Consider the following 57,671-nt stretch of genomic DNA (forward strand, 5'->3'; position numbering starts at 1 on the left):
CGTATTTTCAAATGCTGGATTATACAGGAATCAGTGATCTAAATGATGTTGCCTTTGCCGAATATCTTACGAAAGAAAAGGGACTGGCGAGCATTCCGGTATCGGTATTTAATAAAGAACAACGTGATGATCATCTGTTGCGTTTTTGCTTCGCTAAAGAAGAAGATACGCTGCTCAAAGCAGCAGCAATTCTCAATGCGATCTAAAGCGCTGCCGCGCTAATGATCGAAATGTACAGGTTGGCAGCATACCCGCAATAGACCAAAAGTTCTTCCAGATCAGTTTGTTTATCAAAAGCTTCCGGTTCGACGTCGTAATTGTAACTGAGTTGATGCCATTTGCTGGTGCATATCAGCCTAAACTGCAGTTGTTTTTCGGCATTATACACCTCAAACTTCAGCTTAATCCCTGAAACGTTTTTGAGAATATAATTGACTTCCGTGCGATCAGGATTGATGTAGCGGATCACCATCTGCCCCTTAAGGTTAAATGTGATGTCACCCACATTGCGGTCGTTTTTAAAAAGATCTACTTTGCTCGTCCAGATATTTTTAGGCTTGATCTCAATAACCGACTTGTTCAAGTTTGTAATCGCAGTGCTCGAGAACCAATTTTTATACACCACTTCACACAATTCTTTAGCACCGTCAAGTACTTTAAAATCTCCTTTAGACGAACTAGAACTTAATTTTAATGTAGTCATACTTTTGGGTTTTAGCTAAAGTTAGGATTTCTTGAATTACGTATGTAAATTTTTCAACTGCTTATTAACCTGTTCGCTCAGGCGTTTGAGCGATGCGAGCTGTTCGCTTAAAATATGGGTTTCCAGGAGCGCTTCATCAGGCTCTTGCGTTAGTTGTGTTTCAAAGGGAATAAGGTCTTCTTCTTCCCAATCTGCTTGCGTATTTTGTGCTTCCAGCAACAACAAAGCGTGATCGATATTCTTAAAAACCGGTGCGGTAACCTTATGAAAGGCCTCACTGCGGCGGGTGACGTTGTGCGTACGTAAATAAGCACCTATCGAAGCTAACGCTCCCAGAAATGCGTGGTTAAGTACCGCCAGTTCATAGAGTTTTCCGGTGAGCTTGCCTTTGCTTTTAGGCTCTTGCAGCAGGCGTTGCACCCCGCTGTTGAGTCCGGCGGTGGCGATAAAGGCTTTTTTACGTGCCAGTTTATAGGCAAGCGCCAGCTCTTCTTTAGTATCGTAATGCTGCTCAATGGCGGCAAGGTAATTTCGGTGTGCCCGCAGACTATCGGCGAGATTTTGTTTAAGCGTTTTGGCTTCCCGAGTAGGCCATAAAAAGGCATTCGCCAAAGCGGCTAAGGCTGCTCCTACGGCAGTATCGATCACGCGAAACTGAATCACCGCCAAAACATCCGGGCGCAGCAGCGCATAAGCAAAAATGATACTCAGCGTAATGAACAAGGCACCGGTACGGTAGTTTTTTTGTAGCGAGGCTTGCGCACCCACAAAGCTGAGGATCGCCAACACCCGAAAAAGCATTTTGTCATTTTCAAAAAAATAAACAATGCCTGCCGCTACCACGGCACCCAGTAAGGTTCCCAGAATACGTTGTTTAGAGCGTTGTTTGGTAAGGCCATAACCCGGGCGCATAATCACCACAATGGTCAGCAAGATCCAATACGGGTTTTGCACCGAAAATAAATTCCCTAAGGTGATCCCGGCGATCGCGGTCACGGCAATACGCAGTGCGTGCCTGAAGATCGGGGAGTCACGGTTGAGGTTTTCGAGCAAAAGCTGAAAACTGTAATCTTGTTTGGTGATAAAACCTTCCAGCTCCTTGGGCGAGTCGGTATTGGTGTCTTTGATGTTTTTTCTTCGGTCTAACAAATCTGCGATACCAAAAATGCGCTGCGCCTGCTTTTCTTGCAATTCGTATAAGTTGTGCAATACGATATAGTCTGTAGTCACCGGTTGTTGCTTCAGCAGTAGTAGAACACTTTTAGCATTTTTAAGGCGTTGCTCTAGGGAGTTGAGGTTGAGGTCGTGCTTTTGCAAGTTGGTAGTAACAATACGTTTTAAGCTTTCGCTTTGCGCTCTATTCAGCTGAATGAACGCCTCAAGTTGCTCGGGATACTTTTTAAGCACCTCATGCATTTGCTGTGGTGGGATAGGACTCGTCAACGAGAGTTCAGAAAGATCAACCAATTCGGTAAGCACCAGAAAACGCTTGCGGTAATAGCTTGAAGTACCCGAAGCATGCCGCGCTTGTAACAAGATCTCGCGCAGTTTTTCGAGATGCTCGTTAAACTCACTTTGAATCACAAACAAGCGTTGCAGGCCGCTGTCTCGGTCGGTCGCCTGTTTTAGGAATTCGCCCCGTGCCTCAATATAAGACGCACTCAGGTTGAGTGCGGTTTCAAAAAGTTCTTCGATCTGTTTTTTAGGTGCCAGCAGGTCGTAGAGCAAGGTCAATGCTAAATACCAAATTCCGCCTAAAACAATAAGGCTGCTGCGTTCATAAGGCAGGAGACCGGATGCCGAAAGATTGGCAAAACTGAGCACTACGGCAAACAAGCCCGCAAAGCCGATAAGCGAAGCACGAAATCCATACACCGAAAGCATCGAAAGCGCAAAAACAGTGATGCCCAGATAGGGCAATTGTACCCAAAGCGTAGGCGGAATATACGCACCAATTAAGCTGATCACTCCGCCTAAAAGTGCCGAAAGCAAGATGCCAATGCGTTTGTTTTTAAGGCTGCCGGTAACCGTGCTGGGCGATGATAGCAAAACGCCTGTGCCTAATGCCAACCCAATATTGAGCGCTCCCAGAAGATACCCGGTAAGCATAGGAGCCACCACGCCAAAGGTGATGAGCAGTGCTTTAGCAAAATCTGTACTGTTAAAAAAGCGGGTGGTTTGGGTATGGTACTGCCTGAAATTCACTATTAAATATTAGGAGCAGAAGGCGACGCTTCTGCAAGGTAAAGGTGACACTTTTTACCCAAATTGCGTGATTTACTCGATGATCCAAATCAAATGCGCTAGCAATAGCCTCAAGCTATAACTATATCTTCAACTAGATCTTAGATGTTGCTCGAAGATCTACTCGCGTAGTTTTTTGGCCACATAACCGCGTACCAACTCGGTAGTGATCCCAAAAGCCAAATGTGCCAAGAGTTCATTCACCTGAATTTTCGCCGGGATCTCGGTCGGATTGTCTTTAAGCCCTAACAAAGGTAACGAGGTCTCGTGCGTGCCAATCCACGTCGTTGCGCCATAGGCTGCACCGTCAAAAATATTGGTGTCTAACTTATCGCGTTTAGCGTAGCCGTAGGTAGCACCTAAACTGGCACCAAAAGGCACATTCACCAACTGCTCTGCCAGCTCGTGGTTGCTTTCGCTAATGCGCTCACCGGTAAGTTTCATAGAGAGGTCATCTACCATTTTGATCTGTGCCGAGCGGGTGTTGGGCTTACGTACCGGAAGCACTTTCTCGATCGCTGTTTTGACCAAAGTACCGGCAAGACCGCCCAATACGCCGGAGATCAAACCGCGACTAACATTAGAGGTGAAGGTATCTTTTTCTAACCAGGCTTCAAGGGTCGTGCTCATAATATGTTGTTTGGTTTAAAGGTAACAAGGATGCCACACAAGGCCTTTGGGTTTAACAGCTTTTTGACACCTGCGGCACGGGCTTTAAACGGGTTCAATAGGGAGATTAAGCATAGATTGTCCATTAATTCTCCATTGTTTGCCCATAAATACTGGGGTTTAATGGACAAACAATGGAGAAACTATGGTTAAACAATGGATAAAGCCCGAAGCATCCCCGCGGGGAAATACCCCCTAATTGTAGGTTTTAGGCGTTTAATTATTGATAATTATGGAATTGCGTAAAGAGGTGTGGGGATTTTGGGGTAGATTTATGGGAATTTTAATAGTTTATTGTCTCGAAGAAAATCTTGGTGGTCATTTGCATTTTTAGTGAATATATCAATAACAACAAGGAGAAAGCAACGAACTCTAAATGAAAGAAAAAAGAATAAACATAACAGAGAATCCAAAACTGCTATTATTTGCAGAAGTCAACGGAGTTTGTCCTACTTGCCCGAACCAGCTTATTTATGAAAAGAGTAAAAGGAAATACAAGAGATTTGAGATTGCTCATATCTATCCTTTAAATCCAACTAAGCCTGAACTTGAACTTCTAATAAATGAAGAAAAATTAGATTCTGACCCTAATAGCCTTAATAATTTAATTTGTCTTTGTGTTGATTGTCACACCAAATTTGATAAACCAAGAACTGTTGAAGAGTATAGAAATTTAGTTGATATAAAGAAAAAGTTAATTATTAGAAATAAAGAGAAAGAGATTTGGAACAACACTAAAGTCGAAAAAGAAATATACGACATTATTGACTTGCTATCGGGAAAAGATTTTAAAGTTGATGCAAAAGATATTCTTAATTACAATCCAAAAACGATTGACAACAAAACAGATGAATCAATCACTTTCTTAACTAAAAGAAATATTCACAGAAACGTTCAAGACTATTATTCTAAAATAAACAAAAAGTTTTCAGAATTAGACAAAATTGAACCTTTGACTACTGAGACAATCTCATCACAAATACGAACTCATTATTTGACTTTAGCAAAATTGAACAAAGAGATAAATCAAAAAGACATTTTTGATGGTATGGTTAATTGGTTAAGTAAACAAACTAATCAGCACTCAAATGAAGCATCTGAAATAATAATATCATATTTTATACAAAACTGCGAAGTATTTGAATGATTTATCCAAATAAACATATAACATTTGAAGAGTCAATTATTTTCAAAATGATTAGTATCCTTGAAAATGCAAGTGATTATGAAGTGGATATACATGAACTTTTCAGTAGAACAAAGAATAAATTTAAAAATGCGGATGAGTTCATTTATTCTATGGATGTTCTATATGTGCTTGATATGATAGAAGTTGACTTTTATAACGAAACAGTAAAGTATGTTAAAAGAAATTAACTGTAAAGAATTTATAAAAACACCTTTGGTATTTGATAAAGGCCTTAACTCTGTATTGGGAGATGATTATTCAACAAATTCAATTGGTAAATCTACGCTGTTAATGATTATCGACTTTGTATTTGGTGGAAACAGTTACATAGAAAATAATTCTGGTGCGGTTAAAGAATTAGGAAATCATTCTTTTGACTTCAAGTTTATAATTAAAAATCAATCACATTATTATTGCAGAAACACAGAAAACCCCATGTTTATTGCGGTTTGCGACGATAATTATAATCAAATTTCAAACATAAGTGCAAGAGCTTTTACTGAAGAATTAAAAGGATTGTACGATATTAAAAACTCGTCTTCTTTCAGAAGCATGGTTAATCCATACTCGAGAATATGGAAAAAAGGAAATTACAACGTTGATAAACCAATTCACAATCATGTACAAAATAAGGAGTCTGAAGCAATTGATAATTTGATAAAACTTTTCAACTTATTTGATTCAATATCTGAAACAAAAAATAAAATTAAGCAACAGCAAGAGTCGAAAAAAGTGCTGAACGGTTTGCATAAGAAAAAATACATTCAAAAAATAACAAAAAGACAATTTGAACAAAACCAACTAGAGATTGAGCGAATACAGAATGAAATTGAAACCATTCAAAATAACCTTCTCAAATTCACATTAAATATAGAAGAATTAACAAATAAAGAGTTAATTGATTTAAAGACTAAGAAAAAAAGATTACTGGATTCTCAAGCACTTGTTCTTAATAAGATAACACGCCTAAATTTGAGTTTAGGAAAAAAGAAAACCAAAAGTAAATACTTTACAAGATTATCAGAATTTTTTGAAAATCCGAATGAAGAGAAAATAGAGGAAATAGAGACTTTTCACAGTAAAATAAGTTCAATACTTGCAAGAGAATTAGGAGCTACAAAAAAACTACTTGAAGAAGAAAATCAATATTTCGAAGAAGAAATAAAAGCTATTGATATTAAGATAGATGGTTTGTTACAAAATGTAAAAAGTCCGAAGTATATAGTAGATAAAATATATGACCTAACTGTAGAATCTAACAAACTTTCTAATATCAATAAATTCTATAAAGAAAAAGAGGAAGTAGTAACAGATATAAAGAGTTTAACTGACAAATTAGAAGAAACAATAGTTGGTATATTAAAAGAAATAGAAGAAAAGATAAATACAGAGTTAGTCAGAATAAATAAAGAAATTCATACAGAAAAGAAAAAAATCCCAAGTATTAAAATAACTAGAAATTCTTATTCTTTTGACCATTCTTCAAACACTGGAACAGGAAAATCATTTGCTGATTTGATAGAATTTGATTTGTCAATTTTAAAACTTACAGAACTTCCATTTATAATTCATGACTCTGTGCTTTTTAAGAATATAGAAGATTTTGCAGTGGATAAAATTATCGAACAATATACCAAATTTGATAAGCAAATATTTATAGCTCTTGATGGTATAAACAAGTATAGTTCTGAATCAAAAAAAATATTAAAAGAAAACAAAATAATTGAACTTACTGAATCAAATAAACTATTTAATAGAGATTGGAGGTAAAGCCAAGTTGCGAACAACCGATGCCCCGCTACCGCCAGTCTGTGACTGGTGGCACGTATAAAGTGCTTAAATAGTCTTGATGTATTACAATACTGTGGCCTATTAAGGTTTCTTATGAAAAGCATAATTGCACTTTTACTGCTCGTTAGTGTGTTAACGATAGGCTGTAGGTCTTCTACCAATGACAAAGGTTTGTCATATGCTGATTTTGAACCTGAGGAATTCTATGAAGTAGAAGGTAGGGTGCTTAGTAATCTGTTGAGTTTTTCATTGCCAAGAAATCGGGTGTTAAACTATGAATACTTCCTAGACCAAGAGACACCTTTAGTAGGCTATGAGCTTAACATACACAGAACGCTTAAACCCGGTGAGCGCTTTATAGTTTTAGTACACAAACAAGATAGTACGATAAGCTTTTTTGGGTACGTAAACCCTATGTTACTTGATAGGTCAATTCACAAGTTAAGACAACGTAGATAGGCATTGGAGAATATCGTAGCGGATCGAGTAATTTTATTTATTAAGCGTGTTTGTTCATTTTCTTTGCTTGTCCAAAGAAAACGAACCAAAAGAAAAGACCCTTTTTCTTAGGTATTTTTGCCTTTTCAGGCAAAACCGCAACAAGGCTCCTAAATTTCTTCCAAGGCTTCAGAAATTCTTAACGGAGCCTTCTCGCTATACTAAAGAAAAAGAAACGGAAACCCTTCGGGTATGAGTATTTAATACCACAAACAGAAAACGGAAAACTTTTCGATTACGTTATACACGCGATACAATTCCCCATTTACATTGGGATAGGCAGTACGGGAACGATGACAAGGTTCTGCGTATTTCTTATTTCTACTTTCGTATTCTAAACCGTCTTTATTCTATTGTCTTAAGTCTGAAGTCTATTAGAACGTCAGCACCGGCCTACTTTTTAGATCTGTAGTAAAACAAGCGGGCGCCGCAGCGGTGGGCAGTGGAGGATAGCTTAGCGCAGCGGTTTGCTATCCGCAGGCAAAGGCGTTTGCGTAGTTTTCAAGGATCTAAAAATAAGCCTAGACTTTTTTGTTTCTTTTTTGGGCGATGCAAAAAAGAAAGGAAAGACAATTTGAAGTTTATTTTTTTAATTCATGTTCTGTTCATTTTCTTTACCACTACTAATTCGACTAACAGTATTACATAGCACAAGTGGATAGGTATTTTTTGCTATCGCAAAAACCGCAAGCACATCCCTAAATTTCTTCCAAGGCTTCAGAAATTTTTAACGGGATACGCTTACTATACTTACCAAAAGGAAACTAAACCCTTCGGGTTTGAGGGATTAGTCTTTTTTCTCGTGTCTATCATCTTAAGTCTCCCTTTGAAGGGAGATTTAGAGAGATGTTGAGGTTTCTTCTGAAAACATCCATCCCCAACCCTTCCTTCTAAGGAAGGGCGTTACTATTGAGTTACAAAAGGAACCTTTTAAATTATGCATGAACACGCGATACAATCGCCCGGCAACAGAGGAAGAAAAGAAGCGGAAACCCTTCGGGTATGAGTATTTAATACCACAAACAGAAAACGGAAAACTTTTCGATTACTTTATACACGCGATACAATTTCCCATTTACATTGGAACAGGCAGCGCGGCAACAGAGGTTCGATGGTCAATAGGAAATGAATAGGCAGCGCGACAACATCTAAAACAGCAAGCAGTAAACAGCAAACTGCCAACTGAGACTGCCGACTAGAGAAGGGCTGGGGATAAGGGCTTTTGACAAAGCACACACCAGATGCAAATTCTCCCGATGATCGAAATGACGTTTAAGTCGTATTTCGTAGTTCTACTTTCGTATTTTAATATCGTCTTTATTCTTTTATCTCAAGTCTCAAGTCTAAAATCTAAAATCTCCAGTCTATGAAGCTTCATAAACCAATTCCAAAAAGGCTTCGATCTGACTGGGCTCTAGCCAGCGGAGTACGATGACCAGGTCGTTCTCTTGGTCGATGACGATAAAGTTTCCACCAAAACCGGCAGCATAGTATAAATGCTCGGGCAGGTTTTTCCAGTGGCGTGGACCTTGCTGATTCAGCCACCACATATAGCCGTAGTTAGGATTCGGTGTAGAAGGTTGTTGTACCGCTTTTACCCAAGCTTCAGAAAGCAAGCGTTTACCGTCCCAAACACCATTATTAAGGAATAAAAGTCCAAAGCGCGCCATATCTTCAGCATTAATAAACATCCCACCACCGGAATGTCCGCCGCCGGTCACGCTTTGCATTTGGAGACCGTCTATGGTGCTCCACGCATTGTCATAACCAAACCAGCGCCATGAGGTAGAAGCGCCTATAGGATCCATAAGCTGTTCTTTCAATACCTGCGGAAGCGGTTTGCGCCACGTATGGGTGAGTGCGTAGGCGAGTACATTTACCCGCACGTCGTTGTATTCAAAAAACGTTCCGGGGGTGCGCAGTTCGCGATTCTTCCAAGCGTCAATGCCGCCATCCCGTGGTGGGCGGTCTGCCCAGTCCTTTCCGCCCCAGAGTTCGCCGCTCCAGTCAGAGTTTTGTTCAAGCAGGTGCTTCCAGGTAACTTGGCTGTTGTGGTCGCCGTCAAAGGTTCCGTCCCAGATATAATCGCCTACCAGATCATTCACATTGGTTATGATGCCCGCATCTACCGCAAGACCGGCAGTGGTTGAGAGAAAACTTTTGGTGACGCTAAACGTCATATCTACCCGTTGCGTATCGCCCCAACTGGTGACGAGGTAGCCGTTCTTTAAAATCATTCCCGCAGGTCCGCCGCGCTTTTTTGTGGGTCCGGCGATGTGATGATACGGCTCCCGCTCAAATCCTTTTAAAATCGCCTGGCGCAGATCGCGTGAACCGGTGTATTCGTGTTCCATAGCAAAATCAACCGCGGCTTGGAGCGAAGCTTCGGTAAACGCACCGGAGGTTGCTGATGCGGTTTTCCATTCGGCTTGATATTCGGGAAAATAATATTCTTGTGCACTAAGGGTTTTGATGGTTAGAAAAAGTATACCAAAGAGACTAAACAAGCGCGCGGAGTGTTTTTTCATCAGACTGTTAATATTATTGTTAAAAATTATGGTAAATAAAATTTAAATAGCTTTTGCTAATGATTGAATGCTATTTTTTAATCATTTTCTAACAAAATCGGCAAACTCAATAAATACCTTTGGTAGGAAAATTACCAAAAAAATAAAGATATCATGGCAGAGCAAAAGAAAATGACCACCTCAGCGGGAGCACCGGTTTCTAATAATCAGAAATCGCAAACAGCCGGCGATCGCGGTCCTGTGGTAATGCAGGATTACAAATTGTTTGAAAAATTAGCACACCAAAACCGTGAGCGCATTCCAGAGCGTACAGTGCACGCCAAAGGTTGGGGAGCACAAGGAACGTTTACTGTTACCCATGATATCACAAAATATACATGTGCCAAATTGTTTTCTGAAGTAGGGAAGCAAACTCCAATACTATCGCGTTTTTCTACAGTAGCCGGGGAAGCTGGCGCTGCAGATACCGAGCGTGATGTGCGCGGGTTTTCGCTGAAGTTTTATACCGAAGAAGGAAACTGGGATATGGTAGGGAATAACACCCCCGTATTCTTTATTCGTGACGGTTATAAATTCCCAGACTTTATTCATACGCAAAAGCGTCATCCTAAAACCAACTTGCGTTCGCCCGAAGCTATGTGGGATTATTGGTCGCTTTCTCCCGAAAGTTTACACCAAGTCACCATCTTAATGTCTGACCGTGGTATTCCTAAGACGCCTATGCACATGAATGGCTACGGCTCGCACACCTTTAGTTTTTGGAATAAAGATGGAGAACGTTTTTGGGTGAAATTTCACTTCAAAACTCAGCAAGGAATAGAGAACTATACTAATGAAGAGGCTGCGGATATTATTGGGCAAACCCGTGAAAAATATCAGGAAGAATTGTTTAAAGCCATTGACGAAGGAAACTATCCTAAATGGACGTTGAAAATTCAGGTAATGCCGGAGGCCGAAGCAGAGAACTTACCGTTCAATCCGTTTGATCTTACTAAAGTATGGCCACACGATGACTACCCGCTTATTGAAGTAGGGGAGTTGGAGCTGAATGAGAATCCTGAGAATTACTTTCAATTTATAGAGAATGCTGCGTATTCGCCTTCTAACGTTGTGCCGGGTATTGGGTTCTCACCAGATAAGGTGTTGCAAGCGCGTATCTTCTCCTATGCCGATGCACACCGTTACCGTTTAGGAACGCATTATGAGGCATTGCCGGCTAATGCGCCTAAGAATGCGATGGTTAATCATTATCACAAAGATGGACCGATGCGTTTCTTTACCAACGATTTTGGAAATCCTGATGCGTATTACGAACCGAATTCTAAAGGTGGTGCCGTTGAAGTACCGGAGGTTGAAGAGCCACCTATGCGCATTAGTGGTGATGTAAAACGCTATGAAGAGAATGATGAGTTTGGCGTGTATAAGCAGCCGGGAGATCTATTCCGTTTGATGCCACAAGATGAAAAAGAGCGTATGTTTGTGACTATTGCTACTGCTTTAGATGGTGTTTCAGAACCTATTGTACAGCGTCAATTAGGTCATTTTTACAAGGCAGATCCTGCATACGGAAAAGGAGTGGAAGATGCGATCAAAGCGATGAAAACCGGTGTTGATCCTAACAGTAACGTGCTTCCGCAAGACGTATAAACCACGATATATAAGATATGCGAGGCGGATTAAATTATAGCTGCCTCGCTTTTTTTTGAAAAAATATAGTATTTTAACTAGATGAAATCAGAATCTCTATTTAATGCCATTCGTTCTGAAGACGAGCAAACCGTAGCAGCGCTATTAACGGAGCACCCCGAATTGATCAACGAAAAAGACCAGCGCGGATCTACCCCGTTATTGTTAGCTACCTATTATGGACACAAAGGAATCGCCGAGACGATCATTGATAAAGGTGCTGCTATTGATGCTAAAGATGCCTCAGGAAATACCGCCTTAATGGGCGTGTGTTTTAAAGGATATACCGAAGTGGCAAAACTCCTGATCGATAAAGGTGCCGATGTCAATGTGCAGAACTTTAATGGAGCGACCGCATTGATCTATGCAGCTACGTTTAATCAAAAAGAACTGGTTGAATTGTTACTGGAGCGCGGGGCAAACCCTGAATTAAGAGATTCTAGAGATCTAAAAGCCGAAGACCATGCACGTATGCAAGGTTTAGATCAAATAGAAAATCTATTAAAGCATGCTACACCCTAAAGTAGTACAAGACTTACACTCCATACGTTTTAGAAATGTTGGTTTTAAGCGTAAGCCGGTGCTGTACCCGCAGGCCGAACGTCAATTTAACCGATTTCTAATCAATGCTATCGGGCATAATGTATTTGTTATAAGCACTGGTCTGGGACTTGATGTGTACTATAGCAGTACCCAAGATTATTCTCAATTCATCAAAAAAAAATTGTGGTTGTTTAAACCCGCAAACGATGTAGTTGCTGAAAAACACTTCGTGGCTACTCTTCATGGTCCTGAAGTATTAGACTATTTTAATACGGTTGTAGATAGTTTGATCACACATCCCCAACTGTTTTTGTCCTGTTGTAAAAAGTTTATGCAGTATTATAAAGATGCCGGGGTGAAAACGCGTTTGTTGCAATTGCTTTACAGCACGTTTGAGGCACACCTCCAGGAGTTGATCAGTCAAGAACGTAGTCCGTATACCGGTAGGATCAAAAAAATGCTCAATGAGTCTGAAATTTCAGAGTTTAAGTATTTTGATGAGGTCGACCGCCTGGCGTATCAATCTAAAAATGCAAGGAATTTTAATTGAGTAAAATCTGCTTCAGTTTAAACTTTTTGTTGGTCTTTAATTTAGAAAGGATCTTTAGGAAGGCCAGCGCTGTGATATAGGCGTCACCCATCGCTTTATGTCGGTCTGTTCGGGCGATATTCAGCTCTTCACATAAATCGTCTAGCGTATATACTTTATTGGGGTCTGTGATGTTTACCAAATGTACTGTGCGTTTGTATAACACCCCAGTATCGGTAAACTTATTCTTCAGTTTAGGAGCGCCTAAGCGTTTAAGCGCATAATTGATGATGCCAATGTCGAACCCTACGTGATGCCCTACAAGAATGGCATCGCCTATAAATTCTAAAAAAGCTTTTACAGCTTCTTCTTCGGTTACCTTTTTGTATTTCCGGTTTTCACGTAGAATACCGTGAATAGCAACAGCTTCTTCATTAAACACGTCTTGTTCCACATACAGTTCAAAACTGCTGGAGAGGCTAATGGTGTTTCCCTTAAGCTCTAAGGCGCCAATGCTAAGCATACGATCTTCGCGGGCATTGGTGCCGGTGGTTTCTGTATCAAAAACAATAAAACGCGCCTGTTCAAATTCCGGAAGGCTTTTTCCTGAAAATTGCGCTGCGTAGTTTTTGTAGAATTCAGGCGGCTCAAGGGTTTTGCTGAAAAACGGAATGCGCATATTTATTTGAGATTGTATCGAAGGGTTAATAATTCCTGAATGTCGTGAATGGATTTAAAGCAGCGCTTCAGCTTAAGTTTTTCGGCTTTGCTTAAGGTTGCCAATTCAATAAACCTTCCGGAGTCGTCGTGTAAAATTCCCTGCTTGGTTCTGAATTTCAGTAAGGCCTTAAAAGCATACGAGCAGTTTTCATAAATCTCTTTATTGTTCTGTTCCAATTCGGCAAGGCGCTCAAAGCGACCGGCGGTATTGTTGATGTTGCGCAATTTATGATTGAGACTCAACACACGCGCGGCATCTATTAGCGGCATCAATGCACGGGTTTTGATATCAAAAAAGTCTTTATGATCGCCACCTTCTTCTACCAGAAACTGTCTGAAGAACCCCAACGGCGACGGACTGCGGATAGCGTCTTTAGCCATCACCCGATAAAACATTGGGTTGGTATCTAAAGTATCAAGAATACTGTCTGAAAGTTTAGTTACCAGTTGGGTGTCGCCAAAAACATAACTGTAATCAAAAAAGATGGCAGAGAGCAGTTGGGTTTCAGGGGTGGGATCAGTGATCCAGGTGTGGTATTGTTTTTTCCATTCGGAAAGCGACTGGCACCAGCGCGGATTGCTCGCCATCATATCAGCGGGGCAATAGGCATAGCCCACCTTATGCATCGCACGAGTAGTGATTCGAGCTAGTTTTATAAAATATGCCTGGGTTGCCTCGTATTCTTCTTCGGGAACGTTATCAAACACAATGGCATTATCCTGATCAGTAAACAGAAGTTGCTCTTTGCGTCCCTGACTTCCCAAAGCCAGCCAGGCAAATTTACATGGCGGAGGAGTTTCCATTTTTAACAGAGAAAGTTCCAGCGCACGTACTGCGATCGCATAATTGATCTCATTGAGAATGTTGAGAATTTGCGACAGCGGCAGGTTTTGATCTAAATACTTTTTAAGCAAGCGCGAAACTTTAAGCCGTACATCGCGCAGGCGTTTGGTGCGCTTGGCGAGTTTTACCTCTTTTAACAACACCACCGGATTGTTGGCAAACGAAACCACAATGTCATGTTCTGTGATGAGACCCAGAAGTTTGGTGTCTGGCGTGCCGTCTTCGGTAATACACAAATGATTTACTTCGTTTTTAAGCATAATCAGTTGGGCTTGCGCTACCGTAGGGTCTTTCTGAAAACATTTAACCGGATGGCTCATGATCTTATCCACCGTATCTGAGATATTAAAATCTCCTGTAGCGATACGGTCACGCAGATCACGGTTGGTAATGATGCCCACGGGTTTCTCATCGTGCGTCACCACAATGGAACCTACATCGCGGTGGCTCATCTTTTTTGCGGCTACTTTTATGGTAGTATCAGGCGTGCAGGTCAGTATGTTTTTCGAGTAACGCGCTTTTTGTAGATCAAAGATCTCACTGTTGCGTTCTACAGAATATTCGGTGAATAGTTTTCCGCTTTCTTCAAGGGAATATGGGTCACTCACATTAGAGGCAAAGCTGGCGATAAGAAAGTTACTCACCTCTTTGTGTTCTAAAGCGATGGGCAGAAAAAGGTCTATAGGAATTCCATAAATGATAGACTCTTCATTAGCAGAAGCAGAGAGTTCATAATCTTCTTTTGTGATCAGCGGGCGCAGACCAAAGATGTCGCCTTCATCACAAATATCTACGATTTTAGGTTGGTTATCTACCGTTCTAAATACCCGTACGGCACCGTCTTTAACCACGTAAAACATAGCGTGGTTGGTATCGTGTTCTTTAAAGATGGGCTTGTCTTTCTCAAAGTAGAGCACCTCGATTTGCGCAGCGATCTTCAAGAGGCTGTCTGCTGCCAGGAATTGAAACGGCGGATAGCGTTTTAAGAAATCGGCAACGCGTTCTGCAATAGTATTTTTCAAAAGCTTAGAAGTTTAGCGTTAGTTGAGGTTACGGCGCTCGATAAAAAAGCGCTTGAGTAGTTGGGCAGCTTCGGTTTCTAGCACACCTGAAGTTACCTGCGTTTTAGGATGCAAATGCGTCCCCATTTTTTGATAACCCCGGTTGGTGTCTGCCGCACCAAAAACGATCCTGCTGATCTGACTCCAATACAAAGCACCGGCACACATTTGGCAGGGTTCAAGCGTTACGTACAGCGTGCAATCGGTTAAGTATTTTCCGCCTAAAAAATTGGCTGCTGCGGTAATGGCTTGCATTTCGGCGTGTGCGGTCACATCGTGCAGGCGTTCGGTTAAATTATGCGCTCGGGCAATGATGCGGTTATTTACCGTGACGACTGCACCTACCGGAATCTCGCCGAGGTCAAAAGCTGTCTCAGCTTCCTGCAAGGCTTTTTTCATAAAATAGTGATCGTCAAAAGGTTCAATTAGCGCCATGCGGTTGGTTTTAAAGCTTGAAGATAAAAAGTTTTTTGCAGTATCATTTTTAAATGACCCACTAATTATTTCTTGAAGTTCGGCTACCTTTGTTTTATGAGTTACCCGCTTTTAGAAACCATAAATGACCCACAGGATTTACGCAAACTTCCGGTAGCACAGTTAAACGAACTTGCTGCAGAATTGCGCCGGTTTATTATAGATATTGTTGCCACTAAAGAAGGGCATCTGGGAGCAAGTCTGGGTGTTGTTGAGCTCACACTGGCGCTGCATTACGCCTTTAATACGCCTGAAGATCAACTTATCTGGGATGTGGGACATCAAGCGTACGGACATAAAATCCTTACCGGACGCCGGGATAACTTTGATACTAATAGGCAATTGGGGGGATTGAGCGGTTTTCCTAAGCGGGAAGAAAGTGTTTATGATGCGTTTGGAACCGGGCACTCGAGCACCTCGATCTCTGCTGCGCTGGGTATGGCGATCGCAGCGAAGATACAAGGGAATACGCAACGTCAACATATCGCCGTCATCGGCGATGCGTCTATTGCCAGCGGAATGGCTTTTGAAGCCTTGAATCACGCCGGTGATTGTGATGCTAATTTACTCGTCATCTTAAATGACAATGCGATTGGGATTGACCCAAGTGTGGGCGCGTTGAAAAATTACCTGACCAATGTAAAAACCGGAAGTCAACGGCAAGAGAATATTTTTGAGGCCTTGAACTTTAAGTATTTTGGTCCTGTTGATGGGCATGATATTGACAAGCTTTTGGAGATCATCAAGACGCTTAAGAAGATCAAGGGTCCTAAGTTTTTGCACGTGATCACCACCAAAGGCAAAGGACTCAAACAAGCCGAAAAAGAACAGGTGGTCTATCACGCACCGGGTAAATTTGATGCGGTAACAGGAGAGTTGAATCCTAAAAGCACTACACCACAACCTCCAAAATATCAGGATGTATTTGGGCTGACCTTGGTAGAGTTGGCTAAGAAGAATAAGAAGATCGTAGGCATCACACCGGCAATGCCTACCGGGAGTTCGTTAAAATATATGATGCAGGAGTTTCCTGAACGGGCTTTTGATGTAGGAATTGCCGAGCAGCATGCGGTTACGCTTTGCGCCGGAATAGCTGCAGCAGGCGGAGTCGTTTTTTGTGCGATCTATTCTACTTTTTTACAGCGGGCGTATGACCAACTGATTCACGATGTGGCCTTGCAAAAGCTTCCGGTTATTTTTTGTGTGGATCGCGCTGGATTGGTAGGTGCTGACGGGGCGACGCATCATGGAGTTTTTGATCTGGCCTATTTACGCTGCATTCCCAATCTTATTATTTTCGCTCCGCGGAATGAAGAAAGTTTGCGCAACATAATGTTTACTGCCCAGCTGGGTTTAGAGCAGCCTGTTGCCATACGCTATCCGCGCGGTCGCGGAACTACGATCAACTGGAAAACTCCCTTTCAAAAGATAGGAATAGGTAAGGCCGAAAAGTTAACCGAAGGGGATAACATCGCCCTTCTCGTGACCGGCACGATGACCGAAACGGCCCTTCAACTTGCGGATACTTTTAAAAATGAGGTAGCGGTGTATTATTTTGGTTTTGTAAAGCCGCTGGATCTTGCGGCGCTGCAAGAAATTTTTAGCACCTATACTAACGTGATCACGCTCGAAGATGGTGTAGCATCAGGAGGATTTGGTAGCGCTGTCGCAGAAGAAGCCACTCGCCAGAATTATAAAGGGAAACTGCAGGTATTAGGTATTCCTGATACATTTATAGAACAAGGAACCACCGAAGAATTAAGAGCTTCGGTGGGTCTGGATTTCGAAAGCCTCAAGGCGCACGTAGCACATTGCTTAACGCTTATTTAATATCAAGGCCTTTAATCTTTTTGTAATTGCGCAACGCTTTTCCGTCAGTCATCGTAGAGACTTCGGCACAAATCTGAATAAGATTTTGATACAAGCTTTTTTCAGATTGATCAGCAGGAGCTAAAAGTTGCTGAATGAGTTGGTTGTAATGCGTGTCGTTATTGTCTAAAGCACGGCAACGCGCCTCAAGCAGCGTAGAAAGGATCTCATACCCGGCGATCTCTTTTTCGATCACTTCGCGGCTGTTGTAAATACGGTCTATACTCAGATTTATAATGTCTGTGATCTGGGCCTGATAGCTGCTTTTATCAATGAGCGACTGGTCAAACGTACCGGCAAGAATTTCCTCTTCATAGGTCATAAAAGTCTCAACACTCTCATTGATCAATGTGCCTATGGCTAATGCGCGCAAGTAACTCACCCGGTCTGAAGTCTCCTGCAAGGCATTGTATTTATTGCGGTCTATCGTCTGGCCTACGAGCTTTACCATATATTCAAGAGCGTATTCTTCGGGGATAAGGCCTAAGTTGATGCCATCTTCAAAGTCGATGATGGTATAGCAAATATCGTCAGCAGCTTCAACGAGGTACGCCAGTGGATGACGAGACCAGCTTAGATCATCTGTAGTGCTTCGGTTTAAAAGACCCAATTCTTGAGCGACATCTTCAAAGAGTTCTTTTTCAGACTGAAAAAAGCCATACTTCTTATCGGCTATATGATCTGTAGGGCGGTGCGGAAGCGATTCTTTAGGGTATTTCATAAATGCACCTAAGGTAGCATAAGATAAGCGCAAGCCTCCCGGAGCTCCCGGTTTGCTTTGAGAAAGCACTTTAAAGCCATTGGCATTACCTTCAAACTTGATGAGGTCTTGGTATTCTTTCGCCGTTAGGCTGTCTTTATAACGTTTCCCGTATCCGGTTTTAAAGAATTCGCCTATCGCTTTCTCCCCACTGTGCCCAAAAGGCGGATTACCGATATCGTGTGCTAAAGCCGCAGCGGCTACAATCGCCCCAAAGTCATTAAACTTGTACCCATACACCTGCTCTAAGTGCGGGTATTTCTCCAGTAATTTTTTACCCACCATACGACCTAGAGAGCGGCCCACCACCGAAACTTCCATGCTGTGTGTTAAGCGCGTGTGAACAAAATCTGTTTTAGAAAGCGGAATCACTTGGGTTTTGTCTTGCAAGCTTCTAAAGGCTGCCGAAAAGATAATGCGGTCGTAATCAACCTCAAAACCCAGGCGTGTGTCGTCCTGTTCTATACGCAGTCTTTTGGCGGTATCGCCCTGTCTTTTTAAGGAAAGTAAATGCTCCCAATTCATCATAGTGTGCAATTTTTGGCAAGATACATCTTTGCCAAATTTTAATCTAATGAAACCCAGAGGTCTCAAAAAGCTGTTAACATTAAGGTAACCATGAAGTAACTCTTGGGTTACGAATTCATAACATTCGATTAACTGGCTAGAGTTTCTTTAGCGACATCTTTGCAGCACAAAATACGATTATTGATGAAACAGATTTTAGGTCTTTTAATGCTTATGTTTTCGGCAGTTGCATTAGGACAAACAGGAACAATTGAAGGGACTCTATCAGACAAAGAAACAAACAATGAGCCGCTTCCTTTTGCTAATGTTATTATTAAAGGTACGACTAAAGGTGCTACTACTGATTTTGATGGAAAGTACATTATTGAGAACGTACCGGTAGGAACTTATGAAGTAGAATTCAGCTTTGTAGGTTATGAGCCTGTAACAGTGCCTAATGTAGTGGTACAAGCAGGAAAATTCACCAATGTTAGCACCGCCTTAGGTGCAAGTGCTGCTGCTTTAGATGAGGTAGTGATACAGGTACAAACCAGTAGAGAGCGCGAGTCAGCATTACTTCTTGAGCAAAAGAAGGCTGTAGAGATCAAAGAAAGTATTGGGGCTGTACAGCTTGCAAAACAAGGGGTTACTGATGCTGCTACCGCAACTACAAAAATTTCCGGAGTTACTGCAAGTCAGGCTTCTGGAGATATTTATGTACGTGGGTTAGGAGACCGTTACTTATATACTACAATGAACGGATTGCCTATTCCTTCTGATGATGTTGAAAAGAAAAACTTTGATCTTGGTTTATTTACTACTCGTGTTATTCAAAACGTGGGGATCAGTAAAACCTATGGAGTAAGTAACTCTGCAGACCAGGCTTCGGGTACTATTGATGTAGCTACTAAAGAATTAAGCGGAACCAAAGAACTTGGTGTTGGTATTCGTGTGGGAGCTAACACAAATGCTACACAGAGCGGTGTAAGTGACAATTTTAAACTCACCGGAAACAAAGGAGATTATACTTTAGGGTTTTTAAAGAATCAGGGTTTTAACGAAACTACGCAAGCGAGTTCGCCAGGCTATAGCGCATACCCACGTATGACGCAGCAGACCTGGAATACTTCAACTGCTAATTTCCCAATGAATTATCGTTATGCGATTACTGCGGGTAAGAAATTTGGTGAGAAGTTTAAAGTGCTTTTTACGGCTTCACAGTCTGGAGACTTCACGTATAGAAACGGAGTTTTTAGACAGTATAGAGAAAATAACATTGATGATAGTATTACCGATGCGACTTATTATAATCGCCGCGTAACTACTACCGGTTTGTTAAACACCGAGTATAAGATCAATGATAAGAATGATGTAAGATGGGTTTCATTATTTGTGAATAGCCTTTCTGATCAAGTGTTTGAAGGAGGTAGAAATGGAGAGGCTACTATTTTTGAGGAAGAGTCTCGAGATGATGTGTTTCAGTTCATTAGAGATCAAAATACGAAGCAAACCAGACTTTGGGTAAACCAGTTTTTTGGTAACCACGAGCTTTCAGAAAAAAACACCTTAGATTGGGGAGTGGGGATCAACTTGTTGAGTGCAGATGAGCCTAACCGTGTAAGAAATGAGGTGAATATTACCCCAGACGCAGACTTTGTACAACTAGGGGTGACCGGAGGATTTCAGCAACGTAAAAGTTTTCAGTTGATTGATGATGAAGAATTAGCCGGATTCATTAAAGATACTTACGTACTTAATGAAGATTTTGATACCGGTTCAAAATCTGAAATTTCAGGAGGATTAAATGTGCGCATGAAGTCGCGTAACTTCAAATCTCAATTCTTAGGAGCTACTGAGAGTAATGCCGGTGCAGATTTTGGTTCGGTTTCTATTGACAATCTTGACGTAATCTTTACAGATGAGAATTTCCGTTCAGGAGATTTGAATTTTCAATTCTTACCTACAGATCGTTACATCGCAGACTTAGAGTCACAATCGGCTTTTGCTGCTTATACTTTACAAAAGGAAAAATTCAATCTTAATGTAGGTATGCGTTTTCAGTGTGACGCGATTGATGTTCTTTTTGATGTGAACAACTTCCCGGGGCGTAGAGGAGCTACTAATAAAGAGTACACAAACCTATATCCTTCGGTAAACTTTAAATATAACTTAACTGAAGATCAAGGGGTGCGTTTTGCAGGTAGTCGTACTATCACACTTCCTGAATTTAAAGAGATCGCCCCATTTGAATATGTTTCTCCAGTAGGGCAGGTAACTAAAGGTAATCCAGATCTTGAGGCGTCAATCAACTATAATTTTGATTTAAAATATGAGTGGTTCCCATCTTCAGATGAACTTTTATCTGTAGCTGCTTTCTACAAAATGATTAATGATCCTATCAACAAAGTACAACAAAGAGGATCTGCAGGTATCTTCTCGTATTTCAATGCAGGAGATCAGGCAAATATTTTTGGTCTTGAATTAGAAGGTCGCGTGAATATCGTGAAGCCTGTAGAGGATAGCGGAAATATAGGCGTGCGTTTATCTGGTAACATTACGCGAATGTTCCACGAGCAAGACCTCAAAGAGATTTATGATGAAAACGGCACTTTGCTTAGAACTTTTAAATACAATGGTAAATCTGATGAAGGACTACAAGGAGCGTCAGACTGGATTGTAAACGGAACTTTAGGATTCAGCACTGCTGAAGAAAATCCTTGGGAACTTAACGTAGTGGGTAACTATGCCTCTTCTAAAATATTTGCATTGGGTGCGCCACGTAACCAGCAGGAACCAGATGTATTCTTTAACGAATCTATTGTAGAACAAGGTTTTGTGGTTCTTGATGCAGTATTGTCTAAGCAAGTAACCGATGGTTTTGCGGTAAAACTAACCGGTAGAAATCTATTAGATCCAGCTATTGAGCAAACGCAAATTCAGCGTCCTACTAATGGAGACCCAGTTTTTAATGCAACAGTACAATCATACACTTTAGGAAGAACCTTTTTATTGGGACTTACCTACGACTTCTAACATAAAAATTTAATTAAACCCGATTAATTATGAAAAGAATGATGAACAACCAGTACCTAAGGATTTTTGCTTTAGGTCTAGCTATGGCAGTAAGCAGCTGCTCTAACAATGATGATCTAGGTTTTGGAGAAGAAACTCCTACTGAAGATGCAAATCTTACAGGAAACCTTACTGAAGATCGCCAATTAGACCCGCTTGTAGAATACAAGTTAACCGGATCTTTTATTGTAAAAAGCGGAGCGACTTTAACTATCCCTGCAGGAACACGCATTGTTTCTGAAACAGGTACTGATAAATATATTGCTGTAGAGCAAGGAGGTGATATTATTGTTGACGGTTCAGCTTCTAATCCTGTGGTTATGACTTCTGCTAATGAGCAAGGTGGTGACTGGGGAGGTCTTGTAATCTGTGGTGAAGCTGTTACTACAGAAGGTGTAGACGCAACTGCAGAAGTAGGTGGTCTTATCTACGGAGGTACAGATAATAATGATGATTCTGGATCTATTGATTATTTGATCATCAACTACGCTGGTGCTCAAATTAACTCTGACTCTCAGTATAATGGTCTTACTTTATACGCAGTAGGTGCTCAGACTGAAATCACAAACGTGGCAATTTTGAACGGTGAAGATGACGGTGTGGAGTTCTTTGGAGGAACTGCAAGCGTAACCAACCTTTACTTAGAGAATAACCAGGATGACTCTGTTGACTGGACTGAAGGATGGAGTGGTTCTATCACAAACACCTATGTAGTTTTAGATCGTGATGATTTCTCTACTGCAATTGAAGCAGATGGGGATAACGCAAACCCAACTATTACAGACTTTACTGCTGTTTCAGAAACTGGCGGAATCGCATTACAATTCAAAAAAGAATCTGGTGCTACGATCACCGGTCTTTCGTTACAAGGTTTTGATACTTCTTTTGATTATAGAGATGGTGGTGCTGTTTCTAACGTTCAGGTTGAAGGTGAAGATTCTAACCCTGCACTAAGTTATGTAGCAACCGCTACTGTAGATATCGCAGATTTTAGCTGGGTACAGTCTGGTCTTGAGGCTAGAGCTTATGTTTCTTTAAACGGAGATCTTACTACAGATATGACTCTTGATGCAGATACGCGTTATTTATTAGATGATGTATTTACTGTAAAATCTGGTAATACATTAACTATTCCTGCAGGAACAAAAATTACTGCTTTAGATGGTGGCGCAAGTATTTACATCGCTGTTGAAAAAGGTGCTACAATCAATGTAAATGGTACCGAAGACAATCCTGTAGTAATGGGGTCTTTAAATGGAAACCGTGGTGACTGGGGAGGTCTTGTAGTTTGTGGTGATGCAACTACTACCGAAGGTATTGATGCTACTGCAGAAGTAGGAGGTCTTGTTTACGGAGGTTCAACTGACAATGATGATTCTGGAGATATCACAAACCTTGTGATCATTGGAGCAGGAGCTCAAATCAATGCAGATTCACAGTTTAACGGTCTTACCTTATATGCGGTAGGTTCTGAAACTACTGTGGAGAACATCGCGATCATCAATGGTGATGATGACGGTGTAGAATTCTTTGGAGGTACCGTATCTGTAAACAACATCTACTTAGATAATAACCAAGATGATGCTGTAGACTGGACTGAAGGATGGAATGGAACAGTGACTAACACGTATATCACGCATACTGATGCTGATTTCTCAACTGCATTTGAAGCAGATGGTGTAAATAACAACCCAACTTTTATTAACGTAACTGCTATTTCTACTGTAGGTGGTACTGCATTACAGTTTAAAAAAGAATCAGGAGCAACCATCACTAATCTTTACTTAGAAGGGTATGATACTAACCTTGATTTTAGAGATGACGGTGCATTAACGAATGTTATGATTGACGGTGCTGCAGCTGTTTTAACAGAAGCATATAATACAGGCTCACAAGTTGATATTTCTACTTGGACTTGGATCGAAGCTAGATTATAATATATTTGAATTAGCTATATGAAAAGGTCCGGAGATGCTCCGGACCTTTTTTGTTTTTAAACCTGTGAAAGAATTCATCTCAAGATAGATTTAGGATATTATTCCTTTAGAAGGAAACAAAAAAAAGCAGCCTCACGGGGCTGCTTTCCTAATTTTATATCTGCCGAAGCTTACAAAGTAATCTTCAGATTTAATTCTTCTAATTGCGCGGCATCAATTTTTGCAGGCGCATCGATCATCACATCACGACCGGCATTGTTTTTAGGGAACGCGATAAAGTCTCTTATCGTTTCTTGTCCGCCTAAAATTGCTACCAAACGGTCTAGACCAAAGGCCAAACCACCGTGTGGAGGCGCACCGTATTGAAAGGCATCCATCAAGAAGCCAAACTGTGCCTGTGCTTCTTCTTTGGTGAAGCCTAAGTAATCAAACATCTTAGACTGTATCTCTTTATCGTGAATACGTATAGAACCACCGCCTATTTCATTTCCGTTCAATACGAGGTCGTAAGCATTTGCTTTTACTTCGCCCGGCTTAGTGTCTAACAATTCCATTTGTCCCGGTTTAGGAGAGGTAAATGGGTGGTGCATTGCGTGGTAACGTTCCGTTTCTTCATCCCATTCTAAAAGCGGGAAGTCGACTACCCAAAGCGGCGCAAATTCGTCTGACTTGCGCAAGCCTAATTGAGTTGCCAATTCCATACGCAGCGCGCTCAATTGTGCACGTGTTTTTGAAGTTTCTCCTGAAAGTACACAGATCAAATCTCCAGGTTGCGCTCCGGTAGCTTCTGCCCATTTAGCAAGATCTTCCTGATCGTAAAATTTATCAACAGAAGATTTAAAACTTCCATCCTCATTACATTTTACGTAAACCATTCCTAAAGCACCTACTTGTGGACGCTTCACCCAATCAATAAGTTTGTCGATCTCTTTTCGGGTATAACTTGCTCCTCCCGGAACCGCGATACCTACAACCAGTTCGGCGCTATTAAAAACGTTGAAGTCTTTATGTTGCGCCACCGCGTTGAGTTCGCCAAACTCCATCCCAAAGCGAATATCCGGCTTATCGTTACCGTATTTTGCCATCGCCTCGTCATAGGTCATTCTCGGGAAGCTTTCGATCTCAAAACCTACTACTTCTTTTAAAAGGTGTTTGGTTAAACCTTCAAAAATATTCAGGATGTCTTCTTGCTCTACAAAAGCCATTTCGCAGTCAATCTGTGTGAATTCCGGCTGGCGGTCTGCGCGTAGATCTTCGTCTCTAAAACACTTTACGATCTGAAAATACTTATCCATACCGCCTACCATAAGCAATTGCTTAAACGTTTGTGGTGACTGCGGAAGCGCGTAAAACTGACCTTCGTTCATTCGGCTAGGTACCACAAAATCACGAGCACCTTCCGGAGTAGATTTGATCAAATACGGAGTTTCAACTTCAATAAAACCTTGTTCAGATAAGTAGTTGCGCACGGCAATACTCACTTTATGTCTAAAGATGAGTTTCTCCTTTACCGGATTTCTTCTGATGTCCAGATAACGGTATTTCATACGGAGGTCTTCACCACCATCAGTTGCATCTTCAATAGTAAACGGCGGCGTTTTGGCCTCGTTCAAGATCTCTAATTTTTCAACCAAAAGCTCTACATCACCGGTAGGCATTTTTGGGTTTTTAGACTCGCGCTCGATCACCTTTCCGGTAACCTGAATCACAAACTCACGGCCCATTGTTTTGGCGAGATCCATCACCGCTTTAGGGGTGCGTTCCTCGTCAAAAATAAGTTGGGTAATTCCATAGCGATCGCGTAGATCTACCCAGATCATAAACCCTTTATCGCGGGACTTTTGTACCCAGCCGGCAAGCGTTACCGTTTCGTTTATATTTTCGGCGCGTAAAGCCCCGTTGTTATGCGTTCTGTACATGCTTGATTATTTGAGGTGCAAATTTAAGAAGTTAAAGCAAGTCACCGCCTATTGTTTTGAGGTTATTTTATTGGCACCGCCAAAGGGTTTAATATTCCGTCCCAAAAGCTTTCGGGATGCCTCGAAATTGAAAATTCGTTTCCAAGCAATGCCTCATGGGCCTGCCTTTGTCGGCAGACAGGCTTGCCCTGAGGTATTTTACTTAGCCGGAAAGCTTTTCGTTTTTATGGGATTCAACCCTTGAAAAACAAAAAAGCAGAAGAATAGTCTTCTGCTTTTGAGTCTAATTAAAATTATAAAGTCATTTAGCTTTCTGAATCTTCTGAAGCAGCAGCTAATTTAGCCTGTTGTTTTTGTTCTTCACGTACTTTTCGTTTTTCTGAAAATTTAACTTTAGCACGATTAGTAAGGTAGAACATTACCGGTACGATTACCAAGGTTAGGAAGGTTGCGAAAACCAAACCGAAGATTACCGTCCACGCCAGAGGTCCCCAGAAGATCACGTTATCACCTCCTATGTAGATACCCGCGTCATAATCAGTAAAGAGCCCGAAGAAATCAATGTTTAAGCCAACTGCCAGCGGAATCAACCCGAGCACTGTAGTAATTGCCGTTAGCAATACAGGGCGTAAACGTGATTTACCACCTGCAACCGTAATTCTGAAGTATTCTTCACGGGTTAGATACTCATCATCTTCAATACCTAATTCTTCTTTTTTACGATCGATCAGGATCTGTGTATAATCTATAAGTACGATCGCATTGTTCACTACGATTCCGGCGAGTGAGATAATACCCATCATCGTCATTAAGATGACAAAATCCATTTGGAAAATGATCAAACCTAAGAATACACCTACTAAACTTAAGACTACCGCCATCAAGATGATCACCGGTTTTGAAAGCGAGTTAAACTGCGCTACCAGAATAAGCAAGATCGAGCCCATAGCAATACCTAAAGCCATCAATAAGAAGCTCATATTGTCTGCTTGCTCTTCTTGTTCACCCGTAAAACTGTATTCAATTCCGTTAGGAGTTTCATAGCCTGCGAGGTCTTGTTTCAACTGCTCAACAATTTGAGTAGCATTAAAGCCTTGTTCGGTAAGCACATTTGAATATAAGGTGATCACGCGCTTAAGGTCTTTACGTTTGATAGCACTAAATGCTGCTGAAGATTTTTTATCAACTAATGCCGAAATAGGCACCTGAATGATCTGACCTTGATTGTTTCTAAAGGTTACCGGCTGATTGAATAAAGCATTCTCATCATAACGATAATCTTCATTAAAACGCACGTTAATCTCATAATCATCATCTCCTTCTTTATAGGTAGAAGCTTCTTCACCGTACACCGAACGTCTCAAAGTTTGCCCTACCTGAGCGGTAGAAATACCAAGCTGACCGGCTTTCTCACGACTTACAGTCACACCAAGTTCAGCTTTAGATTTATTGACATCCAGTTTAAGTTCTTCAATACCACCTATGCCCAGATCTTCAATATAGGTGCGCATGTTTTCGGCAGCGAGTAGCATTTCTTCATAATCTTCACCGCTGATCTCAATATTAATAGGATATCCTACCGGTGGACCATTAGCATCTTTTTCTACAATAACCGAAGCTCCGGGGAATCCTTTAACCGCGTCACGCACTTCAGAAAGTACGGTGCTACTGCTCACTCCGCGGCGCAATTTAAAGTCACGCATAGACAGCGTTACTTTACCTTTATGTGGCATTTCATTACTCTGGCCACCGTCGGTTTGAGGGTTTCCGGCACCTTGACCTACTTGTGAAATGGCGCTTTCAACCATATAGTTGTATCCGTCAGCATCTTCATACTTTTTAATAGCATCAAAAATGCGTTCTTCAATTTGCTTGGTAAGTTGATTGGTTTTTTCAATCGCCGTACCTTCAGGATATTCTATATAGGTGATGATTTGATTGGGTTCATTTTCAGGGAAGAACAACACATTAGGTTGTGCGATCCCTACCAATACAAAGGATAAGAATAACATAATCACGGTTCCGAAGAAAAACACGTACGCTTTTCTTCCGCGCAGCGCATATTTTAAGAAACGCTCATAGAAGTTCTCTAATTTTCGAAGCGATTCAAACTGAAAATAACGTACCGCACCTGCTAAGAAATATTTATAAGCCCAAAGCAAGATCGCGATCAGAAGCAGTAAGTTTCCGATTCCTCTAAATCCGCCTGAATCAATCACAAAACCTACGATCAGGAAAATAGCACCTACGGCAGTCAGAATTAAACTGTTGCGCACCAAGCTCTTTTTGCTCATATCTTCTTCTTCGGTTTTCATAAAACGCGAAGTCAGCATCGAGTTGATGATAAGGGCAACGAATAAAGACGAACTCAACACCACAGAGAGCGTGATGGGGAAGTAGATCATAAACTTACCAATAGTTCCGGGCCATAAACCTAGCGGGAAAAAGGCTGCAAGCGTGGTTGCTGTTGAAGCGATAATAGGCCAAGCGATCTCCCCAAGACCTTGCTTTGCAGCTTTTAATCGCGGCATACCTTGATCCATCAAAGAATACACGTTCTCCACAACCACAATACCGTTATCTACCAGCATCCCAAGTCCCATTACGAGACCAAAGAGCACCATCGTATTCAGGGTAAAACCTAAACTTGATAAAATGGTTAAGGACATAAACATGGAAAGTGGAATCGCAAATCCAACAAACAATGCGTTTCTAAACCCTAAGAAAAACATCAATACCACCACAACCAGAATCACCCCAAAAATGATGTTGTTAACCAAGTCATCTACCTGATTCTCTGTTTTGATCGATTGGTCATTGGTAAGGCTGATGTGTAACGACTCAGGATAGTAATTGGCCTCTTCTTCAGCGACGATCTTTTTAATAGATTCAACCGCTTCGATCATATTTTTTCCGGCGCGTTTTTTTACATCAAGCATCACAACCGGCTGGCCATATTCACGTGCGTAAGTGGTGGCGTCTTTTTCTTTAAAGCGCACGGTGGCGATATCTTTAAGGAAAATATTTCCGCCATCGCGTTTTACCACGATGTTGTTAAGTTCTTTAGGATCTTGAATTTCACCTAAAACCCGAATGTTTTTTCGCAACCCATCAGAAATCACGTTACCTGCAGAAATGGTATTGTTTTCAGAGCGAATGGCGTTGATGATGTTATCAAAACTCACTTTAGAAGCGGTCATTTTGTAAATATCCACCGCTACTTCTACTTCTTGCTCTTCGGCACCACGTACGGTAGCTTCTTTGATCTGCGGAAGCAATTCTATTTTATCCTGAAGGTATTCAGCATAATCTTTAAGTTGCTGCACTTGAAAGTCACCGGTAAGGTTGATGTTCAGAATAGGTTGTTCTTCTGAAATATTAAGGTCAAAAATATTAGGCTCTACTTTGGCACCATTATCTAACGTAGGCCAAGTGGTTTCCGCCTTAACCAAATCAACTTTATCCTTAACCTTAGTTTTAGCCACATTTACATCTACATCTTCTTCAAACTCTACAATGATGATACTGTAATCCTGAAGGGTAGTAGAGGTGATCTCTTTAATCCCGGCGATGTCGTTAAACTCTTCTTCGAGTGGTTCGGTGATGAATTTCTCAACATCTTCAGCGGCATTACCCGGGTTTACCGAACTTACATAGATCTTGGTTTCTATGATTTCGGGGAATGCTTCACGAGGCATACTGTAATAGGCTGCCAGACCACTAAGTAAGATGATCGCCGTAATTACATAAACGGTCATCTTATTGTCTATTGCCCAAGACGATATGCTAAATTCTTTATAAGTGTTTTTTGCCATCTTACTGGTTGTTTGAAGATTGATCTTTTAATTCTACAGCTTGCCCATCTCTCAAAGAGCGTACTCCTTCTACGATCAAGCGGTCTCCCGCTTCAAGACCAGAAGTGATCTCTACGCGTTGATCATCGCTGTAACCTTCTTCAATTTGTACTTGTTTAGCGATAGCTGTACCATCAGCTTGCTCCTCATATACATAAGTAATGCTGTTACCCATTGCATTTTGCTGAACCACATTTTCTGGCACTACAATAGCGTTCTCAGCGGTGTAGTCATTTACCATAACGGTTGCGATCAGGTTAGGCTTTATAGCGCTATCAGGATTAGGGATCGAAATCTTAACGTCAAAGGTTCGGTTGTCTGGGCTTACGAAGTTGCCTACTTGTCTGATTTTACCATCATAGGTTTTACCTATAGAAGCTAGTCTGATTTTTACTTCAGTACCTTGGTTAACTTTACCTAAGAAGGCTTCGGGGATCGAAGCTTCAACATACATATCGCTCAGGTTTACGAGGCGTAAAACACCGGTTTGCCCTGCATTTACTACCTGACCTTGATCTGCCATCGTATTGTCTACGATTCCTGAAAATGGTGCGGTAATAACGGTTTTGGCAACTCTAGAGCGCAATTGATCTGTTGCAGCTTGCATCGCTTCATAATTGGTTTTTGCTTCTAAATACGTGATTTCAGAACCAATCTTCTGATCCCAAAGACGCTTTTGACGCTCAAAGGTAGTTTTTGCCAAAGCGGTCTGTGCCTCTTGACGGGCCAGTTCACTTCCTAAACCTCCATCATCAATTTTGGCAAGACGCTGCCCTTTAGCTACGCGTTGTCCTTCTTTAACGTAAAGCTGCGTTAGCACTCCGGTGTATTCTGCGTAAAGCACAATATTTTGATCAGTATCTACATTACCTTGAACTTCAAAATAATGCTTAAACAACGTGTCTTGTAAGGTTACTGCGGTTACTAAAGCTGCTTTTTTCTTTACGTCTAGTTTGTCTATAGCGGCGTTAAGCGAATCAATGTTAGCTTTAATCGCATTTTGCTCATTTACAAGTTCTGTTTTTTTAGCGCGCATTGCGGTGATGTCACCGTTTTCAATAATTTGTTCTACAGATTCTTCTTTTCCTCCGCAGGAAATAAGTAGGAGCGAAACAAATGCAAGGCTTAATATATTTTTCATAGTGTAGGTGTGTCTGTGAATTAATCTTCTTTTGGTTGATAAACGGTGGTGTCTAATACTTTTTCTAAAGCGGCTTTGTTAGCAATGACATCATACATCGCTTGTAAATAATCTTGTTGTGCTTGATAAAGTTGGGTTTGGGCTTCGCTCAATTCAAAGCTAGAGGCGATACCTTCAAAAAATTTAATGGAGTTTTTATTTTCAATACGTTCTGCCAGATCAAGATTTTTTTCTTGAGTGGCAAAATTGTCAAGCGCAAATTGATAATCGTTACGAGCGGTAGCGATTTGAAGTTTTACCTGATTGCGTGCACGCTCCAGATCTTCTAAACTTTGCTGGTAAGCCAGTTCTTTTTGAGCAGTTTTAGCAGCACGCATACCACTGCTAAAAATAGGTACGGTAAGTGAAACTCCTAAGATCGACTGTTCAAAGTAGCGTTGCTCATCGCTCAAAAAAGTAAACGAGTTACTGGCGCCGGCAGCCCCATAATTTAAATAAGCACTAAGGCGCGGTAAGGCTTTGCTCTTTTCTAGTTTAACCTCAGTTTCAGCAAGATTGGTTTGATCTTGAGCAATGCGATAATCGATATTTTGCTCCGGATTGATGTCTTGCGTGAGTAAGTTAAGATCATAATATTGCATTGTTAGATCTTCAAGTTCATCAGTCACCATCAGTTTGCTATCTATTGGGATACCTAAAGTAAGCTTAAGCATGTCATATGCGATAGCAAGTTGACGCACGGTGTTGTTCAATTGGGTTTCAAGACCTAAAGCAGTGATCTGCAATTGCTCTACATCTTCTTCTTCTCCTAATCCGTTTTCAAAAATCTTCTGAGTGTCGTTAAGGTTCTTGTTTACGGTTTCTATGTTTTTCTGCAGAATCGCTACACTCTCCTGAGCAAGCAGTACGTTGCCATAAGCTTCGATAATGGCTTGCTTTACTTCAAGATCGGTTTTGACCTTAGCATTTTCAGAAATCTGTAAAAGCGTTTTTGCAGATTGAACACCTACTATATAAGACCCGTCGAAGATCAACTGATTCCAAGTGGCAACAGCAGAGGCATTTTGCTTCTGGCTAAACTGCACCGGAATAAAATCTCCCGGGTCTGCGCTAGGATCAAAAACCACCGCCGGAATAAAAGACGTAGGCTGAATGAATTGATTTTGATAGGTCACTTCACCTGAGATTTGAGGCAGTCCCTGAGCGATAACCTCCCATTTTTGTTTAAGCGCGATCTCTACATCGGTGAGAGCATTTTTAGCATCATAGCTATTCTCGAGGCCATAAGTAATGGCTTCTTGTAGGCTTAGCGCATAAGATTCTACCTCTGTGGTGTCTTGGGCTAGGGAAGGGTTTAAATATCCCAAGAGGCATAAAAAGAGGAACATTGGTTTTTGCATTAGTCTTGATTTGAATGAATGATTTGATTGAGTATTTTACGACCTTCAGGTGTTACAATTCCACGTAAGTGGTATTCTAAATAGGTCTCGTAAAGGGGTATGTGCGGGAATTTATCTGAAGGAAAAATGGTTTCATCTTTAATGTTGGTAATCCCTATTTGATACATTCTAGAAACAAACTCAATGTCAAGATTGTTTCTAAAAAGTCCCAGCTCAATACCGCGAGCAATATTTTGCTCCATACAGCCACGCATAAAAGCATTCTGACTTTCACGTAGCTTGGTAAAAATTTTTGGGTAGTATTTCATCATTTGTTGAATAGATGAGGTTTTTTCGCCCTGCAAATGTTGAATCACATATTTCTTAATTTCATAAAGCTCTTCAATAGGGTTCATGTGCTCATCTACCATATCTTTGACCACACATTGTACGCTGGTCAATAAATGATGGCCCACTGCTTCTACAAGTTCAGTTTTATGCGCATAATTGGCATAAATGGTCTTTTTGGATATCCCCATATGTGCGGCGATATCATCCATGGTAACACTTTTAAATCCGTGATTTAAAAAGAGTTGGGTTGCGTTTTCTAGAATTTCCGTTTTCATAATCCGGCGCAAATATAAAACGGAAACTTTAAAAACTAATTAAGTTTCCGAAGTTTTTTCAATATTTAATGATTACATAATATGGCCTAAGAATACCAGCTTGTGATGCTTGAAGCGTTGAGTTCAGAATTAGTGTCTTATTTTTAGCCAAAATTTTAAAGTATGCTCCGCATTGATCAATACACAGAGGTGTTTGTTGAATATTTAAACGCTAAGGTCAAGGTTAAAGAACCGGTAAACCTATACGAACCCATTGACTATATTTTGCAGTTGGGAGGGAAACGCTTACGACCGGTATTGACGTTAATGGCGACGGATATTTTTGGTTCAGATCATAAAAAGGCTTTAGACGCGGCTTTAGCGGTTGAGGTTTTTCATAATTTCTCATTAGTGCACGATGATATTATGGATGATGCGCCTTTGCGTCGTGGTCAAGAGACTGTGCACGAAAAGTGGGACATAAATACAGGGATTCTCTCGGGAGATGCGATGTTGATCAATGCATATCAGCTTTTTGAGAATTATGAAGGAGAAACCTTTAGAGAACTCGCAAAGCTTTTCAGCAAGACAGCAATTGAAGTTTGTGAAGGGCAGCAGTATGATGTAGATTTTGAGACGCGTGATGATGTGACCATCCCAGAGTATCTTAAAATGATTGAATACAAAACGGCGGTTTTGGTAGGAGCTGCGCTTAAAATGGGCGCGCTGGTTGCAGAAGCCTCTTCTGAAAATGCACAACGCATTTATGATTACGGTCGTGATTTAGGGATCGCATTTCAGCTTCAGGATGATTATCTGGATGCTTTTGGTGATCCTAAAACCTTTGGGAAGCAAGTGGGCGGTGATATTATCGAAAACAAAAAGACCTTCTTATACTTAACTGCTTTGCAAAAACTAGACCCTACGCACAGCAAGCAGTTGCAGCATTTATTCAGTATCAATCCACAGGATCCTTCGGAAAAAATTGAAACGGTAAAGCAGCTTTTTATAGATTCCGGCGCAGCCGAAGCAACTCAGCAAGAAATTGAAAATTATACTCAAAAGGCGCTCAACGTTCTGGAAACGCTTGAGGTTCCTCAAGAAAATAAAAGTATTTTAGAAGACTTTGCCCGACTGCTCATGCGCAGAAAAGTTTAAAGAATTGAAGAATGAATTCCGGCAGTAACTTATTAGACCAGGTTCGCAAAGAAAAGCTGTTTTATGCCTTGGTGTTTCAGCTTAATAAAGACTTTGAACGCGCCGGACTTGAAGCTGAATTTGATACTGCTTTTGAAAATCAACAGTTACTGCGTAATCTGCAAGCCGCACTTTATAATCTGGTGGTGAGTGATTTTGAAAGCTACCTCACACTGCTTTACGCCATAGATGTTTCTGAAGCTAAGATCAAAGCTTTGCCCGATTGTGAGGTGCATCAACTCGCAGAATTTGTAAGCGTACTCATTCTGGAGCGAGAGTTTAAAAAAGTTCAGTTTAAAAATAGAACCTTATAAATGGCATAATCGCACTGGTGTAGATGGCATCGTCATCGTTGTAAAGTATGTTATATCGGGCGCCTATAGTTACGGGTCCGCTACGGTAACCGGCTCCAAGAAATAAGGCAGAATTCCAGAAATCATCAGAAAATGTACCACCGTCCCAATTGGCGCGTTGCGAAACATATAGCTCTTCAAACTCTGCAGAAAGCTGAATGATAGGAAGCGGATTAGCGAGCGCAATAATGCTTCCACCCACAATTGAAGATTTTAAACTACCATTCTTTACATACGAATAACTCAACCCGGGTCCGGCAGCGAAATAAGGATTGAAGTTGTAAATAGCACTTGGAGCGAGGTTTGCGGCAAAATAGTCATTGCCAAAATTCAATCCAAAACCACCGCCAAAATTCACCCGATCCCAAAAAGAATCAGACCGAAATTGCGCCTGGCTAGAAGCTATACCAAACGCTATAAATAGAAGAATTATATAAAGTTTTGAAATCGATTTCATAAAATACATTTTTCTAAAGCTTAAGGCTTTGTTAGCAAGGTGTTAAAACCTGATTTTAAAATGTTAATGATAAACATAAAATTACGAAAGGACACGCTTGGTGCGCGCGATTTATTGTATTTTTGACAAATTATTGCTTAAAAAATCGACAGATTTAATTTATAAAATGGATAGATTTTCATTTCTCAATGCAGCAAATACTGCATACTTCGCAGACCTATACGATAAATATTTACAACATCCTGATAGTGTAGAACCCAGCTGGAGAGCTTTTTTTCAAGGTTTTGACTTTGGGATCGAAGAAAGCGGTATCGCCGCAGACGTTTCAGAACTCAGCGCTAACACTTCTTCAGATAATGCTGTTCCTGATAAATTACAGAAGGAATTTCAAGTTGTTAAATTGATAGATGGTTACCGTACGCGCGGGCACTTATTTACTAAAACCAATCCGGTGCGCGAGCGTCGGAAATATGAGCCTACACTGGCTTTAGAAAACTTTGGTTTATCAGAAAAAGATTTAGATACCGTTTTTAACGCGGGCGAGATCTTGGGTATTGGCTCTAACACGCTTAGAGACATAATCACGCATTTAGAGAACATTTATTGCGATTCTATTGGGGTTGAATATATGTTTATCAGAAAACCGGAGGAAATCAAATGGATTCAAAATAAATTGAATGTCAACGATAACCATCCTGATTTTTCTGCAGATACTAAGAAGAAAATTCTTAAAAAACTGAATGAAGCGGTTTCTTTTGAAACCTTTTTACATACAAAATATGTAGGGCAAAAACGCTTTTCGCTTGAAGGTGGAGAGAGTTTTATTCCTGCGGTTGATGCAATTATTGAAGCAGCAGCAGATCGTGGTGTAAAAGATTTTGTGATGGGTATGGCACATCGTGGTCGTCTAAATACCTTGACCAATATCTTCGGAAAGAACGCTAAAGATATTTTTAGTGAGTTTGATGGTAAAGATTACGATCAAGAGGTGTTCGATGGTGATGTTAAGTATCACCTCGGTTGGACCTCAAGCCGACTTACAGACAGCGGAAAAGAGATCAATATCAACATTGCGCCCAACCCGTCTCACTTAGAAACAGTAGGCGCCGTGGTAGAAGGTATTTCGAGAGCTAAACAAGACCGTCATTATTTTGACAATCCGCAGGAAGTGCTTCCTATTGTAGTGCATGGAGATGCAGCAATTGCTGGTCAAGGTGTTGTTTACGAGGTGATTCAGATGGCACAATTAGATGGTTATACCACTAAAGGAACCATTCATATCGTGATCAATAACCAGATCGGGTTTACCACCAATTATCTTGATGCGCGTTCTTCGACCTATTGCACTGATGTTGCTAAAACCACATTATCTCCGGTATTGCACGTAAATGCTGATGATGCAGAAGCTGTAGTGCATGCAGCTTTATTTGCGCTTGATTTCAGAATGACTTTTGGTCGTGATGTATTCATCGATCTTTTAGGATATCGTAAATACGGTCATAATGAAGGTGATGAGCCGCGTTTTACACAGCCTAAATTATACAAAGCGATCGCCAAGCACGATAATGCAAGAGATATCTATGCTAAAAAGCTTATTGAGCAAGGCGTGATTGACGAGAATCACGTGAAGCAATTAGAAGATGAGTACAAAGAAAAACTTGAAGAAAAATTAGAAAAGTCTAGAGAAGAAGAAACCACCCGTATCACTGCAATTATGCAAGATGAGTGGGAAGGTTTTGAGCCTGCTACCGAAGATGAGATGATGCAGCCGGTAGACACGACTTTTGACCTTGATGCATTAACTGAAATTGCAGAGGCGATCACCAAACTTCCGGAAGGGAAGAAATTCTTAAGAAAAATAAACAAGATCATCGAAGGGCGTCGCGCAATGTACTTTGATGATAATAAAATAGATTGGGGTCTTGCCGAATTACTTGCATACGGTTCCTTGCTTAAAGAAGGTTTTGATGTGCGTATGACCGGTCAGGATGTAGAGCGAGGTACCTTCTCTCACCGTCACGCCGTGACCAAAGTTGAAGAAAGCGAAGAAGAGATCGTGTTGCTCAATAACCTTAAAGGAGAGCAAGGCCATATGTACATCTTCAACTCGCTGCTTTCAGAATATGGTGTGGTTGGATTTGATTATGGTTACGCGATGGCGAGTCCTAAAACATTACCTATCTGGGAAGCGCAGTTTGGTGACTTCAGTAACGGAGCGCAGATTATGCTGGATCAGTATATTTCTGCAGCAGAAGATAAATGGAAGCTTCAAAACGGTCTGGTAATGTTATTGCCTCACGGTTATGAAGGTCAGGGTGCAGAGCACTCTTCGGCACGTATGGAGCGCTATTTACAGCTTTGTGCAGTTGACAATATGTATGTCGCAGATTGTACTACTCCTGCAAACTTCTACCATTTATTGCGTCGTCAATTGAAGACCAATTTTAGAAAACCGCTTATCGTTTTTACGCCAAAAAGTTTGTTGAGACATCCTAAAGTAATGTCGACCAAAGAAGAATTGGCAAACGGCAGTTTCCAAATGACCATTGATGATGATAGTGTAAAAGCAGATCAGGTTAAAACGCTGGTTTTTGTGACTGGTAAGTTTTATTATGACTTGCTTGCGCAGCGTGAAGAATTAGAGCGAGATGATGTTGCACTTGTGCGTGTTGAACAATTGTTCCCGCTTCCTAAAAAGGAAATCAGAGCAGCGCTTGAAAAGTATAAAAATGCAGACGATGTAGTTTGGGCACAAGAAGAACCGCGCAATATGGGAGCTTACGGGCATTTATTGATGCATCTTCCTGAAGCGCAAAAATTCAGAGTATGCAGTCGTAAATTTTACGGTGCGCCTGCTGCAGGTAGTTCTGTACGATTTAAGAGAAGACATCAGCGCGTAATTGATGATGTTTTCGATAAAAATTCAAATAACCAATAAAAACATTTTAGTTTTAACTAAAGAATAAAAGATAACAATAGAGAATTATGGCTTTAGAAATGAAAGTCCCTTCGCCGGGAGAATCGATCACCGAAGTTGAAATCGCCCAGTGGCTTGTTGAAGATGGGGATTATGTAGAAAAAGATCAGGCGATTGCCGAAGTAGATAGTGATAAAGCAACTTTAGAGCTTCCTGCTGAAGCAAGCGGAATTATTACCCTTAAAGCCGAAGAAGGCGACGCAGTTGCCGTAGGCGAAGTTGTTTGTCTCATTGATACTGATGCTGCAAAGCCAGAAGGCGATAGCGGTAGCGACAAAGAAGAGCAGAAAGAAGAAAAAGCCGAACCTAAAAAAGAAGAGCCTTCAAAATCGAGCACGCCTGAGCAAACGCAAGATAAAAAGACGTACGCTTCAGGATCACCTTCTCCGGCAGCTAAAAAGACTTTAGATGAAAAGGGAATTGATGCTAAAGATGTAAAAGGTACAGGTCGCGACGGTCGTATTACTAAAGAAGATGCGGTAAACGCACAGCCTTCAATGGGAACTCCGGGAACCGGAAGCCGTGGAGAAAGCCGTTCTAAAATGTCTATGTTGCGTCGTAAAGTAGCTGAGCGTTTAGTTTCTGTAAAGAATGAGACCGCAATGCTTACTACCTTTAACGAGGTTGATATGACTCCGATTTTTGAGTTACGTAATAAGTATAAAGAAGATTTTAAAGCTAAGCACGGTGTGAGTCTTGGGTTTATGTCGTTCTTTACTTTGGCTTGTGTGCGTGCGTTGGAAATGTACCCAGCTGTAAACTCAATGATCGACGGTAAAGAGATGGTTTCTTTTGACTTTAAAGATATTTCTATCGCGGTTTCAGGACCTAAAGGTTTGATGGTGCCAGTTATCAGAAATGCTGAAAACTTAAGTTTCCGCGGTGTAGAGTCTGAAGTGAAACGTCTTGCGCTAAGAGCGCGTGATGGTCAGATCACTGTAGATGAAATGACCGGTGGAACTTTCACCATCACAAACGGTGGTGTGTTTGGAAGTATGCTTTCTACACCTATCATCAACCCTCCTCAATCTGCGATTTTAGGAATGCACAACATTGTTGAGCGTCCTATCGTACGCGACGGCGGAATCGCTATTGCGCCTATTATGTATGTAGCACTTTCTTACGATCACCGTATCATTGACGGTAAAGAATCTGTAGGATTCTTAGTGGCTGTAAAAGAAGCGCTAGAAAACCCTGAAGAATTGTTGATGGATAATAATGTGCTTAAAGCGTTAGAATTGTAATAAGTATATTCAATGGATAAAAAAAACCCGCTGATTTTCAGCGGGTTTTTTTATTGGCGCCGCCAAAGGGTTTAATACTTCGAGGCTTGCTTTAAAATTGAAAATTCGTTTCTAACATATGCTTATTGAGTTTGCCCTGAGATTGTTTAGGCTTTATTTTAAGCGATGACTTCGTTTACGAGTTGTGTTAACTCTTCCTCCAAAGAAACAGTTGGAAAAGGTCTTCCGGCTTGACGATACCAGTATTTAGCATTCCAATCATCACCTTCATCGCGATGTAAGTGCGCGTGAATCAAACTTCCCATAGCAGTATGCATGTCTTGAGCGATATTGTGAGAGGCTTCCCAGTCTCCTTTTGCCTGATGCCAAAGCGCTTGCAAAGCTTCGGGCCAACTTGAGGGCGGGCTGCTCTTCTCTAGTGTGGCTTCAAACTCCGTATAAGATTGCGGTATGCTCATGGTATTTAAGTTTCAGTTTTAAGAAAGATAAGTAATCTGTCTAAAAATAGACCATAGCGTTTTTGTCAAAATGTCTCCGGCTAAAAACTTTTATCATAAGACTAATTCCTATTTTTGATACTTCTGATATTCGATTAAAAATTCCCAATATGGCTGTTCAAAAGCGCTTATTTCTTTTAGATGCTTATGCATTGATTTTTCGTGGTTATTACGCACTGATTAAAAATCCTCGAGTGAATTCAAAAGGTCAGGATACTTCTGCTATTATGGGTTTTGTCAACTCGCTTTTTGATGTGATCAAGCGTGAAAAGCCAGATCATCTCGCAGTGGCATTTGATAAAGGCGGAAGTTCTGAACGTGTCGAAATGTATGAAGAGTACAAAGCGAATCGTGATGAAACTCCAGAAGCGATACGTATAGCGGTGCCTATTATTCAGGAGATTCTTAAAGCGATGCACGTGCCGTGTATTGAGATTGAAGGTGTAGAGGCAGATGATTTGATCGGTACGCTGGCCAAACAGGCAGAAAAAGAGGATTATCAGGTTTTTATGGTCACGCCGGATAAGGATTATGCGCAATTGGTTTCTGAAAACATTTTTATGTACAAACCAGCGCGAATGGGTAACGGGATCGAGATCTGGGGAATTCCTGAAGTGCAAAAACGTTTTGAAGTCGAGCGTCCAGAACAGGTGATCGATTACTTAGGAATGATGGGTGACGCGTCTGATAATATCCCCGGATTGCCCGGAGTGGGAGATAAAACGGCTAAGAAGTTTATCAAGCAATACGGTGGCTTAGAAGGTCTGTTAGAAAATACAGATCAGCTTAAAGGAAAGATGAAAGAGAAGGTGATCGAAAACGCCGAGCTGGGACGTCTATCCAGAAAGTTAGCAACCATTATGACCGATTGTGATGTGAAATTTGATGCAGAACAATACGAACTTTCGCAACCGGATGCAGATAAAGTGCAGGAGATTTTTGATGAACTCGAATTCCGTAGGCTTAAAGATCAGTTTATCAAGATATTTTCCGGCGAAGCCGATAGCGATACCGGAGCCGCAGTAAGCGGTACGGAAACGGCTAAAAAACTGGTAAGTTCTGCGGAAAAAGCAGCAAATGCCGGTGCGGGACAATACAATCTCTTTGGTGGTGATGAGCCTGCTATAGAAGAGCGCAATACCCGAAAAACCATAAAAGACACTGAGCATTTTTACCAAAGTGTAGCTCCAGGAATGGCGATGAACTTGTTCATCAAAAACTTAATGAAGCAAACTTCGGTATGTTTTGATACCGAAACTACAGATCTAGATCCGTTGCAGGCAGAACTGGTAGGGATCGCTTTCAGCTGGGAGAAAACCAAAGGATTTTATATTCCATTTCCGTCAGAAAAAGAAGAAGTACAAAAACTGATCGAAGCACTGCGTCCGTTTTTTGAAGCGGAAGAAATCGAGAAAATTGGGCAAAACCTTAAGTATGACATTAAGGTGTTGGCGAAGTATGATGTCGAAGTAAAAGGAAAGCTTTTTGATACGATGATTGCGCATTATCTGATCAATCCAGATATGCGTCATAATATGGACGTGCTCGCAGAAACTTACCTTAACTATACACCGGTTTCTATTGAAGAATTGATCGGTAAAAAAGGTAAGAATCAAAAGTCGATGGCTGACGTGCCTGTTGATCAGCAAACCGAATATGCTGTAGAAGACGCAGATGTAACGCTTCAGCTGAAAGAGCATTTTCAAAAAGAATTGGGCGAGGCTAATACCCAAAAGTTGTTTGATGATATCGAAATTCCTTTGGTGCAGGTTTTAGCAGATATGGAATTAGAAGGAATCAATCTGGATCAGGAATTTTTAGGCAGTCTTTCTGAAGCGCTTAATAATGACATCACCTCGCTCGAGAAAAGTATTTATGAAGAAGCGGGAGAAGAATTTAATATTGGTTCGCCAAAGCAATTGGGTGAAATACTATTTGACAAATTAAAGCTTGTAGATAAACCGAAGAAAACCCGTACGGGGCAATATTCTACCGCAGAAGATGTGCTTTCTTATTTAGCTCCCGATCACGAGATCGTGCAGCACGTACTTGATTATCGAGGCTTGTCCAAATTAAAAAGTACGTATGTTGATGCTTTACCGGCACAGGTAAATTCAAAAACCGGCCGCGTCCATACCGATTATATGCAAACCGTAGCGGCTACCGGCCGTCTGAGTTCAAACAATCCGAACTTACAGAATATTCCAATCCGTACTGAGCGTGGGCGTCAGGTGCGTAAGGCTTTTGTGCCGCGTAATGAAGATTATGTATTACTTGCGGCAGATTACTCACAGATTGAATTGCGCATAATCGCAGCTTTGAGCCAGGAAGAAACGATGATGAAAGCCTTTCAGGAGGGAGAAGATATTCACGCATCTACTGCTGCAAAAGTCTTTAATGTGCCCATTGATGAGGTGACCCGAGAACAACGTAGTAATGCAAAAACCGTGAATTTTGGGATTATTTACGGTGTGTCTGCTTTTGGACTGAGTAATCAAACCGACCTTACCCGTAGCGAAAGTAAAGAGCTTATTGACACCTATTATAAGACCTATCCTAAACTGCGCAATTATATGAGCGAACAGGTAGATTTTGCGCGTGAGAATGGCTACGTATCTACAGTTTTAGGTCGTCGTCGTTATTTAAAGGATATCAACAGTAGTAACGCGGTAGTGCGTGGTGCAGCTGAGCGTAACGCGGTAAATGCACCAATACAAGGGAGTGCTGCAGATATCATTAAAATCGCAATGATCAAAATACATCAGAAACTCAAGGATAAAGGCTTAAAAACCAAAATGTTACTTCAAGTTCATGATGAATTAGTATTTGATGTTTACAAATCAGAATTAGATGAAGTTCAGGAACTTATAAAATCTGAAATGGAAAACGCATTCAAATTAGATGTTCCTCTTGATGTTGAAGTCGGGTTAGGTGATAACTGGCTTGATGCCCATTAAAACAGGAGTTTCTATGATTTCTTTAACTTAACGTTATAATAAAATATTCTTAACTAATACGTTTTATGTTGTTAAAAATAGGGTGCTATTATGTGAATTCTACCCTATTTAAAATTTGAATTTTATAAAAATCAATGAAATAACTGTTGTATCAATAAAAGTGCTTCGAATTCTGTTAAAAAGAAGTGTTTTCAATTGGTTTGTTTCATTTTTAGCGCTGGCTAATATCAAAATTCAAATTTTTACGAATGAAACAACAACTAAGATTAATCTGGTCGTTAGTCTTCCTGATGACCTTAAATTTCGCCTTCTCCCAAACAAAAACGGTGAGTGGAACGGTGACCGATCAAACCGGTATGCCGCTTCCGGGAGTTAATGTAACGGTAAAGAATACCACAGGTCGTGGTACGCAAACCGATTTTGATGGTAATTTTACCATCGCAGCGAGCGCCGATGAAACGCTCGTTTTTTCTTATATGGGCTTTAAACCTTACGAACAACTCGTAGGTGCTTCTGCTACATTTTCAATAACCTTATCTGAAGACACTCAATCACTGGATGAAGTGCTTGTAGTTGCTTATGGTACTGCAAAGAAAGAAGACTTTACCGGTTCTGCTGTACAGGTAAATGGAGAGTCTCTAGAACAACGCCCTATTACCAATGCTATTTCTGCATTAGATGGTGCTGCTGCCGGTGTAAATGTATCTGCAGCAAATGGTCAGCCGGGATCGGCTCCTAGCATCCGTATTCGAGGAACAGGTTCTTACAGTGCTTCAAATACACCACTTTACATCGTAGATGGAGTTCAGTTTAATGGAGAGCTTTCAAGTATCAACTCTAATGATATTGAAAGTTTAACCGTACTTAAAGATGCTGCTTCCACTTCACTTTACGGTAGTAGAGCTGCAAACGGGGTGGTGTTGATCACAACAAAATCTGGACGCAGTGGGAAACCTCAAGTTTCCTTAAAAATGTCTCAAGGTATTACCAGTCGTGGTATTCCAGAATATGATCGCGTTAGTGCGAGTGAGTATTACCCTTTAATGTGGGAAGCGTTACGCAATAGTTTATCTATGAGCAGTGATACGCCGGTAGCTGAAGCAAACGCTATTGCTTCCTCAACAATTTATGATGAGCTGGGCCAAAACCCATTTAATGTGGCTAATGATCAAATCGTTTTAGAAGATGGAACTTTGAATCCTAATGCTTCTTTATTATACGCAGAAGATCTTGATTGGCTAGAGCCGCTTGTACGTACCGGTGTGCGTACCAACCTTGATTTTTCATATAGCGGAGGTACTGAGAAATCAGACTATTATGCTTCGGTAAGTTATTTAAAAGAAGATGGGTATATCATCAATTCAAATTTTAAGCGACTTACAGCTCGTCTAAATGCGAATACGCAAGTAACAGATTGGATTAAAACAGGTTTAAATATTTCGGCTGCAGATTCAGACTCCAATCAAGCTGCAGATGCAGGAAGTTCGTCCTACGTAAACCCGTTTAGAACTACCAGATATATCGGTCCTATTTACTCGGTTCACGAGCACGACCCTGAAACAGGAGAATATATTTTAGATAGTGATGGTAATTGGATCTATGACCTTGGCGATAACCGTGTAGGTGGCGGTGGTAGTGGTCGTAATGTGATTCAAGAGACTTTGCTTAACGTAGATCGTGATAAGATTTTCTCATTTACGTCTAGAGCTTATGCTGAATTTACCTTCTTGCAAGATTTCACCTTTACCGTAAATGGAGGTATTGATAAGCGTTTTTACAGCAACGAAAGTTTTGACAACCCAATTGTAGGGGATGGTGCTCCTGATGGTAGAGCAGGTAGAACAACTTCAACTAGAACTACAGTAAACTACAACCAGTTACTTAACTATTCTAAGACTTTTGGAAAGCATAGCGTTTCTGCTTTAGTAGGACACGAAAGTTTTGATACAGAGTATGAGTATCTAAACGGATTCAGACAAAATCAAATCGTTGAAGGAAATACCGAGTTGATCAACTTTACTACTACAAATGATTTGATTTCCTATACCAGTAATCAAACGACCGAAGGATATTTCTCTCGTGTAAATTATGATTATGACAGTCGGTATTATATTTCAGGATCTTACAGACGTGACGGGTCTTCACGATTTAGCAAAGATGCTCGTTGGGGAGATTTCTTTTCTGTAGGTGGTGCTTGGAGAATAGATCAAGAAGCCTTTATGGAGACTGCAGATTGGGCAAATCTTTTAAAATTAAGAGCCTCTTATGGTGAAGTAGGTAATGACAACTTAGGCGGGTATTATGTAAGCCAATCTTTATTTGCTTTAGATTATAACAACGCTTCAGAAGGTGGAATCTTAGTTGATTCTCCAGGAAACCCAAGATTGCAGTGGGAAACTAACATTCAAACCGATGCTGCAATTGAATTTGGTTTATTCAACAACCGCGTGGCTGGTACTTTTGAATACTATAACCGTAAGTCTGAAGATCTATTATTTGATGTGCCGCTTCCGGTATCTTCAGGTCTTGATGATTATCCTGACAACATAGGTAGCTGGGTAAACAGTGGTTTTGAATTTGACGTAACTGTAGGAATTGTTCGCAACAGTCAGTTTAAGTGGGATTTCAGCATTAATGCTTCAACACTCAAAAATGAGATTAAAGAACTTTCACAAGAAGAGATCATTAATGGTTCTAAAAAGCTGGTTGTAGGTGGTGATATCTATGACTACTGGTTAAGAGAGTGGTATGGTGTAGATCCTGCTGATGGTATGGCGCTATACATTGCAAGTCCTGAGGCTATTGAAGCAGGAGGAAGCGATTTAAGAGAAATTGACGGAACCACAGTAACTACTAACCAAAATAACGCAAACTACAACTTTGTAGGTAAAGCTACTCCAGATGTTTACGGAGCCTTTAGAAACAACTTTGAGTATAAAGGCTTTCAGTTAGGGATCACGTTTACTTATCAGTTAGGTGGAGAAACCTATGACTCTAACTATTCTGGTCTGATGCACTCTGGTACTTACGGAACCGCGTTAAGTACAGATATTCTTGATAGATGGCAAGAGCCGGGTGACATTACGAATGTCCCTAGACTTGATGCTGCGCAAACAGCAGCTTTTGGTGCAGGTTCTAGCCGCTGGTTAGAAAAATCAGATTTCTTGGCATTACGACAAGTAAATCTGGGCTACGCATTTGATGCTGAGCTTGTGCAAAAGTTAGGGCTTACCGGAGCAAATGTATATGTAAGTGGAGAGAATTTATTCAAGCTTACCGCTAGAAAAGGTATGGATGTAGGTGAAAGCTTTAACGGTACCACTTCAAACCGCTTTACACCGGCTCGCGTATTATCAGTAGGATTAAATATTACATTATAAAAACTATGAAAAATAACTATATAACTAAGTTTACTTTACTCTTTGTAGTGCTGGGATTAGCATTATCATCGTGTAGTGAAGAATTTTTAGAAGAAGTGCCTACCGAAAGTGTTTCTGATGTGACCGCTACGTCAACTACCGGAAACCTATTTTTAGTAATTAATGGTATTCACCGTTCTTTATACATAAGATACGGCGCGCAAGGCCGAAGCGGTATAGGATCGTTAATGATTCAAAACGATGTATTAGGAGAGGATTTTGTTATGACTTCTCGAGGAAACGGTTGGTTTGTTTCTGCGGCAGGTTGGTTAGATCACACTAATGCAGATGATTCTGATAACCTTTTCCCGTATCGTACCTATTATCGAATTATCAGAAATGCTAACGTAGTCATCAATGGAGCAGAAAATGCTGAAGGTGATGCTGCAGAGCGTCAGGCTGCTTTAGGTCAAGCAACTCTTTATAGAGCTTGGGCTCATTTTCAAATGGTTCAACTTTATGGAATTCGCTATTCAGCAGGTGCTGAAAATACACAACCGGGAATTCCTATCAGATTAACCGCTGATAATGACCCATTACCTCGTGCGAGCGTTGAAGAAGTTTATACACAGATTAATACAGACCTTGATGCAGCTATTGAATTGCTTGACGGTTATGTGCGACCTAATAAATCACATCTAGATCAATCAGTGGCATTAGGATTAAAAGCGCGTGTAGCTTTGGTTCAACAAAATTACCAAGTTGCGGCAGATTATGCGGCGCAGGCTAGAGCCAACTATAATCTTATGTCTAATGATGATTACTATGCAAACTTCAACACGTATACTAATGGTGAGTGGATGTGGGGAAGCTACATTCAAGAGGATCAAACCGATTACTATGGAAATTTCGGAGCGTATGTTTCAAGAAATTACAGTTCAACAAATATTAGAACAAACCCTAAAGCGATAAATAATTTGCTTTACGATCAGATTTCTGAAACAGATATTCGGGCTGTGTTGTTTGATCCTACCGGACAACACGATAGTTTGCCTCCGGGATATTCAATTGCGTCTAATTTTTCACTTTTCCCATATACAAGTCAGAAATTCTTAGCCGCAGGAACCGGTGATAGTAGAATGGATGTACCTTATATGCGCGCCGGGGAGATGTATCTTATAGAAGCTGAAGCGCTAAGCTATATTGATGAAGGAGCAGCGCGTTCTGTATTGTTTGATTTTGCTTCAAACAGAGATCCTGAGTATACCTTGTCAACCAATACAGGTCAGGCTCTTAAAGAGGAGATATATATTCAAAGAAGAATAGAGCTTTGGGGTGAAGGTTTTAGATTCTATGATTTAAAGCGTTTAAATCAACCGCTTGATCGTACAGGAGCTAATCACGTACAAACAGTAATTAATAATGTTTATGAGGTGCCTGCAGGAGATAACAGATGGCAATGGTTGATTCCTCTAGATGCATTAAATGCGAACCCATTATTGAAGCAAAACCCAATATAAATTTGAAGATTGATTAAACTAAAAAACCCGCTTAAGATTCTTAAGCGGGTTTTTCTTTGGCTAAATGAATTTAATGAAACCAAATGTTGGTTTACCAACCTGGGTTTTGCTGCGCAGCAAGAGTTGGGTTATTGTTGATCTCTTGCTGAGGTATTGGCCATAAAAATGCAGTCGCGCTATAAGGAATAGCATCTACACCATAAGGTCCGGAATATGCGGTGCCTAAAGTATAGCTTTCGGCAGTAGGTGTGCCGTTAGCCACTTTTTGAGGAACACCACTTACGGGTGCTAAGTCATCAAGTTGTAGACGGTGAATGTCTGGCCAACGTCTTCCTTCCATCACAAATTCTATTCTACGCTCGGTAATGATTGCATTGACCAAAGCAGCTGGAGTTGCAAAACTAGTGCTTACATAGGCTTGAGTTGCAGGTGCTGCAAGCGATCTGTTGCGTACTAAGTTAAGGTTGGTAAGCGCGCTTCCGGCAGCGTTAGTACGAGCATAAGCTTCGGCCATATTGAGTAATACTTCAGCATAACGAATTACTGGAGCAGGGTCTGTGTAGTTCGTAGCATCTTTGTACTTGTTAGTATACTTTACTCCTGAACGTGTGGTTACTAAAGTTCCTTCTCCACGTCTTAGGTCGTCTTCTAACCAAGAAGGATTTCTCCAGATAATTGGGCTGATTACTACAAGTCCGCGGCGATTATATTGAGAAGCTAAAGCTGCGTTCACACCGGGATTGTTCAAAGCTGTATTTTCAATAGAGAAAATAGATTCGGTATTAGCATATCCGCTTGCAAAAGGTTCGTTGGGAGAAGCAGTTAAGGTATATGTTCCATTAAGCTTAGTTCCTTCTTGAATAACCATTGGCCAGTTACGCATATGCAAGTAGGCACGGGTTTTAAATGCAATTGCAGCTTCGCTTGTAGCTCTGATGATTCCGTCTGTTCCTCCGCGTTCCGCTTTGCTTAGCAAAAGACTTTCAGCATCATCAAAATCAGCTAAAATTCGGGCATAGCAGTCTGCGACGGTGTTTCTACCTTGCTCCAACGCAGTAGCGATAGACTCTGCAGTGTTGATCGGGTAGTCTCTATAAGGAACCCCAAGATGTGATGCATCTGGAGTGTCGTTATACGGTTTTGCAAAATGAAACAGCAACTCTAAATGTGCAGCAGCTCTCAAGAATTTTGCCTGACCCTCATAGTCGTCAGCTTGTTCCTGAGTGATGATCCCATTGTCTAACGCGGTCTGTACCCCTTCAAGAACGATGTTTGCTCTGTTTATTAAGCGATAGGTATCGCTCCAGTAATACACGTTATTTGCTGTAGTGGGGTCGTAGGTGCCGGTGTAGGTAAGCTGGTAAAAGGTAGCAACGTTTACCACATCTTCACCACGGTTATCTCCTTGCTGTACAAAAGCAGCCCCAAAAGGATACCCACGCCCTGTGCCGGTATACACTCCTATTTGAGCCGCATTGTACATACCGGTTACGGATAGTTCAACAAGATCTGCGGTAGAAAACGCAGCGTCTTCAGAGATTTGGTTAAAAGGCTCTAGTTCGAGAACATTTTCTTCGTGACAGCTGTAAAAGACACTCAATCCTAAAACGAGAAGAAGTGGTTTAACAGCACGGGAAAATTTCATATTTAAAATTCGTTTTTTCATAGTAATAAGGTTATAGACTTAGATTAAGACCAAAAGAAAAAATGCTTGCTCTGGGTGTACCGTTAAGGTCAACACCTGCAGATTCCATTTCTGGATCTAAGCCTGAGTAATCAGTAATCGTCCATACGTTTTGCGCTTGTAAATACAAGCGAAGCTTTGTGATACCTAATTGTGTAGCGGTATCAGCCGGTAGGCTGTATCCTAAAGTGATGTTATCTAATTTGATAAAATCGCCGTCTTCAAGAAAACGTGAAGTCGCTATTGAAGTTAAGTTGGTAGTGGTGTTTGTAGATGCATATAATCTGGGGGTCCATCCATCACCTGGATTTTCTACACTTTGCCATCTTCCTAAAATCTCAGTGCTGTTGTTAGTAAAGTTTTGGTTTAATAAATCTCTACGCGTAGCATTGAAGATTTTGTTTCCGCCGCTAAAGCGGAATAAAAATCCTAGATCGAAGTTTTTGTAATTCATAGAGGAATTTAAACCTCCAAAATATTTAGGAAGCGATTGACCTAAAATCACGCGATCGTCTGCAGCGCTTAAAGAAGCAGCCTGAGAAACATCAGCAGGATTTGCAGGATCAAAAACCGAATAACTAGAACCGGGCAGGTTGCCTTGAACTAAGCTTCCGTCTGCTTTGTAATAAACCGGATTACCATTTTCTGGATTTGTTCCGTAATAACGCACACCGTAAATAGAGTTGATAGATTCTCCTTCACGAGTGATCGTGTTGGTGCCTATACGATCCTGACCGTTAACCAAAGCAATAACTTCGTTGTCGATAAAGGAGATGTTAGCAGAAACATTCCATCTAAATTCTTTATCCAGAATACGTGCATCTACAGCAAATTCATAACCGGTGTTTTGAATTTTACCAATGTTTGCGCGGTAGCTGTTATTAGGTACTCCAAAAGACATAGGAGTTTCTAGATCTAAGATCAGGTCATCGGTGTCGTTTTTAAAGTAGTCTGCACTGATGGTAATGCGATTGCGTAAGAAAGCAAGATCTACACCTAAGTCATATTTAATACTGGTTTCCCAACGCAGCTGATCATTACCAAATTGAACATAACCAATACCATTAGTGTCGCCATATTTTGCAGCGCCATAAAGTCCTAAGTAAGGGTAGTTGCCAATGTCTGTGTTACCAACTTTTCCATACGAACCACGGATTTTGAAGTCAGAAAGGGTTTCTTTAATGCCTTGCATAAATGATTCTTCACTTACAGTCCATCCAAAAGAAGCTCCTGGGAAAGTTCCGTAGCGGTTTTCAAATGGTAATGAAGAAAGACCATCTCTACGTAAGGTTCCTTGAAGGAAATACTTCTGTTTGTAGTTGTAATTCAAACGACCGGCATAGGAAATCAAACCATTCTCGCTTAAGCTTCCGCCAGAACCTTGAACACCATACGAGTTACTGATGAGGTTTTGATTGAAAAACTCGTTGCTTAGATCAGTACCTGTGCCGAAGAAACTTTGGTCTCTTGACTTTTGATATTCATTGATTAGTGTTAGCGAAACATTATGATCTTCCCCATAAGTCTCGTTGTAGCTCAACACGTTTTGCCAGTTCCAGCGGGTAAGGTCAGTATTGCTGTTTTGCACACGTCCGTTTGAGCCATATCCATCACCGTGAATCGGGCTCCAGAATAAGAAACCGGTGGTGTTGGTTTGATCAATACTAACTTGAGTTCTAAAGTTGATCGTAGAAACGGGTTTGATATCTGCATAAACGTTCCCAATAACACGGTTTACTTTAGAGTAGTACGAGTTGTTCTCAATTGCAAACATAATGTTTGGAATGTTATCTCCTACGGTTTCTAAGTTGGTGCCGCGTCCCATACGATCAGGGAATGTGTCATCTAAATTATAGCCTGTAGGATCATTTGCATCATAAGGAGATACGTTAGGATGCTGGCGGCTCGCATTAAAAATGTTACCTGAAAGTGAGTTGGTACCGGTGTTTAAGCCGTTGTACTCAGAGCGGGTTAAACCTGCGTTTACCCCCATAGATAACCAACTTTTGATTTTCTGCTCAATATTTGATCTAAAAGTATAACGTACAAAGTCATTAGGGCGCGCGATACTTTCTTGCTCGGTATACCCTAAGGACAAATAATACTTTGTGTACTGTGTTCCGCCAGAAAAAGAAACGCTATGATCCTGTTGAAAAGCATTGTCATTTAAAACAAGATCTTGCCAATCTGTATTGAATTCGGTTCCTGCAGCCCAATCGCTTTGTCCGCGGTTGCTGCGCTTTTCATTACTTATGGTAACAAAGTCTGAAGCGCCTAAGAGATTAAACGTGTTTACCGGTCTTGCAAAACCTGCAGACATGTTGTAATTGATAGTCATTTTTCCTTCGCGACCTTTTTTGGTAGTGATTAAAACAACACCGTTTGCAGCGCGTGATCCATAGATTGCAGTAGCCGAACCATCTTTTAGAATTTCTACAGATTCAATATCGGCAGGGTTTACGTCACCTAAAGCGTTGTTGGAAGCGTAACCTCCTAAGTCTCCGGTGTAAATAGGAATACCGTCAACAACTACTAACGGATATGTGCCCGAATCGATTGAAGCAATACCTCGTATTCTGAAACGTGGAGTTTCACCAATAATACCAGTCTGTGTAGTAACCTGTACCCCGGCAGCGCGTCCTGCTAGTTGAGATTCAAAACTTGGGGTGACTAAGTTTGCGATGTCATCTCCCTTTACTTGAGATACCGAAGCGGTCAAGTCACGCTTGCGTTGAACACCGTACCCTACTACCACTACCTCGTCTAGCGATTCGGTGTTTTCTGCAAGGGTTACATTTAATGTAGTTTTTGCACCCACAAGCTGCTCTTGCGTTTCAAAGCCCACAAATGAAAATACTAAAGTTTCATTTGAGCTGGCGTCGATAGTGTAGGCGCCGTCAAAGTCAGTCTGCGTACCTCTACCGGTGGCGCCTTTGATGACTACATTTACTCCCGGAAGCGGAGTGCCGTCTGCACCGATTACGGTACCTGTCACGGTCTTTTGCTGTGCGAAAGCCGATAGGCTTAGCAAACACATTAAGAAACTAAATAATAATTTTTTTATCATTTAACATACATATTGATTAAGTGTCGAAAAGTATGTTAAATGTCAATTGAAATTACAAGATTTTCAATTGAAGGTCTTTTTTATTGAGAAGTATGTAAATCGAGTTGTGGAGGTGGTGATTTTTGATTTAAAATATGGTTTTTAGTTAAAAACATAATTTAAATGCAAAAAAATCCTTGTGTGTAGTATAGCAATTTTGTTAAGGTTTTTGCTGACTTTTTTAAAAAACAGCGTGACCAACGATTATTTACGACTTATGGAAGGATAAGAAATATTCTTTTCTATTTAAAGCTGCCAATATTTCAATTTTCAAAAAGCTTATTTATATGCTTTATAAAGAATTACGATTTGATTGGTACGGTCTGGGCTTGTAATTAATTATTTGCAACGTGTTGCTTTAATTATATGTGATCTCTACCTGTATGCGGTATAGATTATTACTAGCCCATCTGCATAACTGTCTACATTTAGTGTGAATCCATTGTTGTCAAATGACGTCAAGCTTGCAGACGTAATCCCTAATTTGTCTCCATTCTGATTTGCGTATCTTATTCCTATGCAGTGATTAGGAGATGCATATCTTGAAATGTCATTAATTGAGTTACCACTACCGCCTCCGCAAATGACTTGCTGTGCAATTGATCCTGAGTGGTTGTTTGCAAATCCAGTCATGTAACCGAACGAATTTGCAATTCCTGAATTATTATTAGAGGCAGCATTGTCGCTATCAAGAGTATAGTTTTCTACATTGGCATAAGCTGTAAATGTAATTGCTGTAGGAGAAAAAGGTAGGGTGTTAATATTTATGGAGCCAGTGGATGTTATTCTCAGTTTTCCAGTGTATGTTCTAGAATCAGTGTTATCTGCTAATTTCTCCCATAGTGTACCTTTCCAATAATAAAATCCGGCAGGAGTTAAGCCGCCTGTACCGTCGTTATAGACTAAGGTGCTTTCAGCAAGGGCTCCGCTGTCTGTATTGACTACCGTAGTATTATCTGTAGTGCTAGTAAGTGCTACGCGTGGAATGAGCATACCACCATTAGCTACAGACTGCACGTCTAGGCTAGCTTCTGGAGCTGTGGTGCCAATACCAATCTGAGCAAATAAGGCTTGAGAGAAGAGTAAAAGTGTTAAAACTAGGGGCGAGAAATTTTTCATCATTAGCATTTTAGTCCTGATGAACATCAAATTTAAAAAGAGAATTCTTTTTGGGTTAGGTTAAAGTGCTATTTTAAAGTTTTTTAACGGTATAAATTATTCGCAAACCTCTGTTTGCTATCTAAATATATAATTGTACATTTGCACCCCTGTTTTCACGCGCGAGCGATTGAAGACAGGAAATGGAATGTTTAATAATTAAATAAAACAGTGTGGACACATTAAGTTACAAAACAGTATCTGCCAACAAAAACACCGTAAACAAAGAGTGGGTTGTTGTTGATGCTGAAGGACAAACGTTAGGGCGTATGTCTTCTGTAGTAGCAAAACTGTTACGCGGGAAGTACAAAACTAACTACACACCACACGTTGATTGCGGAGACAATGTTGTTGTTATCAACGCCTCTAAAATCAACTTGACAGGTAAAAAGTGGGACGCTAAGTCTTACATCCGTCACACGGGTTATCCTGGTGGTCAAAGAAGCCTTACTGCAAAAGAATTGTATGGTAAAGACCCTGCGCGTCTTATCGAAAATGCAGTAAAAGGTATGTTGCCTAAAAACAAATTAGGTAGTGCGATCTATCGCAATTTAAAGGTTTATGCCGGTGCAGAACACGGGCAGGAAGCGCAAAAACCTAAAGCAATTAACATTAACGAACTCAAGTAAATGGAAGTAATTCACAAAATTGGTCGTAGAAAGACCGCCGTTGCTCGTGTTTATTTAGCTCCTGGTTCTGGTAACATCACCATCAACAAGCGTGATCTTAAAGAATACTTCACAACAGGAACGTTACAGTACAAAGTTAATCAGCCATTAGTAATGACTGAAAATGATAAAAACTTTGACGTAAAAGTAAACGTTTATGGTGGAGGTATCACAGGACAAGCAGAAGCTGTACGTTTAGCTCTTTCTAGAGCAATGTGCGAAGTAGATGCAGAGAACAGAGGTATCCTTAAGCCGGAAGGTTTGTTAACAAGAGACCCAAGAATGGTAGAGCGTAAGAAATTCGGTCAGAAGAAAGCGCGTAAGAAATTCCAATTCTCAAAACGTTAACAGCAATCGTGTTTCAATCTTTATGGAATTTATTTTTCATTCAGTTTTTGAAAGCGAAAAGAAATTAATTTAAAAATTAAGTCGTTGTCCTGAGTGATCAGGAAATTAGTTTAGCATCTAAATGTGCTTGGCGATTCATTAAGAAGACCACTTGCATATTGCTACTACAACGGGAACGTAAACTAAAGTCAAAATGGCAAAAACAGAAAATGTAAAGGATTTACTGGATGCAGGTGTACACTTTGGTCACCTTACCAGAAGATGGGATCCTAACATGGCACCATATATTTATATGGAGCGTAATGGGATTCACATCATCAATCTATACAAAACTGCTGCTAAACTTAGCGAAGCTTCAGAAGCACTAAGTAAAATTGCAGCTTCAGGTAGAAAAATACTTTTTGTAGCTACCAAAAAACAAGCTAAAGAGATTGTTGCAGAACAAGCAACTCGTGCAAAAATGCCTTACATCACAGAGCGTTGGCCTGGAGGTATGTTAACCAACTTCGTAACTATACGTAAAGCGGTTAAGAAAATGCAAACTGTAGATCGTATGAAACAAGACGGTCGTTTTGATAGCTTGTCTAAAAAAGAGCAACTACAAATGAACCGTATGCGTGAAAAACTTGAAAAGAACTTAGGTTCTATCGAGGATATGACACGTCTTCCAGGTGCACTATTTGTAGTTGACATCAAACGTGAACACATTGCGATTAAAGAAGCTCAAAAATTAAACATTCCAATCTTTGCGATGGTTGATACCAACTCTGATCCACGTCAGGTTGATTATGCTATCCCATCTAATGATGACGCTTCAAAATCTATTGAGAAAATCATTTCTAACGTTGCTGATGCTATCGTAGAAGGTCTTTCAGAACGCAAAGCCGGAAAAGAAAAATCTGGTGAAGGCAAGAAAGATAAAGCAGCTAAGCCGGCAAAGGCAAAAGCTAAAGCTGTAGCTAACGACGAAGAAGAATAGTATTTAACAATTTGATAATAAGTAAAGTCGTTTAGTATACTGCATTTTTGCACTAAACTAAACGACTTTTGTTTTAACTCATAAAACGTATTTAAAATGGCAAAAATAACAGCCGCAGAAGTAAATAAACTTAGAAAGGCTACCGGTGCAGGTATGATGGATTGTAAAAATGCACTTGTAGAAGCTGATGGTGATTTTGATGAAGCAATCGCTGTCCTTCGTAAAAAAGGACAAAAAGTTGCTGAAAAAAGAGCAGACCGCGATTCTAGCGAAGGAGTTGTGGTAGCAAAGATCAATGATGCAAACAACCGTGGTGTTGTGTTTTCATTAAACTGTGAGACCGATTTCGTTGCTAAAAATGATTCTTACGTAGAGTTAGCAAATGAACTTGGTGATATCGCGATCAACTTTGACACTAAAGAAGCGTTCTTAGCAGCAGACTTCAAAGGGATGACTGTTGAAGAAAAATTGATCGAGCAAACAGGTGTAATTGGTGAGAAACTAGAAATTGGTGGTTTTGAACTTTTAGAAGCTCCATTTGTAGGTTCTTATGTACACGGTAACAAAATTGGTGCTTTAACCGGTTTATCTCAAGCTTCAGATAACGCAGAAGAAGTTGCAAAAACAGTTTCTATGCAGGTAGCTTCTATGGGGGCAACCACGTTATCATACAAAGATTTTGATCCAGAATTTGTTGCTTCAGAAACCGAAGCACGCATTGCTGCGATCGAAAAAGAAAACATCGAGTTAGGTCGTTTAGGAAAAACCCTTAAAAACGTACCACAATACATCTCTATGTCTCAGTTAACTCCAGAAGTTATGGCTCAGGCAGAAGCAGATATCAAAGAAGAATTGAAAGCAGAAGGAAAACCAGAAAAAATCTGGGATCGTATCGTTCCTGGTAAAATTGAGCGTTTTGTTTCTGACAACACTACTCTTGATAATGAGAAAGCTTTGTTAGATCAAGTTTTCATTATGGATGAGAGCATCAACGTTGCAAAATATGTTGCAAGTAAAGGTGATGCAGAAGTAGTAGGCTTTAAGCGTGTAAGCTTAGCTTAATTCGTTCTAACAAAATACTAAGTAAGAAGGCTGCCTATTGGTGGCCTTTTTTTATGCCTTGCATTCTTTCTTTTTCTCAAATGTCATTTAAGCTTATATTTGTCAAAAATTTTTCTACGCCATGCAATACAAACGCATTCTTTTAAAATTATCAGGTGAAGCATTAATGGGAAAACGCCAGTACGGTATAGACCCAGATAGACTTGCTGAGTATGCAGAAGAAATCAAAAAAGTACTTGATCAAGGAGTAGAAGTAGCCATTGTAATTGGTGGTGGAAATATCTTTAGAGGTGTCGCCGGAGCCAGCCGCGGTATGGATCGCGTACAAGGGGATCATATGGGGATGCTGGCTACCGTGATCAACGGTTTGGCATTGCAAAGCGCGCTTGAAGAAGCGGGTATTCAAACCCGTTTACAGAGTGCGGTAAAGATCAATGAGGTTGCAGAACCTTTTATTAGACGTCGCGCCATTCGTCATTTAGAAAAAGGGCGTGTGGTGATCTTTGGTGGAGGAACCGGAAATCCATATTTTACTACTGACTCTGCAGCAGTTTTAAGAGCTATTGAGATTCACGCAGATGTGATTTTAAAAGGAACGCGCGTAGACGGAATTTACACCAGCGATCCTGAAAAAGATGAGAAGGCTGTAAAATTTGATTTCATCAGTTTTGAAGATGTCTTACAGAAGGGACTTAAAGTGATGGATACAACCGCATTCACATTAAGTCAGGAGAATGAGCTCCCCATTATCGTGTTTGATATGAATAAACAGGGCAACTTGCTCAAAGTTGTTGAAGGTGAAAATATAGGTACTACAGTAAATTTATAATTTAGTATTTTTGGTTGGTTTGAAAAAAAGCAACGAACAAATAAAGCTATGAACGAAGACATTCAATTTATACTTGACGGAACTGAAGAAGGCATGCAAAATGCAATCAATCACTTAAAAAAGCAATTTGCAAACATACGTGCCGGTAAGGCGAGCCCTTCAATGTTAGGAAGTGTAATGGTAGATTACTACGGAAGTCAAACACCACTGGCTCAGGTTGCCAATGTTAATACTCCTGACGGAAGAACGATTTCTATTCAGCCTTGGGAGAAAGCGATGATTCAAGAGATTGAAAAGGCAATTATGAATGCCAATCTTGGTTTTAATCCTATGAATAACGGTGAAAGCGTAATCATCAACGTTCCGCCGTTGACTGAAGAGCGCCGTAGAGATTTGGTAAAACAAGCTAAAGCTGAAGCAGAAGATGCAAAAGTAGGTGTGCGTAACGATCGTAAATCAGCAAATAACGATATTAAAAAGCTGGAGAAAGATGGTCTCGCAGAAGATCTATGCCGAAATGCAGAAGTAGATGTTCAGGATTTAACTGATAAATACATCAAAAAAATTGACGAACTACTAGCAGTTAAGGAAAAAGAAATTCTTACCGTCTAGTTCTCGTTAAACTCATGCTAAGAGCGACCCTTGGGTCGCTTTTTTTATAGTATTTTTAGTTCCTAAGTTCTTCGGTGATAATGTTTAAACAACTTATTTTCTGTTTGTTTTTGTTGCTTTTGCTGCAAAAAAGTGCATTTGC

General features: G+C 40.7%; 43 protein-coding genes (1 of these 43 only partly in view). 25 read left to right on the top strand and 18 right to left on the bottom strand.

Features of this window, described 5'->3' with window-relative positions:
* Positions 1 to 206, top strand: the 3' end of a protein-coding gene (locus BUA96_RS10675; protein ID WP_072982979.1) for a methionine aminotransferase. Its footprint begins 931 nt before the window's first position; the window shows 206 of its 1,137 coding nt (coding positions 932-1,137); its start codon lies beyond the left edge, outside the window; the stop codon is at positions 204 to 206.
* Here the strand turns inward: BUA96_RS10675 and BUA96_RS10680 are convergent.
* The 3 genes from BUA96_RS10680 to BUA96_RS10690 all read right to left on the bottom strand — a co-directional run bounded on the left by BUA96_RS10680 (position 203) and on the right by BUA96_RS10690 (position 3,577).
* Positions 203 to 703, bottom strand: a complete 501-nt coding sequence (locus BUA96_RS10680; RefSeq protein ID WP_072982981.1) for an aminotransferase — start codon at positions 701 to 703, stop codon at positions 203 to 205. The genes BUA96_RS10675 and BUA96_RS10680 overlap by 4 nt on opposite strands.
* 36 nt (positions 704 to 739) lie before the next feature.
* Entirely contained in the window at positions 740 to 2,908 is a 2,169-nt protein-coding gene (locus tag BUA96_RS10685) for an FUSC family protein (protein ID WP_084673131.1), read from the bottom strand.
* A gap of 159 nt (positions 2,909 to 3,067) precedes the next feature.
* A complete protein-coding gene (locus BUA96_RS10690; protein ID WP_072982982.1) occupies positions 3,068 to 3,577 on the bottom strand; it encodes a DUF1440 domain-containing protein in 510 nt (169 codons plus the stop codon).
* 415 nt (positions 3,578 to 3,992) lie between these two features.
* Between BUA96_RS10690 and BUA96_RS10695 the strand changes: the two genes are divergently transcribed.
* The 5 genes from BUA96_RS10695 to BUA96_RS10715 all read left to right on the top strand — a co-directional run bounded on the left by BUA96_RS10695 (position 3,993) and on the right by BUA96_RS10715 (position 8,227).
* Entirely contained in the window at positions 3,993 to 4,763 is a 771-nt protein-coding gene (locus tag BUA96_RS10695) for an ABC-three component system protein (RefSeq protein WP_072982984.1), read from the top strand.
* Positions 4,760 to 4,993: an ABC-three component system middle component 7 gene (locus BUA96_RS17485; protein ID WP_072982986.1), complete on the top strand. Its 234-nt coding sequence runs from the start codon at positions 4,760 to 4,762 to the stop codon at positions 4,991 to 4,993. Before BUA96_RS10695 ends, BUA96_RS17485 begins: the two co-directional genes overlap by 4 nt.
* The gene (locus tag BUA96_RS10705; protein ID WP_072982988.1) at positions 4,977 to 6,575 is read left to right on the top strand and encodes a DUF2326 domain-containing protein; all 1,599 of its coding nucleotides are present in this window, start codon (positions 4,977 to 4,979) and stop codon (positions 6,573 to 6,575) included. The genes BUA96_RS17485 and BUA96_RS10705 overlap by 17 nt, the downstream gene beginning before the upstream one ends.
* A gap of 114 nt (positions 6,576 to 6,689) precedes the next feature.
* On the top strand, positions 6,690 to 7,055 hold the full coding sequence (locus tag BUA96_RS10710; RefSeq protein ID WP_072982990.1) for a hypothetical protein: 366 nt from the start codon (positions 6,690 to 6,692) through the stop codon (positions 7,053 to 7,055).
* A gap of 980 nt (positions 7,056 to 8,035) precedes the next feature.
* Positions 8,036 to 8,227 carry a hypothetical protein gene (locus BUA96_RS10715; protein WP_072982992.1) on the top strand — a complete coding sequence of 64 codons (192 nt, stop codon included), beginning with the start codon at positions 8,036 to 8,038 and terminating at the stop codon, positions 8,225 to 8,227.
* Positions 8,228 to 8,458: 231 nt separating this feature from the next.
* Here BUA96_RS10715 and BUA96_RS10720 read toward each other — a convergent pair whose 3' ends face one another.
* Entirely contained in the window at positions 8,459 to 9,622 is a 1,164-nt protein-coding gene (locus tag BUA96_RS10720; protein WP_072982994.1) for a serine hydrolase domain-containing protein, read from the bottom strand.
* Positions 9,623 to 9,775: 153 nt separating this feature from the next.
* On the opposite strand from BUA96_RS10720, the gene BUA96_RS10725 reads away from it, so the two are divergent.
* The 3 genes from BUA96_RS10725 to BUA96_RS10735 all read left to right on the top strand — a co-directional run bounded on the left by BUA96_RS10725 (position 9,776) and on the right by BUA96_RS10735 (position 12,401).
* Positions 9,776 to 11,269, top strand: coding sequence for a catalase (locus tag BUA96_RS10725; RefSeq protein WP_072982996.1), 1,494 nt, complete (start codon positions 9,776 to 9,778; stop codon positions 11,267 to 11,269).
* A gap of 81 nt (positions 11,270 to 11,350) precedes the next feature.
* Positions 11,351 to 11,830, top strand: a complete 480-nt coding sequence (locus tag BUA96_RS10730) for an ankyrin repeat domain-containing protein (RefSeq protein WP_072982998.1) — start codon at positions 11,351 to 11,353, stop codon at positions 11,828 to 11,830.
* Positions 11,817 to 12,401 carry a hypothetical protein gene (locus tag BUA96_RS10735; RefSeq protein ID WP_072982999.1) on the top strand — a complete coding sequence of 195 codons (585 nt, stop codon included), beginning with the start codon at positions 11,817 to 11,819 and terminating at the stop codon, positions 12,399 to 12,401. Before BUA96_RS10730 ends, BUA96_RS10735 begins: the two co-directional genes overlap by 14 nt.
* On the opposite strand, the gene BUA96_RS10740 is transcribed toward BUA96_RS10735, so the two are convergent.
* The 3 genes from BUA96_RS10740 to BUA96_RS10750 are packed head-to-tail and all read right to left on the bottom strand — an operon-like array spanning position 12,394 to position 15,440.
* Complete coding sequence (locus tag BUA96_RS10740; RefSeq protein WP_072983001.1) at positions 12,394 to 13,059, bottom strand: 3'-5' exonuclease; 666 nt, start codon at positions 13,057 to 13,059, stop codon at positions 12,394 to 12,396. The genes BUA96_RS10735 and BUA96_RS10740 overlap by 8 nt on opposite strands.
* A gap of 2 nt (positions 13,060 to 13,061) precedes the next feature.
* Positions 13,062 to 14,966, bottom strand: a complete 1,905-nt coding sequence (locus BUA96_RS10745) for a DUF294 nucleotidyltransferase-like domain-containing protein (RefSeq protein ID WP_072983003.1) — start codon at positions 14,964 to 14,966, stop codon at positions 13,062 to 13,064.
* Between the two features lie 18 nt (positions 14,967 to 14,984).
* Positions 14,985 to 15,440 (bottom strand): nucleoside deaminase, encoded by a 456-nt coding sequence (locus BUA96_RS10750; RefSeq protein ID WP_072983005.1) that lies wholly within the window; start codon positions 15,438 to 15,440, stop codon positions 14,985 to 14,987.
* Between the two features lie 96 nt (positions 15,441 to 15,536).
* Here BUA96_RS10750 and dxs point away from each other — a divergent pair, with 96 nt between their 5' ends.
* Positions 15,537 to 17,309 (top strand): 1-deoxy-D-xylulose-5-phosphate synthase, encoded by a 1,773-nt coding sequence (gene dxs / locus BUA96_RS10755; RefSeq protein ID WP_072983007.1) that lies wholly within the window; start codon positions 15,537 to 15,539, stop codon positions 17,307 to 17,309.
* Here dxs and BUA96_RS10760 read toward each other — a convergent pair.
* Positions 17,302 to 18,633, bottom strand: a complete 1,332-nt coding sequence (locus BUA96_RS10760; protein ID WP_072983822.1) for a deoxyguanosinetriphosphate triphosphohydrolase — start codon at positions 18,631 to 18,633, stop codon at positions 17,302 to 17,304. The genes dxs and BUA96_RS10760 overlap by 8 nt on opposite strands.
* A gap of 186 nt (positions 18,634 to 18,819) precedes the next feature.
* On the opposite strand from BUA96_RS10760, the gene BUA96_RS10765 reads away from it, so the two are divergent.
* Entirely contained in the window at positions 18,820 to 21,648 is a 2,829-nt protein-coding gene (locus BUA96_RS10765) for a TonB-dependent receptor (protein WP_072983009.1), read from the top strand.
* Positions 21,649 to 21,677: 29 nt separating this feature from the next.
* Positions 21,678 to 23,624: a hypothetical protein gene (locus BUA96_RS10770; RefSeq protein ID WP_072983010.1), complete on the top strand. Its 1,947-nt coding sequence runs from the start codon at positions 21,678 to 21,680 to the stop codon at positions 23,622 to 23,624.
* Between the two features lie 170 nt (positions 23,625 to 23,794).
* Here BUA96_RS10770 and aspS read toward each other — a convergent pair whose 3' ends face one another.
* From aspS to BUA96_RS10800, 5 genes are all read right to left on the bottom strand, one after another.
* Positions 23,795 to 25,543 carry an aspartate--tRNA ligase gene (aspS, locus tag BUA96_RS10775; RefSeq protein WP_072983012.1) on the bottom strand — a complete coding sequence of 583 codons (1,749 nt, stop codon included), beginning with the start codon at positions 25,541 to 25,543 and terminating at the stop codon, positions 23,795 to 23,797.
* A 305-nt stretch (positions 25,544 to 25,848) separates the two neighbouring features.
* Positions 25,849 to 29,358 (bottom strand): efflux RND transporter permease subunit, encoded by a 3,510-nt coding sequence (locus tag BUA96_RS10785; protein ID WP_072983016.1) that lies wholly within the window; start codon positions 29,356 to 29,358, stop codon positions 25,849 to 25,851.
* Between the two features lies 1 nt (position 29,359).
* On the bottom strand, positions 29,360 to 30,538 hold the full coding sequence (locus BUA96_RS10790; protein WP_072983017.1) for an efflux RND transporter periplasmic adaptor subunit: 1,179 nt from the start codon (positions 30,536 to 30,538) through the stop codon (positions 29,360 to 29,362).
* Positions 30,539 to 30,558: 20 nt separating this feature from the next.
* The gene (locus BUA96_RS10795) at positions 30,559 to 31,938 is read right to left on the bottom strand and encodes a TolC family protein (protein ID WP_072983019.1); all 1,380 of its coding nucleotides are present in this window, start codon (positions 31,936 to 31,938) and stop codon (positions 30,559 to 30,561) included.
* Entirely contained in the window at positions 31,938 to 32,543 is a 606-nt protein-coding gene (locus BUA96_RS10800; RefSeq protein WP_072983021.1) for a TetR/AcrR family transcriptional regulator, read from the bottom strand. Before BUA96_RS10800 ends, BUA96_RS10795 begins: the two co-directional genes overlap by 1 nt.
* A gap of 162 nt (positions 32,544 to 32,705) precedes the next feature.
* Here BUA96_RS10800 and BUA96_RS10805 point away from each other — a divergent pair, with 162 nt between their 5' ends.
* Both BUA96_RS10805 and BUA96_RS10810 read left to right on the top strand, forming a co-directional pair.
* A complete protein-coding gene (locus tag BUA96_RS10805) occupies positions 32,706 to 33,680 on the top strand; it encodes a polyprenyl synthetase family protein (protein ID WP_072983022.1) in 975 nt (324 codons plus the stop codon).
* Between the two features lie 11 nt (positions 33,681 to 33,691).
* A complete protein-coding gene (locus tag BUA96_RS10810) occupies positions 33,692 to 34,033 on the top strand; it encodes a hypothetical protein (RefSeq protein WP_072983024.1) in 342 nt (113 codons plus the stop codon).
* Here BUA96_RS10810 and BUA96_RS10815 read toward each other — a convergent pair.
* Complete coding sequence (locus BUA96_RS10815) at positions 34,014 to 34,529, bottom strand: hypothetical protein (protein WP_072983026.1); 516 nt, start codon at positions 34,527 to 34,529, stop codon at positions 34,014 to 34,016. The genes BUA96_RS10810 and BUA96_RS10815 overlap by 20 nt on opposite strands.
* A gap of 166 nt (positions 34,530 to 34,695) precedes the next feature.
* On the opposite strand from BUA96_RS10815, the gene BUA96_RS10820 reads away from it, so the two are divergent.
* Entirely contained in the window at positions 34,696 to 37,467 is a 2,772-nt protein-coding gene (locus BUA96_RS10820) for a 2-oxoglutarate dehydrogenase E1 component (protein ID WP_072983824.1), read from the top strand.
* Positions 37,468 to 37,514: 47 nt separating this feature from the next.
* Positions 37,515 to 38,750: a 2-oxoglutarate dehydrogenase complex dihydrolipoyllysine-residue succinyltransferase gene (gene odhB, locus BUA96_RS10825; protein WP_072983027.1), complete on the top strand. Its 1,236-nt coding sequence runs from the start codon at positions 37,515 to 37,517 to the stop codon at positions 38,748 to 38,750.
* 158 nt (positions 38,751 to 38,908) lie between these two features.
* Here the strand turns inward: odhB and BUA96_RS10830 are convergent, their stop codons facing one another.
* On the bottom strand, positions 38,909 to 39,208 hold the full coding sequence (locus tag BUA96_RS10830) for a hypothetical protein (protein WP_072983029.1): 300 nt from the start codon (positions 39,206 to 39,208) through the stop codon (positions 38,909 to 38,911).
* 149 nt (positions 39,209 to 39,357) lie between these two features.
* On the opposite strand from BUA96_RS10830, the gene polA reads away from it, so the two are divergent.
* From polA to BUA96_RS10845, 3 genes are all read left to right on the top strand, one after another.
* Positions 39,358 to 42,204, top strand: a complete 2,847-nt coding sequence (gene polA / locus BUA96_RS10835; protein WP_072983030.1) for a DNA polymerase I — start codon at positions 39,358 to 39,360, stop codon at positions 42,202 to 42,204.
* Between the two features lie 248 nt (positions 42,205 to 42,452).
* Entirely contained in the window at positions 42,453 to 45,584 is a 3,132-nt protein-coding gene (locus BUA96_RS10840) for a SusC/RagA family TonB-linked outer membrane protein (protein WP_072983032.1), read from the top strand.
* Between the two features lie 5 nt (positions 45,585 to 45,589).
* Entirely contained in the window at positions 45,590 to 47,083 is a 1,494-nt protein-coding gene (locus tag BUA96_RS10845; protein ID WP_128755690.1) for a RagB/SusD family nutrient uptake outer membrane protein, read from the top strand.
* 91 nt (positions 47,084 to 47,174) lie between these two features.
* Here BUA96_RS10845 and BUA96_RS10850 read toward each other — a convergent pair whose 3' ends face one another.
* The 3 genes from BUA96_RS10850 to BUA96_RS10860 all read right to left on the bottom strand — a co-directional run bounded on the left by BUA96_RS10850 (position 47,175) and on the right by BUA96_RS10860 (position 52,995).
* Positions 47,175 to 48,749: a RagB/SusD family nutrient uptake outer membrane protein gene (locus BUA96_RS10850; RefSeq protein WP_072983034.1), complete on the bottom strand. Its 1,575-nt coding sequence runs from the start codon at positions 48,747 to 48,749 to the stop codon at positions 47,175 to 47,177.
* A gap of 10 nt (positions 48,750 to 48,759) precedes the next feature.
* A complete protein-coding gene (locus BUA96_RS10855) occupies positions 48,760 to 51,834 on the bottom strand; it encodes a SusC/RagA family TonB-linked outer membrane protein (RefSeq protein ID WP_084673134.1) in 3,075 nt (1,024 codons plus the stop codon).
* 414 nt (positions 51,835 to 52,248) lie between these two features.
* On the bottom strand, positions 52,249 to 52,995 hold the full coding sequence (locus BUA96_RS10860; RefSeq protein WP_128755691.1) for a hypothetical protein: 747 nt from the start codon (positions 52,993 to 52,995) through the stop codon (positions 52,249 to 52,251).
* A gap of 209 nt (positions 52,996 to 53,204) precedes the next feature.
* On the opposite strand from BUA96_RS10860, the gene rplM reads away from it, so the two are divergent.
* From rplM to frr, 6 genes are all read left to right on the top strand, one after another.
* Positions 53,205 to 53,660: a 50S ribosomal protein L13 gene (gene rplM / locus BUA96_RS10865; RefSeq protein WP_072983038.1), complete on the top strand. Its 456-nt coding sequence runs from the start codon at positions 53,205 to 53,207 to the stop codon at positions 53,658 to 53,660.
* A complete protein-coding gene (gene rpsI / locus BUA96_RS10870) occupies positions 53,661 to 54,047 on the top strand; it encodes a 30S ribosomal protein S9 (RefSeq protein ID WP_072983039.1) in 387 nt (128 codons plus the stop codon).
* 193 nt (positions 54,048 to 54,240) lie between these two features.
* Entirely contained in the window at positions 54,241 to 55,026 is a 786-nt protein-coding gene (gene rpsB, locus BUA96_RS10875) for a 30S ribosomal protein S2 (RefSeq protein ID WP_072983041.1), read from the top strand.
* A 96-nt stretch (positions 55,027 to 55,122) separates the two neighbouring features.
* Positions 55,123 to 56,088: a translation elongation factor Ts gene (gene tsf, locus BUA96_RS10880; RefSeq protein ID WP_072983043.1), complete on the top strand. Its 966-nt coding sequence runs from the start codon at positions 55,123 to 55,125 to the stop codon at positions 56,086 to 56,088.
* Between the two features lie 121 nt (positions 56,089 to 56,209).
* Positions 56,210 to 56,917: a UMP kinase gene (pyrH, locus tag BUA96_RS10885; RefSeq protein ID WP_072983045.1), complete on the top strand. Its 708-nt coding sequence runs from the start codon at positions 56,210 to 56,212 to the stop codon at positions 56,915 to 56,917.
* Positions 56,918 to 56,965: 48 nt separating this feature from the next.
* Positions 56,966 to 57,529: a ribosome recycling factor gene (gene frr / locus BUA96_RS10890; protein ID WP_072983046.1), complete on the top strand. Its 564-nt coding sequence runs from the start codon at positions 56,966 to 56,968 to the stop codon at positions 57,527 to 57,529.
* The last annotated feature ends 142 nt before the right edge of the window (positions 57,530 to 57,671 follow it).

It is taken from the genome of Leeuwenhoekiella palythoae (assembly GCF_900130045.1).
GTDB classification, from domain to species: Bacteria; Bacteroidota; Bacteroidia; order Flavobacteriales; family Flavobacteriaceae; genus Leeuwenhoekiella; species Leeuwenhoekiella palythoae.

Coding starts and splice junctions, on each gene's coding strand:
- BUA96_RS10840 (WP_072983032.1), top strand. CDS start 42,453: ATGAAACAACAACTAAGATTAATCTGGTCGTTAGTCTTCCTGATGACC.
- rpsI (WP_072983039.1), top strand. CDS start 53,661: ATGGAAGTAATTCACAAAATTGGTCGTAGAAAGACCGCCGTTGCTCGT.
- BUA96_RS10805 (WP_072983022.1), top strand. CDS start 32,706: ATGCTCCGCATTGATCAATACACAGAGGTGTTTGTTGAATATTTAAAC.
- tsf (WP_072983043.1), top strand. CDS start 55,123: ATGGCAAAAATAACAGCCGCAGAAGTAAATAAACTTAGAAAGGCTACC.
- BUA96_RS10770 (WP_072983010.1), top strand. CDS start 21,678: ATGAAAAGAATGATGAACAACCAGTACCTAAGGATTTTTGCTTTAGGT.
- BUA96_RS10690 (WP_072982982.1), bottom strand. CDS start 3,577: ATGAGCACGACCCTTGAAGCCTGGTTAGAAAAAGATACCTTCACCTCT.
- BUA96_RS10790 (WP_072983017.1), bottom strand. CDS start 30,538: ATGAAAAATATATTAAGCCTTGCATTTGTTTCGCTCCTACTTATTTCC.
- polA (WP_072983030.1), top strand. CDS start 39,358: ATGGCTGTTCAAAAGCGCTTATTTCTTTTAGATGCTTATGCATTGATT.
- BUA96_RS10860 (WP_128755691.1), bottom strand. CDS start 52,995: ATGATGAAAAATTTCTCGCCCCTAGTTTTAACACTTTTACTCTTCTCT.
- BUA96_RS10750 (WP_072983005.1), bottom strand. CDS start 15,440: ATGGCGCTAATTGAACCTTTTGACGATCACTATTTTATGAAAAAAGCC.
- BUA96_RS10795 (WP_072983019.1), bottom strand. CDS start 31,938: ATGCAAAAACCAATGTTCCTCTTTTTATGCCTCTTGGGATATTTAAAC.
- BUA96_RS10785 (WP_072983016.1), bottom strand. CDS start 29,358: ATGGCAAAAAACACTTATAAAGAATTTAGCATATCGTCTTGGGCAATA.
- BUA96_RS10810 (WP_072983024.1), top strand. CDS start 33,692: ATGAATTCCGGCAGTAACTTATTAGACCAGGTTCGCAAAGAAAAGCTG.
- BUA96_RS10715 (WP_072982992.1), top strand. CDS start 8,036: ATGAACACGCGATACAATCGCCCGGCAACAGAGGAAGAAAAGAAGCGG.
- odhB (WP_072983027.1), top strand. CDS start 37,515: ATGGCTTTAGAAATGAAAGTCCCTTCGCCGGGAGAATCGATCACCGAA.
- frr (WP_072983046.1), top strand. CDS start 56,966: ATGAACGAAGACATTCAATTTATACTTGACGGAACTGAAGAAGGCATG.
- BUA96_RS10855 (WP_084673134.1), bottom strand. CDS start 51,834: ATGATAAAAAAATTATTATTTAGTTTCTTAATGTGTTTGCTAAGCCTA.
- BUA96_RS10820 (WP_072983824.1), top strand. CDS start 34,696: ATGGATAGATTTTCATTTCTCAATGCAGCAAATACTGCATACTTCGCA.
- BUA96_RS10850 (WP_072983034.1), bottom strand. CDS start 48,749: ATGAAAAAACGAATTTTAAATATGAAATTTTCCCGTGCTGTTAAACCA.
- BUA96_RS10710 (WP_072982990.1), top strand. CDS start 6,690: ATGAAAAGCATAATTGCACTTTTACTGCTCGTTAGTGTGTTAACGATA.
- aspS (WP_072983012.1), bottom strand. CDS start 25,543: ATGTACAGAACGCATAACAACGGGGCTTTACGCGCCGAAAATATAAAC.
- rpsB (WP_072983041.1), top strand. CDS start 54,241: ATGGCAAAAACAGAAAATGTAAAGGATTTACTGGATGCAGGTGTACAC.
- BUA96_RS10765 (WP_072983009.1), top strand. CDS start 18,820: ATGAAACAGATTTTAGGTCTTTTAATGCTTATGTTTTCGGCAGTTGCA.
- dxs (WP_072983007.1), top strand. CDS start 15,537: ATGAGTTACCCGCTTTTAGAAACCATAAATGACCCACAGGATTTACGC.
- BUA96_RS10735 (WP_072982999.1), top strand. CDS start 11,817: ATGCTACACCCTAAAGTAGTACAAGACTTACACTCCATACGTTTTAGA.
- BUA96_RS17485 (WP_072982986.1), top strand. CDS start 4,760: ATGATTTATCCAAATAAACATATAACATTTGAAGAGTCAATTATTTTC.
- BUA96_RS10730 (WP_072982998.1), top strand. CDS start 11,351: ATGAAATCAGAATCTCTATTTAATGCCATTCGTTCTGAAGACGAGCAA.
- BUA96_RS10680 (WP_072982981.1), bottom strand. CDS start 703: ATGACTACATTAAAATTAAGTTCTAGTTCGTCTAAAGGAGATTTTAAA.
- BUA96_RS10830 (WP_072983029.1), bottom strand. CDS start 39,208: ATGAGCATACCGCAATCTTATACGGAGTTTGAAGCCACACTAGAGAAG.
- BUA96_RS10760 (WP_072983822.1), bottom strand. CDS start 18,633: ATGAATTGGGAGCATTTACTTTCCTTAAAAAGACAGGGCGATACCGCC.
- BUA96_RS10720 (WP_072982994.1), bottom strand. CDS start 9,622: ATGAAAAAACACTCCGCGCGCTTGTTTAGTCTCTTTGGTATACTTTTT.
- BUA96_RS10695 (WP_072982984.1), top strand. CDS start 3,993: ATGAAAGAAAAAAGAATAAACATAACAGAGAATCCAAAACTGCTATTA.
- BUA96_RS10800 (WP_072983021.1), bottom strand. CDS start 32,543: ATGAAAACGGAAATTCTAGAAAACGCAACCCAACTCTTTTTAAATCAC.
- BUA96_RS10725 (WP_072982996.1), top strand. CDS start 9,776: ATGGCAGAGCAAAAGAAAATGACCACCTCAGCGGGAGCACCGGTTTCT.
- BUA96_RS10845 (WP_128755690.1), top strand. CDS start 45,590: ATGAAAAATAACTATATAACTAAGTTTACTTTACTCTTTGTAGTGCTG.
- BUA96_RS10815 (WP_072983026.1), bottom strand. CDS start 34,529: ATGAAATCGATTTCAAAACTTTATATAATTCTTCTATTTATAGCGTTT.
- BUA96_RS10740 (WP_072983001.1), bottom strand. CDS start 13,059: ATGCGCATTCCGTTTTTCAGCAAAACCCTTGAGCCGCCTGAATTCTAC.
- pyrH (WP_072983045.1), top strand. CDS start 56,210: ATGCAATACAAACGCATTCTTTTAAAATTATCAGGTGAAGCATTAATG.
- BUA96_RS10705 (WP_072982988.1), top strand. CDS start 4,977: ATGTTAAAAGAAATTAACTGTAAAGAATTTATAAAAACACCTTTGGTA.